At 73.3% G+C, this 56,383-nt stretch carries 48 protein-coding genes, 1 tRNA gene and 1 riboswitch; of the genes, 22 read left to right on the plus strand and 27 right to left on the minus strand.

Going from position 1 to position 56,383, the window contains the following annotated elements:
- Positions 1–158 (minus strand): acyl-CoA dehydrogenase family protein (locus tag ACIPAE_RS35300; RefSeq protein WP_402451078.1); only part of this gene is annotated, 158 nt, incomplete at its 3' end.
- Positions 159–294: 136 nt separating this feature from the next.
- Positions 295–1,563, minus strand: coding sequence for an LCP family protein (locus ACIPAE_RS35305; protein WP_402450962.1), 1,269 nt, complete (start codon positions 1,561–1,563; stop codon positions 295–297).
- A gap of 109 nt (positions 1,564–1,672) precedes the next feature.
- On the opposite strand from ACIPAE_RS35305, the gene ACIPAE_RS35310 reads away from it, so the two are divergent.
- Positions 1,673–3,013, plus strand: coding sequence for a UDP-glucose dehydrogenase family protein (locus tag ACIPAE_RS35310; protein WP_402450965.1), 1,341 nt, complete (start codon positions 1,673–1,675; stop codon positions 3,011–3,013).
- 111 nt (positions 3,014–3,124) lie between these two features.
- On the opposite strand, the gene ACIPAE_RS35315 is transcribed toward ACIPAE_RS35310, so the two are convergent.
- Positions 3,125–3,682 (minus strand): CGNR zinc finger domain-containing protein, encoded by a 558-nt coding sequence (locus ACIPAE_RS35315; RefSeq protein WP_402450968.1) that lies wholly within the window; start codon positions 3,680–3,682, stop codon positions 3,125–3,127.
- A 156-nt stretch (positions 3,683–3,838) separates the two neighbouring features.
- Here ACIPAE_RS35315 and ACIPAE_RS35320 point away from each other — a divergent pair, with 156 nt between their 5' ends.
- From ACIPAE_RS35320 to ACIPAE_RS35335, 4 genes are all read left to right on the plus strand, one after another.
- Positions 3,839–4,207 (plus strand): VOC family protein, encoded by a 369-nt coding sequence (locus ACIPAE_RS35320; protein WP_329368958.1) that lies wholly within the window; start codon positions 3,839–3,841, stop codon positions 4,205–4,207.
- Between the two features lie 207 nt (positions 4,208–4,414).
- Positions 4,415–5,518, plus strand: a complete 1,104-nt coding sequence (locus ACIPAE_RS35325) for a YbhN family protein (RefSeq protein WP_402450970.1) — start codon at positions 4,415–4,417, stop codon at positions 5,516–5,518.
- 67 nt (positions 5,519–5,585) lie between these two features.
- Positions 5,586–6,260: a response regulator transcription factor gene (locus ACIPAE_RS35330; RefSeq protein WP_093784848.1), complete on the plus strand. Its 675-nt coding sequence runs from the start codon at positions 5,586–5,588 to the stop codon at positions 6,258–6,260.
- Positions 6,261–6,272: 12 nt separating this feature from the next.
- On the plus strand, positions 6,273–7,541 hold the full coding sequence (locus ACIPAE_RS35335; RefSeq protein WP_402450974.1) for an ATP-binding protein: 1,269 nt from the start codon (positions 6,273–6,275) through the stop codon (positions 7,539–7,541).
- 61 nt (positions 7,542–7,602) lie between these two features.
- Here ACIPAE_RS35335 and ACIPAE_RS35340 read toward each other — a convergent pair whose 3' ends face one another.
- Positions 7,603–8,142, minus strand: coding sequence for a GtrA family protein (locus tag ACIPAE_RS35340; RefSeq protein ID WP_329368950.1), 540 nt, complete (start codon positions 8,140–8,142; stop codon positions 7,603–7,605).
- 216 nt (positions 8,143–8,358) lie between these two features.
- Here ACIPAE_RS35340 and ACIPAE_RS35345 point away from each other — a divergent pair, with 216 nt between their 5' ends.
- The 3 genes from ACIPAE_RS35345 (at position 8,359) to ACIPAE_RS35355 (ending at position 11,276) form a co-directional block, all read left to right on the plus strand.
- Complete coding sequence (locus ACIPAE_RS35345; protein WP_402451080.1) at positions 8,359–9,489, plus strand: 5-(carboxyamino)imidazole ribonucleotide synthase; 1,131 nt, start codon at positions 8,359–8,361, stop codon at positions 9,487–9,489.
- The gene (purE, locus tag ACIPAE_RS35350) at positions 9,482–10,015 is read left to right on the plus strand and encodes a 5-(carboxyamino)imidazole ribonucleotide mutase (protein ID WP_329368948.1); all 534 of its coding nucleotides are present in this window, start codon (positions 9,482–9,484) and stop codon (positions 10,013–10,015) included. Before ACIPAE_RS35345 ends, purE begins: the two co-directional genes overlap by 8 nt.
- Positions 10,016–10,088: 73 nt before the next feature.
- Positions 10,089–11,276, plus strand: coding sequence for a dipeptidase (locus ACIPAE_RS35355; protein WP_366414366.1), 1,188 nt, complete (start codon positions 10,089–10,091; stop codon positions 11,274–11,276).
- A 172-nt stretch (positions 11,277–11,448) separates the two neighbouring features.
- Here the strand turns inward: ACIPAE_RS35355 and ACIPAE_RS35360 are convergent, their stop codons facing one another.
- A complete protein-coding gene (locus tag ACIPAE_RS35360) occupies positions 11,449–11,997 on the minus strand; it encodes a carboxymuconolactone decarboxylase family protein (RefSeq protein ID WP_366414367.1) in 549 nt (182 codons plus the stop codon).
- A gap of 46 nt (positions 11,998–12,043) precedes the next feature.
- On the opposite strand from ACIPAE_RS35360, the gene ACIPAE_RS35365 reads away from it, so the two are divergent.
- Positions 12,044–13,546, plus strand: coding sequence for a PLP-dependent aminotransferase family protein (locus ACIPAE_RS35365; RefSeq protein WP_402450978.1), 1,503 nt, complete (start codon positions 12,044–12,046; stop codon positions 13,544–13,546).
- A 78-nt stretch (positions 13,547–13,624) separates the two neighbouring features.
- Here ACIPAE_RS35365 and ACIPAE_RS35370 read toward each other — a convergent pair whose 3' ends face one another.
- Positions 13,625–14,128 (minus strand): ATP-binding protein, encoded by a 504-nt coding sequence (locus ACIPAE_RS35370; RefSeq protein WP_328464739.1) that lies wholly within the window; start codon positions 14,126–14,128, stop codon positions 13,625–13,627.
- A gap of 142 nt (positions 14,129–14,270) precedes the next feature.
- A complete protein-coding gene (locus ACIPAE_RS35375; protein WP_329368940.1) occupies positions 14,271–14,639 on the minus strand; it encodes an STAS domain-containing protein in 369 nt (122 codons plus the stop codon).
- A 261-nt stretch (positions 14,640–14,900) separates the two neighbouring features.
- Here ACIPAE_RS35375 and ACIPAE_RS35380 point away from each other — a divergent pair, with 261 nt between their 5' ends.
- Positions 14,901–15,836 (plus strand): RNA polymerase sigma factor SigF, encoded by a 936-nt coding sequence (locus tag ACIPAE_RS35380; protein WP_402451082.1) that lies wholly within the window; start codon positions 14,901–14,903, stop codon positions 15,834–15,836.
- Positions 15,837–16,265: 429 nt separating this feature from the next.
- Here the strand turns inward: ACIPAE_RS35380 and ACIPAE_RS35385 are convergent, their stop codons facing one another.
- On the minus strand, positions 16,266–18,572 hold the full coding sequence (locus ACIPAE_RS35385) for an MMPL family transporter (protein ID WP_329368937.1): 2,307 nt from the start codon (positions 18,570–18,572) through the stop codon (positions 16,266–16,268).
- A gap of 218 nt (positions 18,573–18,790) precedes the next feature.
- Between ACIPAE_RS35385 and ACIPAE_RS35390 the strand changes: the two genes are divergently transcribed.
- Positions 18,791–19,372: a TetR family transcriptional regulator gene (locus ACIPAE_RS35390; RefSeq protein ID WP_328464749.1), complete on the plus strand. Its 582-nt coding sequence runs from the start codon at positions 18,791–18,793 to the stop codon at positions 19,370–19,372.
- 97 nt (positions 19,373–19,469) lie between these two features.
- On the opposite strand, the gene hutI is transcribed toward ACIPAE_RS35390, so the two are convergent.
- The 4 genes from hutI to hutU form a co-directional block, all read right to left on the minus strand.
- Positions 19,470–20,666 carry an imidazolonepropionase gene (gene hutI, locus ACIPAE_RS35395; protein WP_402450983.1) on the minus strand — a complete coding sequence of 399 codons (1,197 nt, stop codon included), beginning with the start codon at positions 20,664–20,666 and terminating at the stop codon, positions 19,470–19,472.
- A 200-nt stretch (positions 20,667–20,866) separates the two neighbouring features.
- Positions 20,867–22,270, minus strand: coding sequence for a formimidoylglutamate deiminase (locus ACIPAE_RS35400; protein WP_402450986.1), 1,404 nt, complete (start codon positions 22,268–22,270; stop codon positions 20,867–20,869).
- Positions 22,261–23,460, minus strand: coding sequence for an allantoate amidohydrolase (locus tag ACIPAE_RS35405; protein WP_366413103.1), 1,200 nt, complete (start codon positions 23,458–23,460; stop codon positions 22,261–22,263). The genes ACIPAE_RS35400 and ACIPAE_RS35405 overlap by 10 nt, the downstream gene beginning before the upstream one ends.
- A 167-nt stretch (positions 23,461–23,627) precedes the next feature.
- Positions 23,628–25,292 carry a urocanate hydratase gene (hutU, locus tag ACIPAE_RS35410; RefSeq protein WP_329368930.1) on the minus strand — a complete coding sequence of 555 codons (1,665 nt, stop codon included), beginning with the start codon at positions 25,290–25,292 and terminating at the stop codon, positions 23,628–23,630.
- A gap of 153 nt (positions 25,293–25,445) precedes the next feature.
- On the opposite strand from hutU, the gene ACIPAE_RS35415 reads away from it, so the two are divergent.
- Positions 25,446–26,792: a diaminopimelate decarboxylase gene (locus tag ACIPAE_RS35415; RefSeq protein WP_402450989.1), complete on the plus strand. Its 1,347-nt coding sequence runs from the start codon at positions 25,446–25,448 to the stop codon at positions 26,790–26,792.
- Positions 26,793–26,823: 31 nt separating this feature from the next.
- On the opposite strand, the gene ACIPAE_RS35420 is transcribed toward ACIPAE_RS35415, so the two are convergent.
- Positions 26,824–27,366, minus strand: coding sequence for a hypothetical protein (locus ACIPAE_RS35420; RefSeq protein WP_329368926.1), 543 nt, complete (start codon positions 27,364–27,366; stop codon positions 26,824–26,826).
- A 205-nt stretch (positions 27,367–27,571) separates the two neighbouring features.
- Here ACIPAE_RS35420 and ACIPAE_RS35425 point away from each other — a divergent pair, with 205 nt between their 5' ends.
- Positions 27,572–29,194, plus strand: a complete 1,623-nt coding sequence (locus ACIPAE_RS35425; protein ID WP_402450992.1) for an LPXTG cell wall anchor domain-containing protein — start codon at positions 27,572–27,574, stop codon at positions 29,192–29,194.
- 91 nt (positions 29,195–29,285) lie between these two features.
- Here the strand turns inward: ACIPAE_RS35425 and ACIPAE_RS35430 are convergent, their stop codons facing one another.
- The 4 genes from ACIPAE_RS35430 to ACIPAE_RS35445 all read right to left on the minus strand — a co-directional run bounded on the left by ACIPAE_RS35430 (position 29,286) and on the right by ACIPAE_RS35445 (position 34,866).
- Complete coding sequence (locus ACIPAE_RS35430; protein WP_402450994.1) at positions 29,286–30,314, minus strand: MurR/RpiR family transcriptional regulator; 1,029 nt, start codon at positions 30,312–30,314, stop codon at positions 29,286–29,288.
- 65 nt (positions 30,315–30,379) lie between these two features.
- On the minus strand, positions 30,380–30,871 hold the full coding sequence (locus tag ACIPAE_RS35435; RefSeq protein WP_402450996.1) for a hypothetical protein: 492 nt from the start codon (positions 30,869–30,871) through the stop codon (positions 30,380–30,382).
- Between the two features lie 233 nt (positions 30,872–31,104).
- Complete coding sequence (locus ACIPAE_RS35440) at positions 31,105–33,288, minus strand: MMPL family transporter (RefSeq protein WP_329368918.1); 2,184 nt, start codon at positions 33,286–33,288, stop codon at positions 31,105–31,107.
- A 219-nt stretch (positions 33,289–33,507) separates the two neighbouring features.
- A complete protein-coding gene (locus ACIPAE_RS35445) occupies positions 33,508–34,866 on the minus strand; it encodes an acyl-CoA synthetase (RefSeq protein ID WP_329368916.1) in 1,359 nt (452 codons plus the stop codon).
- A gap of 89 nt (positions 34,867–34,955) precedes the next feature.
- Between ACIPAE_RS35445 and ACIPAE_RS35450 the strand changes: the two genes are divergently transcribed.
- Positions 34,956–35,375, plus strand: coding sequence for a hypothetical protein (locus tag ACIPAE_RS35450; protein WP_329368914.1), 420 nt, complete (start codon positions 34,956–34,958; stop codon positions 35,373–35,375).
- Between the two features lie 412 nt (positions 35,376–35,787).
- Here the strand turns inward: ACIPAE_RS35450 and ACIPAE_RS35455 are convergent, their stop codons facing one another.
- On the minus strand, positions 35,788–37,176 hold the full coding sequence (locus ACIPAE_RS35455) for a cystathionine beta-synthase (RefSeq protein ID WP_329368913.1): 1,389 nt from the start codon (positions 37,174–37,176) through the stop codon (positions 35,788–35,790).
- A gap of 236 nt (positions 37,177–37,412) precedes the next feature.
- On the opposite strand from ACIPAE_RS35455, the gene ACIPAE_RS35460 reads away from it, so the two are divergent.
- The 5 genes from ACIPAE_RS35460 (at position 37,413) to ACIPAE_RS35480 (ending at position 43,676) form a co-directional block, all read left to right on the plus strand.
- Positions 37,413–38,474: an SGNH/GDSL hydrolase family protein gene (locus tag ACIPAE_RS35460; RefSeq protein ID WP_402451085.1), complete on the plus strand. Its 1,062-nt coding sequence runs from the start codon at positions 37,413–37,415 to the stop codon at positions 38,472–38,474.
- Positions 38,475–38,994: 520 nt separating this feature from the next.
- Positions 38,995–40,404, plus strand: coding sequence for an NAD(P)/FAD-dependent oxidoreductase (locus tag ACIPAE_RS35465; protein ID WP_366413084.1), 1,410 nt, complete (start codon positions 38,995–38,997; stop codon positions 40,402–40,404).
- 384 nt (positions 40,405–40,788) lie between these two features.
- Positions 40,789–42,264, plus strand: a complete 1,476-nt coding sequence (locus tag ACIPAE_RS35470) for a class I SAM-dependent methyltransferase (protein WP_402450999.1) — start codon at positions 40,789–40,791, stop codon at positions 42,262–42,264.
- Positions 42,265–42,488: 224 nt separating this feature from the next.
- A tRNA-Leu gene (locus ACIPAE_RS35475) sits at positions 42,489–42,574 on the plus strand.
- Between the two features lie 367 nt (positions 42,575–42,941).
- Entirely contained in the window at positions 42,942–43,676 is a 735-nt protein-coding gene (locus tag ACIPAE_RS35480) for a hypothetical protein (protein ID WP_402451002.1), read from the plus strand.
- Between the two features lie 38 nt (positions 43,677–43,714).
- On the opposite strand, the gene ACIPAE_RS35485 is transcribed toward ACIPAE_RS35480, so the two are convergent.
- Positions 43,715–44,587, minus strand: a complete 873-nt coding sequence (locus ACIPAE_RS35485; protein WP_329368636.1) for a bifunctional DNA primase/polymerase — start codon at positions 44,585–44,587, stop codon at positions 43,715–43,717.
- A 341-nt stretch (positions 44,588–44,928) separates the two neighbouring features.
- Here ACIPAE_RS35485 and ACIPAE_RS35490 point away from each other — a divergent pair, with 341 nt between their 5' ends.
- The gene (locus tag ACIPAE_RS35490) at positions 44,929–46,926 is read left to right on the plus strand and encodes a tetratricopeptide repeat protein (RefSeq protein ID WP_402451005.1); all 1,998 of its coding nucleotides are present in this window, start codon (positions 44,929–44,931) and stop codon (positions 46,924–46,926) included.
- 119 nt (positions 46,927–47,045) lie between these two features.
- The gene (locus ACIPAE_RS35495; RefSeq protein WP_402451006.1) at positions 47,046–47,834 is read left to right on the plus strand and encodes a Bax inhibitor-1/YccA family protein; all 789 of its coding nucleotides are present in this window, start codon (positions 47,046–47,048) and stop codon (positions 47,832–47,834) included.
- 75 nt (positions 47,835–47,909) lie between these two features.
- Here ACIPAE_RS35495 and ACIPAE_RS35500 read toward each other — a convergent pair whose 3' ends face one another.
- Complete coding sequence (locus tag ACIPAE_RS35500) at positions 47,910–48,143, minus strand: DUF4287 domain-containing protein (RefSeq protein ID WP_328464787.1); 234 nt, start codon at positions 48,141–48,143, stop codon at positions 47,910–47,912.
- Between the two features lie 134 nt (positions 48,144–48,277).
- On the opposite strand from ACIPAE_RS35500, the gene ACIPAE_RS35505 reads away from it, so the two are divergent.
- Positions 48,278–48,604, plus strand: a complete 327-nt coding sequence (locus ACIPAE_RS35505) for a hypothetical protein (protein WP_328464789.1) — start codon at positions 48,278–48,280, stop codon at positions 48,602–48,604.
- Positions 48,605–48,667: 63 nt separating this feature from the next.
- Here the strand turns inward: ACIPAE_RS35505 and ACIPAE_RS35510 are convergent, their stop codons facing one another.
- From ACIPAE_RS35510 to ACIPAE_RS35540, 7 genes are all read right to left on the minus strand, one after another.
- A complete protein-coding gene (locus tag ACIPAE_RS35510) occupies positions 48,668–49,546 on the minus strand; it encodes a hypothetical protein (RefSeq protein WP_402451009.1) in 879 nt (292 codons plus the stop codon).
- 332 nt (positions 49,547–49,878) lie between these two features.
- Positions 49,879–51,099: an acetyl-CoA C-acetyltransferase gene (locus ACIPAE_RS35515; protein ID WP_329368628.1), complete on the minus strand. Its 1,221-nt coding sequence runs from the start codon at positions 51,097–51,099 to the stop codon at positions 49,879–49,881.
- Between the two features lie 341 nt (positions 51,100–51,440).
- On the minus strand, positions 51,441–52,394 hold the full coding sequence (locus ACIPAE_RS35520) for a Ppx/GppA phosphatase family protein (protein ID WP_329368626.1): 954 nt from the start codon (positions 52,392–52,394) through the stop codon (positions 51,441–51,443).
- A complete protein-coding gene (locus ACIPAE_RS35525) occupies positions 52,391–52,906 on the minus strand; it encodes a DUF501 domain-containing protein (protein ID WP_328464797.1) in 516 nt (171 codons plus the stop codon). Before ACIPAE_RS35525 ends, ACIPAE_RS35520 begins: the two co-directional genes overlap by 4 nt.
- Positions 52,907–53,022: 116 nt before the next feature.
- The gene (locus ACIPAE_RS35530) at positions 53,023–53,532 is read right to left on the minus strand and encodes a septum formation initiator family protein (RefSeq protein ID WP_329368624.1); all 510 of its coding nucleotides are present in this window, start codon (positions 53,530–53,532) and stop codon (positions 53,023–53,025) included.
- 165 nt (positions 53,533–53,697) lie between these two features.
- Entirely contained in the window at positions 53,698–54,978 is a 1,281-nt protein-coding gene (eno, locus tag ACIPAE_RS35535) for a phosphopyruvate hydratase (RefSeq protein ID WP_329368621.1), read from the minus strand.
- 198 nt (positions 54,979–55,176) lie between these two features.
- Positions 55,177–55,887, minus strand: a complete 711-nt coding sequence (locus tag ACIPAE_RS35540; protein WP_402451015.1) for a transglycosylase family protein — start codon at positions 55,885–55,887, stop codon at positions 55,177–55,179.
- 5 nt (positions 55,888–55,892) lie between these two features.
- Positions 55,893–56,100, minus strand: a riboswitch (cyclic di-AMP (ydaO/yuaA leader).
- Between the last annotated feature and the right edge of the window lie 283 nt (positions 56,101–56,383).

Raw genomic sequence — 56,383 nt, forward strand, 5'->3', positions numbered from 1 at the left:
TCCAGCGCGTCCCGCGCCTCCTGCGGGAAACGGCCCTGCTCATCGACCTCCGCGGCGAACGGCGCGATCTTCGCCTCGGCCAGCGACCGGACGGCGTCGCGGAGCATCTCATGCTCCTCGGAGGTCCGGAACAGGTCGAAGTCGGCTGCTGCGGCCATGAAGTCTCACTCCCGAGTATGTTCGCTACCGTTCAGTAACCCCGTCACCCTACGGTCGCGGGAGGGCGGGTGCCAACGGGCCCGCGCGGGTGATCCTTGCCCTCGCGTGACGTCGGCGACACCCGGGCCGGGCGGATCAGGACACGTTCTTGCCGAGCGTGTCGACGCCGTCGGCGGTCGCCATGTAGTGCGCCATGGTGTCGTTGCGCATCGCCTCCCACAGCTCGGCCGAGGCGTTGGCGTCGAGCAGCACCACCGACTGCTTGTCGATGGTGTCGAAGCCCGCGACCGGCGCGTTCATGAACGACATGTCCTTCGAGCGCACCCCGTGCATGTTCCACACCAGGTCGCGCAGGTCGCCGTCGGAGAGCTTGTCGTCGAAGCTGACCACCGAGGTGACCTGGTCGAGGGCGCGCTTGAGCTTGAGCGGGTTGGTGAAGGTGCCGGTGGAGAGCATCTTGGCGAGCACCGCGCGCAGGAAGTTCTGCTGGCGGTGGGTGCGGTCGAGGTCACCGCGCGGCAGGCCGTAGCGCTCGCGGACGTAGTCCAGCGCCTCGGCGCCGTCCATGTGGTGGGTGCCGGCGGTCCACACCCCGCCGGGGCCGTTGCGGCGCGAGACGGTCTTGTCGACGGTGATGTCCACCCCGCCGATCGCGTCGGTGAGCTTCTTGAACCCGCTCCAGTCGATCACCATCAGGTGGTCGATCCTCACCTTGGTCATGCGCTGCACGGTGTCGATCAGCAGCGGCGGCCCGCCCCAGGAGAAGGCGGCGTTCAGCTTGGCCTTGCCGTGACCGGGGATGCTCACCCAGGAATCGCGGGGCAGCGAGACGACGTACGCGTTCTTGTGGTTCGCGGGTATGTGCACCAGCATCATCGTGTCGCTGCGCTGGGCGCCGGGCTTCCACTCCGGGGCCTTGGCGCCCTTGCCGGTGGTGGGCAGGTCGGACCGCGCGTCCAGGCCGACCAGCAGGAAGGTCTGGCTGCCGCCCTTGGACGGCTGCGGCAGCGCGGACTCCGGCACATCAGTGGGGAAGGCGTTGGGGATGCGCTGCACCCGGCCGGTGTAGTGGTGGTACGCCCAGTAGCCGGTGCCGACGATCAGCAGGACGCCGGCGCACAGCAGGCTCAGGGCGGCGTAGAGCACCCGGCGGGTACGGCGCCGGCGCCGGGAGCGACGGTCGGGTAAGGGGCCGGGGGCGAGGGCGGCGGGTCCGGGTCCGGGTTCGAGTTCGGCTTCAGCGGGTGCCTCTTCGGCGCGCGCGGCTTCGGCGGGTACGGCCTCTGCGGGTACGGCCTCTGCGGGTACGGCCTCATCGCATGCGGGGCCCGCGGGCTCGTCCGGAGGGCCGGCCGGACCCTCGTCACCCTCGTTCGTGCCGTCCGCTCCACCCTCGTCCGCCATGGACGCACCCCCACCCCGGTAGACCTGTGGCCCTATGCACGCATTGTGTCCCTCTGGCCCTGTCCCCACGCTGGATTCGGCCCAGCCGGTGCCGACTATGCTTCGGCGCATGCCTCTGAAGCTCACCGTCATCGGCACCGGTTACCTCGGCGCCACCCATGCCGCCGCCATGGCCGAGCTGGGATTCGAGGTGCTCGGCCTCGACATCGACGAGGGCAAGGTCGCCATGCTGGCGCAGGGCCGGGTGCCGATGTACGAGCCGGGCCTGGAGGACCTGCTGGCCAAGCACGTGGCCGGGATCGACGGCTCCAGCGGACGGCTGCGCTTCACCACCTCGTGGCAGGAGGTGGCCGACTTCGGCGACGTGCACTTCGTCTGCGTCAACACCCCGCAGAAGCACGGCGAGTACGGCTGCGACATGAGCCACGTGGACAGCGCTCTCTCCCTGCTCGCCCCGCATCTGCGGCGGCCCGCGCTGGTGGTGGGCAAGTCCACGGTGCCGGTGGGCAGCGCGGCCCGGCTGGCCGGGATGCTGAGCGACCTGGCGCCGGCCGGTGAGGACGTCGAGCTGGCCTGGAACCCCGAGTTCCTGCGGGAGGGCTTCGCGGTGCAGGACACCCTGCACCCGGACCGGATCGTGGTCGGCGTGGCGAGCGAGCACGCGGAGTCACTCCTGCGGGAGGTTTACGCCGGGCCGCTCGCAGAAGAGACGCCGTTCATCGTCGCGGACTACCCGACGGCCGAGCTGGTGAAGACCGCGGCGAACGCCTTCCTCGCCACCAAGATCTCCTTCATCAACGCCATGGCCGAGGTGTGCGAGGCCGCCGGCGGCGACGTCGCGGTGCTCGCCCAGGCCATAGGGCACGACGACCGGATCGGCCACAAGTTCCTGCGGGCCGGGATCGGCTTCGGCGGCGGCTGCCTGCCCAAGGACATCCGCGCGTTCATGGCCCGGGCCGGCGAGTTGGGCGCCGACCAGGCGCTGACCTTCCTGCGCGAGGTCGACTCGGTGAACATGCGGCGCCGCACCCACATGGTGGACTGGGCCCGCGAGGCGCTGGGCGGAAGCTTCCTCGGCCGCCGGATCGCGGTGCTCGGCGCCGCGTTCAAGCCCGACTCCGACGACGTGCGCGACTCCCCCGCCCTCAACGTGGCGGGCCAGATCCACCTCCAGGGCGGCCAGGTCACCGTCTACGACCCCAAGGGCATGGAGAACGCCCGGCGGCTCTTCCCGACCCTCGGCTACGCCCCCAGCGCCGTGGACGCGGTCCGGGGCGCCGACATCGTCCTGCACCTCACCGAGTGGCGGGAGTTCCGCGAGCTGGACCCGGCGCGGCTGGCCGAGGTGGCCGGGCAGCGGCACATCCTCGACGGGCGCAACGCGCTCGACGCCGAGCTGTGGCGGAAGGCCGGCTGGACCTACCGCGCGATGGGCCGCCCGAACGCGTAGCGCGACCTGGTCCGGTAAGGCCCGATCTCCAGGAGCGCGGGCCTTACCGGACTCCAGGGCGCGCGGGTCCGTACGCACGAACACGCGCCGCCGACCCGCGGCGCCCGCCGGTCACTTCCTGCTGCGGTACGCCCGCATCTTCGCCCGGCTGCCGCAGATCGCCATCGAGCACCAGCGGCTGCGGCCCGCCGGGCTGCGGTCGTAGTAGACCCAGCGGCAGGTGTCCGCGGCGCACGCCTTCATCCGCTGCCAGGTGCCGTCCGCGGCGGCCGCGGCGATCACCGCTGCCACCCGCGCGGTGAGGGCGGCGACACCGCCGGGCGCGGGCGCCGGGAGCACCGTGGCGGCGCCCAGCGGATCGATCGCGAGCCGCAGCGGGGCGGCGGCCAGCAACCCGTCGAGCGCGGCCAGCGAGTCCGGGGGCATGTCGGTGCCCGCGTGCGCGGAGCAGACGTCCCGCAGCGCCTCCCGGAGCACCAGGACCGCGTCGAGCCCGGCCCGGTCGAAACCCTCGGGGCCCGGGTCGATACCGCGCCCGCGCACCCAGGCGGTCAGCGCCTCGGGGCTGTCCAGCTCGTCCGCCTCGTCCTCCAGGTCAACGGTGTTGACCAGGTCCTGCACCAGCCGCAGCGGCTCGGGTGCGGCATGACGGTCTCCGGGCTGTTCCACCCTCGCAACGTTACTGCCGGATCACCCTTGCGTCGTTACCACTGCTCCCCCATCATGGAGTAACTGTTACCGGCATAGGCCGTTCACAGGTAACGCAGCCCGCGCAGGTGCGCACGCGACGCCTTCCGGGTACCCGCCCACCTCCAAGGAGCCCGCATGATCGGCACCCTCGGCGCTGTCGTCCTCGACTGCCCCGACCCCGTCTCGCTCGCCGCCTTCTACGCGGAACTGGTCGGCGGCACCGTCGACGCCGAGGACAAGACCTGGGTCGACCTCAACCGCGAGGGCGGCCAGCGGCTGTCCTTCCAATTCGCCCCCGACCACCGGCCGCCGGCCTGGCCCGACCCCGAGCGGCCCCAGCAGTTCCACCTCGACATCGCCGTGCCGCGCGCGGAGTTCGACGCGGCCGAGCGGCATGTGCTCGGCCTGGGCGCGGCCTTGCTGGAGGGCGACCAGGACGGGGCGCGCAACTGGCGGGTGTACGCGGACCCGGCGGGGCATCCCTTCTGCCTGTGCGCCTGCTGACCCGGTAGCCCTCCGGGCGGGCCCGCCCGGAGGAGGGGAGTCCGCCACCTCCGGGCGGGCGGCGCGCGGGTCCGGCCGACGCCAGGACGTGTCCCATCCGTGGCCTGCGCGTATCCCCGCCGTATCCCGGCCCCGCGATGCTGCCCCAGGGGGGGGCCGCCCGGTCGCGCCCGACAGGCGGCGACAAGCGGGGCGGGGGCGAGGGCGATGCTGCGGACGCCGGCCAGGACCCGGCTCCGGCCGCGCACCCGCGCGCGCACCCGGACCACGACCGACGCCGAGCCCGGCCCCGGCACAGAGCCCGGCGCGGCCCCGGACACCTCCCCGGCCCCGGACGCCGCCGGCGGCCCCCGCAGGCCCGCCCAGGCGCCCCTGTGGCGGCGCCTGCCGCTGCGCACCCTCGCCGGACTCGTGCCCGCGGTCCTGGTGGCCGTGTGGGTGGCCCTGCACCGCTCCTTGATGGCGTCGGGCCTGCACGACATGGTCGACGCCGACCCCGGCTGGCTGCTGGCCGCGCTCGCGGGCACCGGGCTCGGCTACGTCGCCAACGCCGTCGCCCGCCAGGGCACCGTCCTGGAGCCCCTGCCGCGCGGCCGGCTGCTGGCCACCCAGTTCGCCGCGACCGCCGCCGGCCAGCTCGCCCCCGCCGGGCTCGGCGCCAGCGCGGTCAACCTCCGTTTCCTGCGCGTCAACGGCGTGCCGCTGGCCCGCTCCACGGCCGCCCTGGCGCTGTACTCGCTGGCCGAGTCCGCCTGCCGCGTGGGCCTGTTGCTGGTGCTGCTCGCCGCCTACCCGCACGCCCTGCACGCCGGGGGCCTGCTGCCGGACGGAACCGGCGTCCTGCTGCTGGCCGCGGCGGCGGCCGCCACCGTGGCCGCCGCCGTCCTCACCCTGGTGCTGGTCCGGCCGCTGCGGCGCGCGGTGGCCGGCTTCGTCAGCGCCGCGCTCGCCGACGCCCGCGCCCTGCACGCCCGGCCCGGCCGCGTGCTGGCCCTGTGGGGCGGCTCGCTGGTCTTCCCGCTGCTCCAGGCGTGCTCGATGGCCGCGGTCGCGCGGGCGCTCGGCCTGCCGGTGGCGCCGGTGCACGTGGCGCTCGCCTACCTCGCCGCCACCTGCGCGGCCGCCCTGGTGCCCACCCCCGGCGGAATCGGCTCGGTCGACGCCGCCCTCGCGCTCGCCCTGGTCGCCGCCGGCTCCCCCACCGAGACCGCCGCGTCGGCGGTGCTCGCGTTCCGGATCACCAGCGTCTGGCTGCCGCTGCTGCCCGCGACCTTGACGCTCAGCGCACTGATCCGCCGCAAGGTGCTGTGACCGGCGGTCGAACGGGGTCTGCGTACCACCGGGCCGGTACGGTCCGGCGCGGACTACCATCAAGCCCATGACCCGCGTACTTCTCGCCGAGGACGACGCATCCATCTCGGAACCGCTCGCACGCGCCCTGCGCCGCGAGGGGTACGAGGTCGAGGTGCGCGAGGACGGACCCACCGCATTGGAGACCGCGCTGCTCGGCGCTGTCGACCTGGTGGTGCTCGACCTGGGCCTGCCCGGCATGGACGGTCTCGACGTATGCCGCCGTATCCGCACGGAGGGCCACACCTTCCCGGTGCTGGTGCTCACCGCCCGGGCCGACGAGGTGGACACCGTGGTCGGCCTGGACGCCGGCGCCGACGACTACGTCACCAAGCCGTTCCGCCTCGCCGAACTGCTCGCCCGGGTCCGCGCCCTGCTGCGGCGCGGCACCACCGAGCCCGCCCAGCCCTCCACCCACGGGGTGCGGATCGACGTCGAGTCGCACCGCGCCTGGATGGGCGACGACGAACTCCAGCTCACCGCCAAGGAGTTCGACCTGCTGCGGGTGCTGGTCAGGGACGCCGGCCGGGTGGTCACCCGCGAGCAGCTGATGCGCGAGGTGTGGGACACCACCTGGTGGTCGTCGACCAAGACCCTGGACATGCACATCTCGTGGCTGCGCAAGAAGCTCGGCGACGACGCGGCCAACCCGCGCTACATCGCCACCGTCCGCGGGGTCGGCTTCCGCTTCGAGAAGAACTGACCCGCCCGCTCGATGCGCCGCCGCCTGATCTCCTCCACGCTGGCCGTGGTGCTCGTGGTGATCGCCGTCTTCGGCATCTCCCTGGTCATCGTGGAGGCCAGGACCATCCAGAGCAGCGCCCAGGACGGCGTGCAGTCCGAGGCGGTCCGGCTCACCGGGATCGTGGAGAACCGCATCCTGGCCGGTGAGTCGGTCGACGCCAAGGGCCTGGACCGGCAGATCGCCGACAACCGGTACGCGACCGTCCGGGTGCCCGGCCACCCCGAGGTCCGGCTCGGCGACCGCCCCTCGGGCGCTGTCCTGAAGTCGACCCAGCGCGGCGACCACGGCGAGTCCGTCACCGTCGAGGAGGCGCGCTCCACGGTCAGCCGGCAGATCGGCCGCACCCTGCTGGTGATCCTCGCGGTGGCGCTGCTCGCGGTGCTGGCCGCGGTCGCCCTCGCGGTGCGCCAGGCCCGGCGGCTGGCCAGCCCGCTCACCGACCTCGCCGAGACCGCGGAACGCCTCGGCTCCGGCGACCCTCGGCCCCGGCACCGCCGCTACGGAGTGCCGGAACTCGACCGGATCGCGGACGTCCTGGACGCCAGCGCCGAGCGGATCGGCCGGATGCTCACCGCCGAGCGGCGGCTCGCCGCCGACGCCTCGCACCAGTTGCGCACCCCGCTGACCGCGCTGTCGATGCGGCTGGAGGAGATCGTGGCCACCGCCGACGACCACGAGGCGGTGAAGGAGGAGGCGGCCATCGCGCTCGGCCAGGTCGAGCGCCTCACCGACGTCGTCCAGCGGCTGCTCACCAACTCGCGCGACCCGCGCAGCGGTTCCGCGGTCGACTTCGACCTCGACGAGGTGATCCGGCAGCAGATCGAGGAGTGGCGGCCCGCCTACCAGAATGAGGGGCGCGCCGTGCAGCTGTCCGGCACCCGCGGGCTGCGCGCGGTCGGTACGCCGGGCGCGGTGGCGCAGGTGCTCGCCACCCTGATCGAGAACTCGCTGATGCACGGCGCGGGCACCCTCGCCCTGCACACCCGGGTGACCGGCAACCAGGCGGTGGTCGAGGTCTCGGACGACGGCTCGGGGGTGCCGCCGGACCTGGGCGCCCGGGTCTTCGAACGTACGGTCAGCGGCCGCAACTCCACCGGCCTCGGCCTCGCGGTGGCCCGCGACCTCGCCGAGGCGGACGGCGGACGGCTGGAACTGCTCCAGCAGCGGCCGCCGGTCTTCGCGCTGTTCCTGGCCCAGGAGATCACCCCGCCGCCCCCGCGCGAGCAGGTCATCGGCTAACCGAGCAGACCCCCGCCGATCCGGTCACCGCCCAGCGGGTCATCGCCCAGCGGGTCATCGGCTAGCCGATCCGGTCGGCGGCCTGCCGCTTCCGCTTGCCGGCCTTCTCCGCCTCCGCGCGCTCGGCCGCGGTGAGAAAGGACTCCGCCTGCTCCACCGCCTCGCGGGCCGGCAGCGTGCGGAACACCCAGGTGCGGTACGACCAGAACCGGAAGAGCGTGGCCACCCCGATACCGGCGAACTTGAACACGTTGCTCTGCAGCTGGGTGTCCCAGCCGAAGCCGTAGGTCGCGGTGTAGAGCACGCCGTTCTCGATCACCAGGCCGATGGCGCTGAAGAACAGGAAGAGGCTGAGCTCCTTGGTGCGGCCCGCCCGGTCCCGGTCGCGGTAGGTGAAGTACCGGAAGCCGACGTAGTTGAAGACGATCGACACCATGGTGGCGACGATGCTGGCCCGTACCGTCTGCAACCCGCTGTTGTGCCTGACCAGGTTGAACACGCCGATGTTGACCAGCACACCCGCCGCGCCGACCACACCGAACTTGGCGATCTCGCGGTACAGCAGGGCCAGCTTCGAACGCAGTGCGCGCAGTCCGCTCATGGTGTCCGTGGGGCCTGTCTGTCGGGGTCTGGTTGCTCGGCTTCCTGCTGGGGTCGGAGTGCCGGGGGCGGCGTACCGACCACAGCCTAGTCGCCTCGCAGGGGAAGACGGCCGTCGAAGGCGGTGAGTTCCGTCCGGCGCCCGGCGGATATCCTGGACAGTGCCCAGCCCCGTACCACCGGCAGGACACACATCGTGACATTCCCCGTAGTCGGCATGGTCGGCGGCGGCCAGCTCGCCCGCATGACCCACGAAGCGGGTATCCCGCTCGGCATCCGGTTCCGGCTGCTCAGCGACACCCCCCAGGACTCCGCCGCCCAGGTGGTGGCCGACGTGACCGTCGGTGACTACCGGGACCTCGACACCCTGCGTGCCTTCGCCGCGGGCTGCGACGTGATCACCTTCGACCACGAACAGGTGCCCACCGAGCACCTGCGCGCCCTGGAGGCCGACGGCATCGCGGTGCGGCCCGGCCCCGACGCCCTGGTGCACGCCCAGGACAAGGCGGTCATGCGCCGCCGGCTCGCCGAGATCGGCGTGCCCTGCCCGCGCAACCGGGTCGTGGCCGACCCCGACGACGTGGTGCGGTTCGCCGAGGAGGGCGCCGGGTTCCCGGTCGTGCTGAAGACCGCCCGCGGCGGATACGACGGCAAGGGCGTGTGGATCGTCCGGTCCGGGGCCGAGGCCGCCGAGCCGTTCAAGGCCGGGGTGCCGGTGCTCGCCGAGGAGAAGGTGGACTTCGTCCGGGAGCTGGCCGCCAACGTGGTGCGCTCGCCGCACGGCCAGGCGGTGGCGTACCCGGTGGTCGAGTCGATCCAGGTGGACGGCGTCTGCGACACCGTGATCGCCCCCGCGCCCGGGCTGCCGGACGAGCTGTCCACGAGCGCCCAGCGGCTGGCGCTGACCATCGCCCACGAGCTGGGCGTGGTCGGGCACCTGGCGGTCGAGCTGTTCGAGGTGCGCGGGCCCGACGGCACCCCGGCGGTGCTCGTCAACGAACTCGCGATGCGCCCGCACAACAGCGGCCACTGGACCATGGACGGCGCGGCCACCTCGCAGTTCGCCAACCACCTGCGCGCCGTGCTCGACCTGCCGCTCGGCGACCCGCGCCCCCGCGCGCCCTGGACGGTGATGGCCAACGTCCTGGGCGGCGACTACCCCGACATGTACCCGGCGTACCTGCACTGCATGGCCCGCGACCCGGGCCTGAAGATCCACATGTACGGCAAGGACGTGAAGCCCGGCCGCAAGGTCGGCCATGTCAACACCTACGGCGACGACCTGGCCGACGTGCGCGAGCGCGCGAGCCACGCGGCCGGCTACCTGCGAGGAACCATCGATGAGTGAAGCGCCGTCCCCCCTCGTCGGCATCGTGATGGGCTCCGACTCCGACTGGCCGGTGATGGAGGCCGCCGCCGAGGCGCTGGACGAGTTCTCGGTGCCCTACGAGGTCGACGTCGTCTCCGCGCACCGGATGGTGCACGAGATGGTCGCCTACGGCGAGCAGGCCGCCGACCGCGGCCTCAAGGCGCTGATCGCGGGCGCGGGCGGCGCCGCCCACCTGCCGGGCATGCTCGCCGCCGTCACCCCGCTGCCGGTCATCGGCGTGCCGGTGCCGCTGAAGTACCTGGACGGCATGGACTCGCTGCTGTCGATCGTGCAGATGCCCGCCGGCGTCCCGGTCGCCACGGTGTCGGTGGCCGGCGCGCGCAACGCCGGGCTGCTGGCCGTCCGCATCCTGGCCGCCCATGACACGCAGTTGCGCACCCGGATGAGCGAGTTCCAGACATCGCTGACCGAGCAGGCGACGGAGAAGGGCAACCGGCTGCGTGCGAAGGTGAAGGGGACCGCGGGCTTCGGCTTCGCCCGGTAGCCGCGCGGACCGACGACCCGTCGCGGTGCGCGCCCCCAGGGTGCGCACCGCCGCACGCACCTGGAGTACTGCCGTGGACCGCCTCCTCGACCGCGCCCGTGACCTGCTGGCCGCCCACCCCGTGGTGGACGGCCACAACGACCTTCCGTGGGCGCTGCGCGAGCAGGTCGCGTACGACCTGGACCGGTTCGACCTGGCCGCCGACCAGACCGCCCGCACCCACACCGACCTGCCGCGGCTGCGGGCCGGCGGGGTGGGCGCGCAGTTCTGGTCGGTGTACGTGTCGGTGTCGCTCAAGGGCGGCGCGGCGCTCACCGCGACCCTCGAACAGATCGACGTGGTGCACCGGCTGGCCGAGCGCTACCCCGACGACCTGTACCTGGCGACCAGCGCCGACGACATGGAGGCCGCGCGCGCCTCGGGCCGGATCGCCTCCCTGATGGGCGCCGAGGGCGGGCACTCCATCGACTGCTCGCTGGCCGCGCTGCGCGCCCTGTACGCGCTGGGCGTGCGGTACATGACGCTCACCCACAACGACAACACCCCCTGGGCGGACTCCGCGACCGACGAGCCCGCCGCGCACGGGCTGACCGCCTTCGGCGAGGAGGTGGTCCGCGAGATGAACCGGCTGGGCATGCTGGTGGACCTCTCGCACGTCTCCGCCGACACCATGCGCGCCGCGCTGCGGGTGGCGCAGGCGCCGGTGCTGTTCTCGCACTCCTCGTCCCGCGCCGTCTGCGACCACCCGCGGAACATCCCCGACGACGTGCTCGCGCTGCTGCCCGGCAACGGCGGCGTGGCGATGGCCACGTTCGTGCCGAAGTTCATCCTGCCGGCCGCGATCGAGTGGACCCTGGAGGCGGACGCGAACATGCGCGCCCACGGCCTGCACCCGCTGGACACCACCCCGGCCGGCATGGACGTGCAGCACGCCTTCGAGGCCGCGCACCCCCGTCCGACCGCCACCGCGGCCACGGTCGCCGACCACCTCGACCACATGCGCGAGGTGGCCGGCGTCGACCACCTCGGCATCGGCGGCGACTACGACGGCACCGCCTTCACCCCCACCGACCTCTCCGACGTGGCCGGCTACCCGCACCTGATCGCCGAACTGCTCGACCGCAACTGGTCCGACGCCGACATCGCCAAGCTCACCTGGCACAACGCCGTACGGGTGCTGCGCGACGCGGAGTCGGCGGCGGCCGGGCTGCGCGCCGAGCGGGGGCCGTCGGCGGCGACGATCGGGCAGCTCGACGGCTGACCCGCGACCCACGACCCACGACCCACGGGACGGCGCGGAGAGCGGCGAAGGCCGGCAGGCGCGGCCGGCGGGCCGGCAGGCCGGCGGGGGCGTCGGAGCGCTCCCCTGCGCCGCTCCGACGCCCCCGTCCGCACCTGTCCGCACCCGCGCGTTCCGCCCGTTCAGGCGCCGCTCACGCCAGCGGCCAGGGGCGGGCCACCGCGCCGAGCCGGTTCCAGGCGTTGATCACGGTGATCGTCCACAGCAGCTCGGCCAGTTCGGTGGGGCCGAAGTGCTCCGCCGCCTCGTCCACGACGGCGTCGGACACCGGGCCGTCGGTCAGGCGGGTGGCCGCCTCGGTCAGCGCGAGGGCGGCCCTTTCGCGGGCGGTGAAGAACGGCGTCTCCCGCCAGACCGCGAGCGCGTGGAGCCGCTGCTCGCTCTCGCCGCCCGAGCGGGCGTCCTTGGTGTGGGTGTCGACGCAGTAGGCGCAGCCGTTGAGTTGCGAGGCGCGGGTCCGGACGAGTTCGAGCAGCGGGGCCTCCAGGCCGACCTTGCGGGAGGCGGCGTCCAGGGCGTTCATGGCGCGGTTGATGTGCGGGGCGAGGGTGTCGACGGCGAACCGGACCGGCGGCACGACGCGGGCGTCGGCCGCGCTGCCGCTCCCGGCAGCGGAGTCGGTGGCGGGAGCGGAGTCGGTGGCGGGCTCGGTGGTCTTCGCGGTGCTGGTGTCGTTGCTCATAGGGCGAACCTAGGGCCGGAATGGACCGCGGATAAGATCCATTTCCATGCACGAATCCTGGCCCACTTCGACGGGTGCCGCAGGTGTGGACCTGCACCTCGACCTGCCGACCGGCCCGGGGCAGGGCGGCCGCCGCGCCGCGCTGGAGCGGGCGCTGCGGGACGCGGTCCGCGACGGCCGGCTCGCCCCGGGCGCGCGCCTGCCGTCCACCCGCCGGCTCGCCGCCGACACCGGGGTGGCGCGCGGCACCGTCAAGGCCGCGTACGACCAGCTCGTGGCCGAGGGCTACCTCGACGCGCGGCAGGGCTCGGGCACCGTGGTCGCCGACCGGCCCGGGCCGCCGGCCGCGCACCCGGGCGACGGCGGCGGCCCCGCCCCCGTACCCCGCCACGACCTGCGGCCCGGCAGCCCCGACGTGACCTCCTTCCCCACCGCCGCCTGGATGCGGGCGACCCGGCGGGCCCTGGGCGCGGCTCCCTCGGCCGCGTACGACTACGGCGACCCGCGCGGCCGGATCGAGCTGCGGACGGCGCTGGCGGAGTACCTGGGGCGGACCCGCGGGGTGGTCGCGGAGCCCGGGCGGATCATCGTCACCTCGGGATACGTCCAGGCCCTCGCGCTGCTGGTACGGGTCACGGCGCGCACGGTCGCCATGGAGGACCCGGGGCTGCCCTTCCACCGCGAGGTGGTCCGGCGGGCCGGCGGCCGGGTGGTCCCGCTGCCCACCGACGAGCGCGGCGCGCGCACCCACCGGCTCGCCACGGGCGCGGCCGCGGTGGACGCGGTCGTGGTCACCCCCGCGCACCAGTACCCGACGGGCGTGACCTTGCACCCCTCGCGCCGCCACGCGCTGACCGCCTGGGCCCTGGAGACCGGCGGCCTGGTGGTCGAGGACGACTACGACGGGGAGTTCCGGTACGACCGCCAGCCGGTGGGCGCCCTCCAGGGCACCGCGCCCGACCACGTGGTGTACGTCGGCACCGCCTCCAAGACGCTCGGCCCGGCGCTGCGGCTGGGCTGGATGGTCCTTCCGCCGCGGTTGGTGGCGCCGGTCGCCGAGGAGAAGCTGCACAGCGACTTCCACACCGGCGCGCTGGGCCAGCTCACCCTCGCCGAGCTGATCCGCGACCACGGCTACGACCGCCAGGTGCGGGCCGGCCGGCTGCGCTACCGCCGGCGCCGCGACCTGCTGGTGGCACGGCTGCGGGGGGCGTACGGCACGGGGCCAGAAGGCGGCGAGGGCGGGCCGTACGGCCTGGACGGGATCGCTGCGGGCCTGCACGCCCTGCTGACCCTGCCGCCGGGCGAACCGGCGGAGGCCCAGATCCGGCGGCGCGCGGCGCGGCTGGGGCTGGCGGTGGGCACGCTGGGCGACCACTGGCACGAGAACGACCGACCGCACAAGGGCGGGCCGCCCGAACAGGGGCCCGCGCACACGTCAGCGGCGGCGGACCGCCCGCAAGGTCTGATCATCGGATACGGCACGCCGGGCGAGGGGGCGTACCCGGCGGCGCTGGACGCGCTCATGGCCGCGCTGACCAGGCCGTAGCGCGGCCGCACTCCGGGCGCGGCCGCGGTCAGGCCCAGCGTTCCGTCCTTGCCCCCGCCCGCGGCGGCGCGCGGACGGCTACTGCGGAGCCGCCAGCTCCGCCCACACGGTCTTGCCCGGGCGCTCACCGTCGCGGACCACGCCCCAGTCCAGGCAGAGCCGCTGCACGATGAACATGCCGTGGCCGCCGGGACGGCCCGCGCGGTGCGGGGAGCGCGGCGCGGGCTCGCCGCTGCCGCCGTCGACGACCTCCAGGCGCAGCGCCTTGCCGTTGCGCAGCAGTCGCAGCTCCTCGGGCCCCCCGGCATGCAGGCACGCGTTGGTGACCAGTTCGGAGACGACCAGCAGGACGTCCTCGGCGGCGGCCTTGCGGTCGGCGGTGGACCCGGGCAGCCAGCCCCAGTCGCGCAGCGCCTGGCGGGTGAAGTCCCTGGCGCGCGGCACGATCCCGCTCTCCCCGGAAAGCGCCAGCCGCCGTACCGGCTCCGGCGCCCGCAGATCCACGTCCGACTCGCTCTCGCCGTCGCCGTCGCCCGCGTCGGGCGCGTGGTCACCCGCGGCGTACGGCCGGGTGGTGCTCATCTTGGCCTCACCTCACGGATGTCCGGCTGGGTCCGAACTGTCTTCTGCCCGGTCGATCTCCGGGAACACGCGCCACAGGCGACCAATGCGCGTGCGATCCGGCTGGTTCCTCTCATGCAGCTTGCCCCCGTCCCCGACCCCGCTACTCCTGGAGTGCCTGGTCGAGCGTTTCGTGCACGGTGAACACCGCGTCTGCGCCGGTGATCTCGAATACCCGTGCGACCGTCGGCCGCATGGCTGCCAGGTGCACCGTGCCCCCACGCGCCTCGACCTGGAGCCGCGCCCCGAGCAGGACGTTGAGCCCGGTGGAGTCGCAGAACTCCAGGCCCGAGCAGTCCACCACCAGACGGATCGCGCCCCCGTCGACGGCCGCGGTCATCGGCTCGGCGAGGAGGTCGGCGGTGTGGTGGTCGAGCTCTCCCGACGGGGTGAAAACGGTACTGCTGCCCTGCTGCCCCACCTCGACGTGCAGCCGGCCGAGACCGGCGGTGCCCACCGCCTCCTGGTCCATCTGCTCTCCCTCGCTGCGTCCCTGGTCACACACCCTGCGCCCCCGGGTGACGCGAGCCCGACCCTACGCGTTCCCGGGTGCGTGCGGTAGTCGATCCGGCAAGCCCCCGGACTTGCGGGACACCGCCGGATGGCGGTAGGGCTGAAGTACGGCAGAGGAAAGACACCCGCGCCGCAAGAGAGGGATGAGCGCATGACACCCCGGCTCGGCCCGGATCAGGACCAGGAGCGACAGGGGGGCTTCCCCGCCCGCTGGGAGGGGATGCTCGGCGAGGAGACGCACGAGGCGGCACACATCGGCCACGAACACGCCGGTCCTGACCACGGCGAGGACGACGGCGAGCACGTCCACGCCGACGTCGAACACCACGGCCTCGAACACCACGGCCTCGAACTCGACGATCTGCCCGAGATCCCGCCCTACGACGAGATCGGCCCGGTGGACGCGCGGGCGCTGTCCAAGACGCTCTTCGGCCGCCTCCAGTCCCTGGAGGAGGGCACCGGCGAGTACAGCTACGTCCGCAACACGCTCGTCGAGCTGAACCTCGCGCTGGTGAAGTTCGCCGCCTCCCGGTTCCGCAGCCGCAGCGAGCCGATGGAGGACATCGTCCAGGTCGGCACGATCGGCCTGATCAAGGCGATCGACCGGTTCGAGCTGGCCCGCGGGGTGGAGTTCCCGACCTTCGCGATGCCCACCATCGTCGGCGAGATCAAGCGGTTCTTCCGCGACACCTCGTGGTCGGTGCGGGTGCCGAGGCGGCTCCAGGAGCTGCGGCTGGACCTCGCCAAGGCCGGCGACGAGCTGGCCCAGCAGCTCGACCGCAGCCCGACGGTGCGCGAACTGGCCGACCGGCTCGACCTGCCCGACCACGAGGTGATCGAGGGCATGGCGGCGAGCAACGCGTACACCGCCAGCTCGCTGGACGCCCAGCCCACCGAGGACGACCCCGAGGGCGCGCTCGCCGACCGGATCGGCTACGAGGACCACGACCTCGAAGGCGTCGAGTACATCGAGTCGCTGAGGCCGCTGATCGCCAAGCTGCCGGCCCGGGACCGGACCATCCTCTCGCTGCGCTTCGTCGGCAACCTCACCCAGTCCGAGATCGGCGAGGAGCTGGGCATCTCCCAGATGCACGTCTCCCGCCTGCTCAGCCGCACCCTCGCCCGGCTGCGCCGCGGCCTGCTGGTCGAGGACTAGGCCGTGTTTTGGAAGTCCCGCCTGGCCCGTGGCGCCTGGCACGCACGCTCGCTTCGTTGTCGGGCTTGTCCGAGTAGGCCCACTACGAGGACAACCCTCCGCCTTGCGATCGCACGCACCAGACGCCACGGGCCCCGCCCTTTGGGCGGACGGCGCTACTTCCAAAACACGGCCTAGGGCCCGCCCGCCCCGGCGGCCCACCGGCCCCGCAGAACGCCCCCGGCGGGGTGGTCAGCGGGGCCGTTGCCGTACTCGGACCTGCTCGTCTCGATCTCCTCGTGGTGCTCGACGGCCCAGCTCGCGAGCGCCGCGCGGGCGGGGTGCGGCTCTTGCCCAGGGCGGTGGGACGTCCCCGCTCCGACCGCCGGCCGTCCCGGTGCCCGCCGGGCACCGGGACGGCCAACCACCCGCTCGTCCGCGCGCCTGCCGCTACCGGCCCGCCACGTTCGACTTCTCCGCCGCCTTCGCCGCCTCGGCGCCGAAGTCCCCGTCGGCCAGCCGCTTTTCGAGGCGCTGCCCCTCGATGTCCGAGTCGGGCACCCAGCGGCCGAACCACTTCGGGTGGTACCAGATCCGCCCGCCGATGAGGGCCATCACCGCGGGGACCAGGGTCAGCCGCACCACGAAGGCGTCGAGGAACACGCCGACCGCGAAGCTGAAGCCGATCGCCTGGATGGTCGGATTGCTGGTGAACATGAAGGCCACGAAGATCGAGAACATGATCAGCGCGGCCGCGGTGACCACCCGGGCCGACAGCGCGGTGCCGCGCTGCACGGCCGCGCGGGCGTCACCGTGCCGGGTGAACTCCTCCTTGATCCGCGAGACGACGAACACCTCGTAGTCGCTGGACAGTCCGAAGATGATCGCGAGCATGATGATCGGCAGGAAGCTGATCGTCTCGCTCGGGGTGATGCCCAGCAGGTGCCGGCCCCAGCCCCACTGGAAGACCGCCACCTGGGCGCCGAGCGCGGCGGCCATCGACAGCAGGAAGCCGACGATCGACTTCAGGGGCACCAGGATGGTCCGGAAGGCGAAGGTCAGCAGGACGAACGCCAGGCCGACGACGGCGATCAGGAAGACCGGCAGCGCGCTGGAGAGCTTCGCGGACACGTCGATGTTGGAGGCCGTGGTGCCGCCGACGAGGATGTGCGCGCCGGTGCCGGACTCGATCGTCGTCCGGTTGTCGCGCAGGGTGTGCACCAGGTCCTGCGTGGCGGAGTCGTTCGGCCCGGACTTCGGGATCACCCGGATCAGCGCCACACCGTTCTGCGCGGCGATCGGGGTGGCCTGGACGACGTCTGCCTGCCGGCCGAGCGCGGCGGAGATCTTCAGCGTGTCCGACGGCGAGGAGACGTCCTGGGCGACGATCAGCAGCGCGCCGTTGAAGCCGGCGCCGAAGCCCTCGGTGGTCAGGTCGTACGCCTTGCGCTGGGTGTTGTCGGTCGGCTGCGAGGCGCCGGACGGCAGACCGAGCCGGATGCTCGTGGCGGGGATCGCCAGCACGCCGAGCAGCACCACGCCGACGACGGTGACCAGCACCCGGTGGCGTACGACGAACCGCGACCAGCCGGCGCCCGCGGTGCTGTTCGGGTCGGCGGCGGTACGGCGGGCCACCCGCTCGGCGTGCGCGCCGAACTTCGGCAGCCGGCTGAAGCGGGCCACCCGGCGCCCGGCGAAGCCGAGCAGCGCGGGCAGCAGGGTGAGCGCGATGAGCAGCGCCACCAGGACCGAGGCCGCCGCGGCCAGGCCCATGACGGTCAGGAACGGGATGCCGACCACGGTCAGCCCGCACAGCGCGATGATCACCGTGAGCGCGGCGAAGACCACCGAGCTGCCCGCGGTGCCCATCGCCAGTGGCACGGACTCCTCCGGCGGCACGCCGCGCAGCAGGTTGGCGCGGTGCCGGGACAGGATGAACAGGCCGTAGTCGATGCCGCAGGACAGGCCGAGCATCAGGGCGACGGTGGTGGAGGCGGAGGCGATGGTGATGACCGAGGCCGCCGCCGTGACGCCCATCAGGGTGGTGATCACCCCGATGATCGCGCTGATGATCGGCATGCCGGCGGCGGCGAACGCGCCGAAGGTGACCATCAGAATCCCGAACGCGATCACCAGGCCGATCAGTTCGGGCGTCTCGGAGACCTCGAAACGCCAGCCCGGGAAGACGCTGCCGTTGTACTCGACCTCCAGGCCGGCGGCGCGCACCGGCTTCATCACGTCCTGCATGGCGTCGAGGTTGGCGTCCTTGACGTCCGGTGGCTTAGCGGTCCACTGGACCTGGCCGAGGGCGATCCGGCCGTCCTTGGAGACCAGGCGCCCGGTGAACGGGTCCACGGACTTCGACACCTGCGGCACGGACGACAGCTTGGTCATCGCCGTACGGATCTCGTCCCGGGCGGCGGGCGTGGTCAGCGTGGCGCCCTTCTTGGCCGCGAAGACGATGGTGCTCTGCCCGCCGCTGAACGCGGGGAGCTTGGCGCTCAGCACGTCGGACGCCTTCTGCGCCTCGGTGCCCGGGATCGTGAAGTCGTCGTTGGTCTTGCCGCCGCTCACCTGGGCGATCGTGACGGCGGCGATCGCGGCCACCAGCCACAGCACGAGAACGAGGACGCGTCGCCGGTAGGAGAAGCGGGCGAGGCGGTACAGATAGCTGGACATAAGTGACTTCCCCACGTCTCCCGTACATCCGAACGGCAGGTCGGCGCGGTTGCCGACCTGCTCGACGACGCTAAGCATTCACTAGCCGCTCGTCAAGTGAATGACTGGCCAGCGGCAGGTGATTCACCAGCCGGAGGCCGGTGAAATCGTCATGCCGCGATCAGCCGGACGACGCGGGCGCGCAGGTGGGGCGGCAGGTCCGGCGGCAGGGCGGCAGCTCGGTGTGCGATCTGGTGACGGCGGGTCCGGTGGCTTGTATGCTGCGGACTCAAGGGGGACGAAGGAGGAACGCAGCCATGGCGACGTCGGCCAAGGGCCTGACCAGTCGCGCGGCGCAGGCCGAGCAGACACGGCAGCAGATCCTCGACACGGCCCAGCGGCTCTTCTCGGAACTCGGCTACAGCGCCACCTCGCTCCAGATGATCGCCGACGAGCTGGGTCTGACGAAGGCGGCCGTCTACTACCACTTCCGGGCGAAGAACGACATCCTGCACGCGGCCCTGATGCCCGGCATCGAGCGGATGGGCACGCTGCTGGACGAAGCGGCGGCGCTGCGCGGCCGGCGGGCCAGGATCGAGCACGTGGTGCACGGCTTCGTGGACTTCCTCGTCGCCAACCGGCAGAACATGGTGATGGCCTCCACCGACCCCGAGCGGCCCGTGCACCCGGAGAAGACCCAGGTGCTCACGATGCGCGAGCGCGGCCTCCACCTGCTCTTCGGCGAGCAGCCCAGCGGCGCCGAACGGCTCGCCTACAACGCGGTGTTCACCGTGCCGGACTGCCTGGCCGAGCTGATGGACCTCACCGACCGCGAACTGCGCGAGGCCCTCACCTCGACCCTGCTGCGCATCCTGCGGGTGCCGCCCGCCAGGGCCTGAGCCCCCGGCCGCGCGCAGCGGCGTACGGCCGCGGCGCCAGCACCAGCACCGGCACGCACGGAGCCCGCCGCCGTACGGTCACGGCACCCGCACGCGGTCACAGCGGCGGCTGGTCCGGGCGGACCCGCTCGCCCCCCTGCCACACCGCCGCGGTGAGCGGGACGCCGGGCCGGTAGGCGAGGTGCACATGGGTGGGGGCGTCCAGCAGGTGGAGGTCGGCCCGGGCGCCGGGGGCGACCGTCCCGACGTCGGTACGGCGCAGGGCGCGCGCGCCGCCGTGGGTGGCCGCGCGGACCGCCTCGTCGGGGGTCATGCCCATGTCGCGGACGGCGACGGCGACACAGAAGGCCATCGAGGACGTGAACGACGATCCGGGGTTGCAGTCGGTGGACAGCGCGACGGTCGCGCCCGCGTCGAGGAGGCGCCGGGCGTCGGGGTAGGCGGCGCGGGTGGAGAACTCGGCGCCGGGCAGCAGCGTGGCGACGGTCCCGCCGCTCGCGAGAGCGTCCACGTCGGTGTCCGTGAGATGGGTGCAGTGGTCGGCCGACGCGGCGCCGAGTTCGACGGCGAGCAGGACCCCCGGGCCGTGGCCGAGCTGGTTGGCGTGCACGCGCGGGGTCAGGCCGCGGGCGAGCCCCGCTTCGAGCACCGCGCGCGCCTGGTCGCCGTCGAAGGCGCCCCGCTCGCAGAACACGTCCACCCAGCGGGCGTGGGGCGCGCACGCGTCGAGCATCGGGCCGGTGACGAGGGCGACGTACCCGGCCGGGTCGTCGGCGTACTCGGGGGCGACGACGTGGGCGCCGAGGTAGGTGGTCTCCGGGGTCTGCTCGGCGGCGATCCGCAGCGCGCGGGCCTCGTCGTGGACGGTGAGGCCGTAGCCGGACTTGACCTCGACCGTGGTGGTGCCCTGCCGCCGGGCCTCGGCGAGGTAGCGGGCGAGGTTGCGGGCGAGCTCGGCGTCGGAGGCGGCCCGGGTGGCCGCCACGGTGGTGCGGATGCCGCCCGCGCTGTACGGGCGCCCGGCCATCCGCGCGGCGAACTCCGCGCCGCGCTCGCCCGCGAAGACCAGGTGCGCGTGGGAGTCCACGAACCCGGGCAGCAGTGCGCGGCCGCCGGCGTCGACCCGATTGTCAGTGGTGGGTGCTTTGCTGGAAGCACCGGTCCAGACGACGCGGTCGCCCTCGATGACGACGGCGGCGTCCTGGATCAGGCCGAGAGGGTTGTCCGCGCTGGTGAGGGAGGGGTCGTTGGTGATCAGGCTGCCGATGTCGGTGATGGCCGTGCTGACCGTCATGGCCTGCTCCTTCGTGGTGCTCGCGTGGGCCTGGGCGCCCGCGGTGGCGCGGGTGCCCGCCGGGGTTCGGGGCCGTTTCGCGGGGGCACGGGGGTCCTCCGCGGCGCGGCCGCGACCGGCGGGTTCCGGTGTCCCCGCGGGTCGAGGTGGCGGCTCGGCGGGCGACGGCCGGACGGGCTTCGCACGCGCGCGCCCCGCCTTCAGCCGCGCACGGCGGCGATCGCGGTGGCCAGCGCGCCCGCCACGTCCGGCACGAGCAGGTGCCGTCCGTCCGCCACGACCTGACGGCCCGCCACCACCGTGTGCCGGACGTCCGCCGCGGTCGCCGCGAATACCGCGGTCTCGGCGGCGAGCCGGGGCGGTGGCCCCGCGGTACGGACCGAGTCCAGCGCGATCGTGGTGAAGTCGGCGAGCGCGCCCCGCTCAAGGCGGCCCGCCTCGGGCCAGCCGAGGCAGGCGTGGCCGTCGGCGGTGGCCGCGCGCAGCAGATCGGCGGCGGACCAGTGGCCGCGGGTCCGGGTGCGCAGCCGCTCGTCCAGCTCCATCGCGCGGGCCTCCTCCAGCAGGTCCACCACGGCGTGGCTGTCGCTGCCCAGGGTCAGCGGACTGCCGGCCCGCTGAAGCGCGGGCGCGGGACCGATCCCGTCGGCGAGGTCGCGTTCGGTGGTGGGGCACATGCACACCGTGGCGCGGGTCCCGCCGAGCACCGCGATGTCGTCGTCGGTGAGGTGGGTGGCGTGCACCGCGGTGGTGTTCCGCCCCCACAGGCCCGCGTCGGCGAGCAGCCGGGCCGGGGTGCGGCCGTGCACGGCCAGGCACGCCTCGTTCTCGGCGGGCTGCTCGGACAGGTGGACGTGGACCGGCACGTCCCTGGTGCGCTCCGCGAAGGCGGCGTAGCCGTCGCGGTCGGAGAAGGCCCGCACGGAGTGCAGGGCCGCGCCGATCCTGGCGTGCTCGCCACCCCGGAGCCGCGACCAGCGGTCGTACCACCGGTCGGCCGTGCCGTCGCCGAAGCGCCGCTGCACGCCTTCCAGCGGGAGGTAGCCGTCCGCTGTCAGGCCGCCGCGCAGGTAGGCGGTGTCCAGCAGGGTGATCCGGATACCCGCGTCGGCGGCGGCCGCGATCAGTGCCTCGCCCATCGCGTTGGGGTCGGCGTACGCGGTGCCGTCCGGCTGGTGGTGGAGGTAGTGGAACTCGCCGACGCAGGTGATGCCCGCGAGCGCCATCTCGGCGTAGACCGCGCGGGCCAGGTCGAAGTAGGAGTCGGGGGTGAGGTGCAGGGCGGTGGCGTACATGGTCTCGCGCCAGGTCCAGAACGAGGTCGGCGGACGCGCAGCGCCGACCGCCGGGTCACTCCGCCCCGGCGGAGGCGTGCCGGGTTCGCCGCCGGCCTGGGCGGTGCCGCGCAGCGCGCGGTGGAAGGCGTGGCTGTGCGCGTTGGCCAGGCCCGGCACGGTCAGGCCGCGCAGCACGGTGGCGCCCGGCGGCGGGGTGACGGCGCCGGAGCGCACCTCGGTGATCCGGCCGCCGTCGGCGGTCAGCAGCACGCCCGGCTCGACCAGCGGGTCGAGCCAGGCGTGCTCCAGCCAGTACGTCACCGGCACGCGAGCCCCTCCAGTACGTCGGCGAGCGCGGTGACGCCCGCGGCGCAGTCGTCCTCGGCCGCGAACTCCGCCGGCGAGTGCGAGACGCCGGTGGGGTTGCGTACGAACAGCATGGCGGTCGGCACCGCCGTGGCGAGGATTCCGGCGTCGTGTCCCGCGCCGGTCGGCAGCACCGGGGCCGGCGTCGCGTCCGCGCCGAGCAGCGCGGCGAGCCGGTCGCGCAGGGCGTGCGCGAACTCGACCTCCGGGGTGAAGGACTCGCGGACCACGTCGACGGCGACGCCGTCGCGGGCGCCGCTGTCCCTGGCGGCCCGCTCGATCCCGGCCACGACCGCGGCGAGGGTCTCCTCGTCGGCGGCGCGGGAGTCGAGCCAGCCGCGGACCAGGGAGGCGATGGCGTTGACGCCGCCCGGTTCCACGGCGATCTTGCCGAAGGTGGCGAGCGCGCCGGCCAGCCGGGCCTGCTCGCGGGCGGCGAGCACCGTGCCGGCGTAGGTCAGCATCGGGTCGTGCCGGTCCTCCAGCCGGGTGGTGCCCGCGTGGTTGGCCTCGCCGCGGAAGTCGAAGCGCCAGCGGCCGTGCGGCCAGATCGCGGAGGCCACGCCGACCGGGTGGCCGCCGAGGTCGAGGGCGCGGCCCTGCTCCACGTGCAGTTCGACGAACGCGCCGACGCGGGCGAGGCGTTCGGGGTCGGCGCCGATGGCGTCGGGGTCGTGTCCGGCCCGCTCCATGGCGCGGGCGAGCGTGACACCGTCGGCGTCGCGCAGGTCGCGCGCGTCCTCGGCGGTGAGCCGGCCCGCGGTCAGCCGGGAGCCGACGCAGGCCAGGCCGAAGCGGGCGCCCTCCTCGTCGCCGAAGTTCACCACCGCGAGCGGCCGGCGCGGCGCGGCGCCCCGCGCGCGCAGCTCGTCGATCGCGGCGAACGCGGAGACGACGCCGAGCGGGCCGTCGAAGGCGCCGCCGTCGGGCACGGAGTCCAGGTGCGAGCCGGTGACCACGGCGTCGCCGGCCGCGGGGTCGCCGAGCCAGGCCCACTGGTTGCCGTTGCGGTCGAGTTCGTAGTCCAGGCCGCGGACGCCGGCCTGCTCGCGGAACCAGGCGCGGCAGTCGGTGTCGGCGGGTGTCCAGGCGTAGCGGCGGTAGCCGCCGCTGCCGGCGTCGCGGCCGACCGCGGCCAGCTCCCGCCACATCGCCTGGAAACCGGGGGCCCGCACCGGCGGCTCCGCGGCCGGGTCATGTCGCCGCCCGGGTGCCGCGGCGGGCCGGCGCCGGTCCTCCGGGCGCTGCGGGCCCCGGCCTTCCGCGCCCCTGCCTTCCGCGCCCGGGCGTTCCGCGCCCGGGCTCCCCGCGGCGTCGCTCATGTGGCGTCGCCTTCCCGCATGGGCACCCGCACGCCCCGCTCCTGGGCCACTTCCTCGGCGCGGTCGTATCCGGCGTCCACGTGGCGGATGACGCCCATGCCGGGGTCGTTGGTGAGCACCCGGCGGATCTTCTCCGCGGCGAGCGGCGTGCCGTCGGCGACGGTGACCTGCCCGGCGTGGATGCTGCGGCCGATGCCGACGCCGCCGCCGTGGTGGATGGAGACCCAGGACGCGCCCGAGGCGACGTTGACCATGGCGTTGAGCAGCGGCCAGTCGGCGATGGCGTCGGAGCCGTCGAGCATGCCCTCGGTCTCCCGGTAGGGGGAGGCGACGGAGCCGGCGTCCAGGTGGTCGCGGCCGATGACGACGGGCGCCTTGAGGGTGCCGTCGGCGACCATCTCGTTGAACCGCTCGCCGGCGCGGTCCCGTTCGCCGTAGCCGAGCCAGCAGATGCGGGCGGGCAGGCCCTGGAAGTGGACGCGTTCGCCGGCCAGCTTGATCCAGCGGGCCAGCGACTCGTTCTCGGGGAACAGGTCGAGGATCGCCCGGTCGGTGTGGTGGATGTCGGCGGGGTCGCCGGACAGGGCGGCCCAGCGGAAGGGGCCCTTGCCCTCGCAGAACAGCGGGCGGATGTAGGCGGGCACGAAGCCGGGGAAGGCGAACGCCCGCTCGTATCCGGCGAGTTTGGCCTCGCCGCGGATGGAGTTGCCGTAGTCGAAGACCTCGGCGCCGGCGTCCTGGAAGCCGACCATCGCCTCCACGTGCCGGGCCATGGACTCGCGGGCCCGCTGGGTGAAGTCGGCGGGCTTCTCGGCCGCGTAGTCGGCCATGTCGGCGAAGTCCATGCCGAGCGGGAGGTAGGCGAGCGGGTCGTGCGCGGAGGTCTGGTCGGTGACCACGTCGACAGGGGCGCCCATGGCGAGCAGTTGCGGCACGACCTCGGCGGCGTTGCCCAGGACGCCGATGGACAGCGGGCGGCGGGCGTCGCGGGCCTCGGTGGCCAGGCGCAGCGCGTGGTCGAGGGAGTCGGCGCGCACGTCGAGGTAGCGGTGCTCGATCCGGCGGTCGATGGCGCGCGGGTCGCAGTCGACGCAGATCACCACGCCGCCGTTCATGGTGACCGCGAGCGGCTGGGCGCCGCCCATGCCGCCGAGGCCGGCGGTGAGGGTGATGGTGCCGGCCAGGCTGCCGCCGAACCGCTTGGCGGCGACGGCGGCGAAGGTCTCGTAGGTGCCCTGGAGGATGCCCTGGGTGCCGATGTAGATCCACGAACCCGCGGTCATCTGCCCGTACATGGTCAGGCCGAGGGCTTCGAGGCGGCGGAACTCCTCCCAGTTGGCCCAGTCGCCGACCAGGTTGGAGTTGGCGATCAGCACCCGGGGCGCCCACTCGTGGGTCTGCATGACGCCGACCGGGCGGCCGGACTGGACGAGCATGGTCTCGTCCTGCTTCAGGCCGCGCAGGGTGCGCACCATGGCGTCGAAGGAGTTCCAGTCGCGGGCGGCCTTGCCGGTGCCGCCGTAGACGACGAGCTTGTCGGGGTGCTCGGCGACCTCGGGGTCCAGGTTGTTCTGGAGCATCCGCAGCGCGGCTTCCTGCTGCCAACCCTTGGCGCTCAGTTCCGTGCCGCGCGGTGCGCGTACCGGCCTCGGTCCGGTCATCGGGCAAGCCTCCTCGTGGTGGCGGCGTGGTGGCGGAAGACGGTGCGCGCGCCGCCGGGCGGCGCAGCCGTAGCAAGATATTCACATCCTCGTCTGATGAATACCTCTAGTCAACAGGACCCGGGTGGAAGTCCCGCGCGGGAAGGTGGTGGGATGGCGGGCATGACGGATGAGCTGGGGATACGGCGGGGGCACGCGCTGCGGGCCGCGGTGGAGCAGGGGCTGGCCGGGGAGGCCGAACCGGTGGTCGGGTTGCTGGACATCACGGGCATCGCCGCCTCGGCGACGGCCCTGCATGCCGCGTTCGCCACCCCTGGTGTGACCGTGACCCATACCTTCGCGGTGAAGGCCGCCTCGCTCGTGCCGGTGCTCGGGCTGCTCGCCGAGTGCGGGCTGGGCGCGGAGGTGGCCAGCCCGGGCGAGCTCGCGCTGGCCCGCGCGGCCGGCATCCCGGCGGAGCGGACCGTGCTGGACTCCCCCGCCAAGACCCTCGCCGAACTGCGCGAGGCGCTCGAACTCGGTATCGCGGTCAACGCCGACAACCCCGAGGAGCTGGCCCGGATCGACCGGCTGCGCGAGTCGGCGCCCGCCGGTTCGCCCTTCGCCTCGCCCGTCGGCCTCCGGGTCAACCCGCAGGTCGGCGGCGGCAGCATCGGGGCGATGAGCACGGCCACCGCCACCTCCAAGTTCGGCGTGGCGCTGCGCGACCCGGGCGCGCTGGAGTGGGTCCTGGACGCGTACGCGCGGCGGCCGTGGCTCAACCGGCTGCACACCCACACCGGTTCACAGGGCGTGCCGCTGGAACTGATGGTCGCCGGGGTGCGGGCTGCCTACGAGCTGGCCGAGCGGATCAACGCCGCCGCCGGACGGCAGCAGGTCACCGCCCTCGACATCGGCGGCGGCCTGCCGGTGAACTTCGGCTCCGACGCGACGGTGCCGTCCTTCGCCGACTACGCCGACCTGCTGCGCGCCGAGATCCCCGGGCTCTTCGACGGGCGCTACGGCATCGTCACGGAGTTCGGCCGCTCCCTGCTCGCCAAGAACGGCACGGTGCTGGCGCGGGTCGAGTACGCGAAGTCCGCCGGCGGGCGGCCGATCGCCGTCACCCACGCCGGCGCCCAGGTGGCCACCCGTACGGTGTTCGTGCCCGACTCCTGGCCGATCCGCGTGCTCGCGCTGGACGCCGAGGGCGCGGAGAAGACGGGCGAGCCGGTGGTCCAGGACGTGGCCGGGCCTTGCTGCTTCGCCGGCGACCTCGTCGCCAAGGGGCGCGCCCTGCCGCTGCTGGAAGCCGGCGACCATGTGGCGCTGCTCGACACCGGTGCGTACTACTTCTCCAACCACTTCGCCTACAACTCCCTGCCGCGCCCCGCGGTGTACGGGTACTGCGTCCTGCCCGACGGCGCGGTCGCGTTCTCGCCGGTGCGGGCGGCGCAGACCCAGGAGGAGCTTCTCGCGGAGAGCGGCGCCGGATTCCCGTCCCTGCGGCTGCGGTCGTAAGGACGCGGGGGCGGCGCGGCGCCTTCGGGGGTCAGGGGCGGCGCCTGCCGCCCCCGGGAGCCGCGTCGCCGGCGGCGATCCCCGTGAGCTGGTAGAGCGCGGGGTTGCCGTCGGGACGGAACCACAGCAGGGCGTCGTGGGAGCGCTCGATGCGGGCGACCCGGCGGGACCGCAGCCACAGCCCGGCGCCGACGCCCCCGAGGAGCATGCCCGCCGCGCAGGGCAGGACGACGTTCGCGGCGGCGGCGACCACGAACACCAGCAGCAGCCACCAGCGGCGGCGGCGCAGCCACGCCCGGGCGGTGACCCTGCGGTCCTGGAGGAAGACGGACTTCGCCGCACGCGAGGCGGCCTTGGCGCGTTCGGCGTGCCGGCGGCCGCGGACGAGGAAGGCCGTCACCGCGGCGATGACGAACAGCGCGGCACCGGCCAGCACACCGATCCGGCGGCCGGTCGGGCTGAACGTCACGGCGGTGCCCGGCACGGCCGCGATCACGCCCAGCCACCACAGCCAGACCGCCGCCACCCGCACCGCCACCGCCACCCGCGCCAATGTGTAGGCCCCGCGCACCACGTCGCGCTCCCTCCGTCGTCGTCCCGGCCCGCCGTCCCGGTGGTACGGCGGCGCCGGCCAAGTGCTGGGGAGGGAGACTACTTCGCGATTCTCAGATTTTCGTTAAACCAGATGTCATTCCGCTGAGCACAACCTTTTGCCGGGGCCGAGGGTCGCAAGGGGTGTTCCGTACCACCATGCTCCAAGGGACTTGGGGGAAGATCCCGTGATTCCGCTCCTCAAATGGCGCCGTTCGGCCGCCGCGCTGACCGCCCTCGCGGTCGCGCTGCTCGGCGCCGCCGCGGCGCAGGCGCCCGCGCATGCGGCCGAAGGGCCCACCCTGGCATTTCAGATACAGAAGACCAGCGTGGGGGTGCCGCAGCCGGACAACTCGGGGGACCCGCCGCAGATCAGTTGGGCGCTCGCCCCGCCGAAGAGCGGCCCGACCGTCACGAACGTGGTCGTCTCACTGGACCTCTCCGGGATCAGCTCCTTCATCACCGCCGACAACGGGTACCCGGATGACACCGTCACCTGGAAGAGCGCCGAGCTGGGCGTCGGCGGTACGGGCGGGCTGGTCGACCTCCACGCCAAGCCGGGCGCCGCACTGGGCACCACGGGCACCGCGGTCCTGTCCGGCACCGCGGACAACGCGACGATCACCCCCCTCACCGTGCGGGTCACCGTCGGCGCGGTCGGGCTGGTGGTCAACAAGCCGACCCAGGTCGACCACGCCAAGCCGGGCGACAGCCTTGAAGCGCCCCTCACCATCGCGAACACCGGGCAGCTCCCGGCCGACGGGGCCGACCTGCGGGTGACCACCACCGAGGGGCTCGGCTACGCGCAGCACTTCTCCAACTGCGTCTACAGCAAGCAGACCATCGACAACGGCTATGCGACGCTGAACAACAACGCGGTCTGCCACTTCGCCACCACCATCGAGCCCGGCAAGAAGTACCGGCTCTCCGCCCCGGTGGGCATCGACGTGACCAGCAGCGCGCTGTGGGACCTGGTCCGCTTCACGGTCAGCCCGAAGCCCGGCACGCCGACCGGCAACAACGTCCGCGCGGACGGCCCGGTGCTCTCGCTCGTGCCGGACGGCGCGGCCCCCAGCGGCGGGACGAACACCTCCGACTGGACGATCGACACCGACAACACCGCGGACATCGCGGCCGGCGGCGACACCGTCAGCGGCAAGCCCGGCGACACGGTGCAGGTCATCGCGTCGATGCGGAACAAGGGCCCGGCCACCGTGGACATCGAGACCAGCGACGACCAGCTCGGCGTCATGTTCGACGTCCCCAAGGGCACCACCGTGGTGAAGATCCCCAAGGCCTGCTACACGTGGGGAGAGGGCGGTCCCCACGACCAGAAGCTCGGGGCGCCCAAGTACATCTGCTGGGTCAACCCGCCGCTGCGGGTCGGCGCGACCGTGAAGATGCCGTTCACCCTGCGGATCGACGCCGACGCGCCCGCGCTCGCCACGGGCACGGTCCGGGCCACCACCGTCTACGACAGCAAGCTGCCCTTCGACCCCGACGTGACGAACAACACGGCCGCGGTGACCGTCCACGTCAAGGGCGGCGCGACGGCCACCCCGACCTCCTCGGCCGGCACCACCAGCACGGGCGGCACTTCGGGCGGCAACCACCTCTCCACCCAGACCGGCGCCGGGAGCACGGCCGGCGCAAGCTCCGGCACCTCCGGCTCCACCGGCACGCTCGCCTCGACCGGCGGCAACGGCACCCAGCTGCTCACCTGGCTGGGAGCGGCCGCCCTCGCCTTCGGCGCCGCGGCCTTCACCCTCGCCCACAGCCGCAGGACCCGCCGCACGACCACCGGCTCCTGACCGGGGCGGCCACGCTCCACGCACCAGCAGAATCCGGCAGACCAGCGACACCGGCACCGGCACCGGCACCACCCGCGGCCCGCGGGGGCGTTCACTCCATGAACACCCCGCGGGCCGCGGCATGCGCGTCGAACTCCTCCAACCGCGCCTGCGCGTCCGGCAGGTCGTCGCACATCGACTCCAGCAGCACCCGGCCCAGCAGCATCGGCGCGCACGCCGTGTCGAAGGCCAGCCCGGTGCCGACGGCCGCGGGCAGCAGCAGGTCGCTGTGCGCGGCCACCGGTGCGAACGCGCTGTCCGCGACGGTCACCACGGTCAGCCCGGCCGCCCGCGCGTAGCCGAGCGCGTCGGCCACCTCCCGCGGGTGCCGGGGCAGCGCGAAGCACAGCAGGGCGCTCGCGCCCGCCCGGACCGCGGCGTCGATCCGGTCGGCGAGCATGGTGCCGCCCTCGTCCAGCAGCCGCACATCGGGGTGCACCTTCGCCGCGAAGTACGCGAACCCGCGCGCCTGGGCGCCCGCCGCCCGCAGCCCCAGCACCGGCAGCGGCCTGGACCCGGCCAGCACCGCCCCCGCCCTGGCCACCGGCTCCGGGTCGGCCAGCAGCTCGACCAGGTGCCGCAGGTTCTCGATCTCCGCGTGCACCGCCTGCTGGTACTCGTTGTACGAGGTCGTGCCGGCCGGATCGGGCGCCGGCGCCACCTCGCGCAGGTGCTTGCGCAGCGCCGGGTACCCGTCGAAACCGAGGGCGACCGCGAACCGGGTGACCGACGGCTGGCTGACCCCGGCGAGTTCGGCGACCTCCACGCTGGACAGGAAGGCCGCCTCGTCCGCCTGCCGCACCAGGCAGTGCGCGATGCGCCGCTGGGTCGGGGTCAGCCGGTGCGCCTCGAAGAGCTTCAGCAGCCGCGCGGACGCACCGCTCCCCGCGCTTCTGCCCGCGGCGCCACCACCCGTGGCGCTCCCGCTCCCGCTCGCGCCGTTCACGTCACCGGCGTCGCCGCCGTCGCCGACGTCATTGCCCTCGCCCGCGTCGCCCACGCCGTTCACGCCGCCCGCACGGTCCGCCCCGGCACCGCCGCCGGCACCGTCAGCCTTGTCCGCCCCGTCAGCACTGCCCATGCCCGTCCGTCCCTGGTCCGAACCGCCCGACCGGGGCAGCCCACGGGCCCCGCCGACCGGTCTATTCACAGGACATGACTCTGCATGAACGTATGCAGTCCGGCAAGCGCGGGCGCTCCCGAGCACCGCCAGTACGGATCGGCGGCCTCGGCGTGCACTCCGTAGACCGCGACCACCTCGATGAGCAGCGCCACCGCGTTGGCGACGCATATGCACAGCGCGAGCGTGCCCTGCCAGGACTCGGCACCCCGCGCGCCGGCCCGCGCCGCCGTGCGGAAGAACAGCACGCACAGCGCCGACGCCGCCACCCCGCACAGCAGCGCCGCGTAGCCCACCACGAACTGCGTCCAGGGCACGCCCAGTTGGTGACAGAGCGCCTCCTCCCGCCGGCCCTTCCGGTCGTCCAGCCACACGCCGGCCACCAGCAGCGCCACTCCGAGCAGCGCGAGCCCCGGCGCCGCCAGCACCCGCCGCCGCCACCGCGCCGACGGCAACTCCACCTCCGGCGGCCGCCACTCCGGCGCCGCGACCCGCTCCGTTCCCCGCTCCCCCGCCATTTCAGCCTCCCCCGGCAACTCCGCACATCGATCCACCCGTTGGCCCGCCGGACCGCCCGAACACCCGCCCGCCCCGGGGCCGGCCCCGTACGACAAACCGTCACCCCACGCAGCGAAGAGCCCGAATCCGCTCACGCTCCGCAATCAATCCGTGACGGTGTCAGCGTAGCCGAAGGGCCGGACAGGTGTTCCCACCCGTCCGGCCCCTGTGGATAACTCCCGCTCGGTGCTGCCTACCGCCGCCCGGTCTCGTCCAGCTCCGGTGCGTCGTACGAGCCCCCGCCGGCGCCCGCGGCGACCACACCGGCGTCGTCCGAGTCGACGGCGCGGTCCGCGTGACCCGGCCACCAAGCGGCGTGCCCGATAAGCGCGGTGAGGCTCGGCGTGAAGAACATCGCCATCACGAAGGCCGCGACCACGATGCCGAAGGCGATCGCGAAGCCCATCTCGGTGAGGAACGAGTTCCCGGACAGCATCAGGGTGGCGAAGGTCGCCGCCAGGATGAACCCGGCCGAGGCGATCGTCGGACCCGCGTGCCGCAGCGCCTCCGCGGCGGCCTCACGTGGCTCGCGGCCCTCGCGGGCCTCCTCCCTGAGCCGGGCGATCATCAGGATGTTGTAGTCCGTTCCGATCGCCACCACGAACAGATACATGATGATCGGCAGCATGAAGATCAGCCCGCTGCCGCGGCCGAAGATCAGCACGGTGGCACCGAGCGTCGCTCCGAACCCGAGGGCCACCGAGGCGATCAGGTACCAGGGCGCGACGATGCTGCGCAGCAGCAACCCCAGGATCACCATGATCAGGATCGCGGCCACCGGGAAGACCGTGCGGTAATCGTGGTTCACGGCCGCGTTGATGTCCCGGTAGATCGAGGACGTGCCGCCGACCACCGCCTCGGTTCCCGGCGGAGCGTTGTCCTTGGCGGCCGTGCGGACGTCACCGACCGCCGCGATGGCCTTGTCGCTCGCGCCGGAGTACTTCAGCGTCAGGTTGAACAGGGCCGTGGTGTGGTCCTTGTTCAGCCCGGTGCTCTGGTCGAAGGTCGCGCTGGCGACGCCGTCGGCCTGGCTGAGCTTCTCCTTGTACGCGGTGAAGTCGACACCGTTCAGCGGCTTGCCGTCGGTGCTGGTGAGGAAGACCGAGGTCGGATCGGCAGCACCGGCGGAGTACGCCTTCTGCATGCTGTCCTGGACGACCATCGACTCCTTGGTCTTGGGGATGGACCCGGAGGCGAGGTCGTAGTCGGCCTTGTAGCCGAGGGTGCCGAGCGCCAGCAGCAGCATCACCAGGCCGGAGACGATGGCGACCAGGCCGGACCGGCGGCCGAGCATCCGGCCGATCGAGGTGAAGCGGGTGCCGGACGGCTCCAGGTGCCACTTCTTGCCCGGCCAGAACAGCGCCTTCGGCGGGATGAGCGAGCAGATCGCCGGGAAGAGCGTGAGACCGGCGATCAGTGTGACCGCGACCAGGATGGCGAGCGCCGGGCCCAACTGGGTGAGGAAGCCCAGGGTGGACAGGGCCAGCGCCAGGAAGGAGATGATCACCGCGCCGGCCGCCGAGGCGATCGCCTCACCGACCCTGGTGACGCTGTTGATCATCGCTTCCTTGGGTTCGTCACCCGCCCGCAGCCGTTCTCGGTAGCGGAACATGAGGAACAGGAAGTAGTCCGTGCCGACGCCGAGCACCACCACGATCAGCAGCGCGGAGATCGAGCTGTTGGCCTGCAGGCCGAAGAGCTTGGTGGCGTAGGCGATCAGGCCGTTGGACGTGGTGAACACCAGGCCCATCAGGATCACCAGCGGCATGATCGCGATCAGCGGGGACCGGAAGATGATCAGCAGCGTGATGATGATGATGAGCAGCGAGCCGATCAGCGCGACGGCGTCGGAGGTGTTGCCCGCGTCCTGCTGGTCGAGGTTCTGCGCGGCCTGACCGCCGACCTGGACCTTCAGATGGGTGCCCTTGGCAAGGTCCTTGGAGTCCGTGCGCAGCGCCTTCGCCGCGTCGGCCTGCTTCGGCTGCCCCTGGGTCTTCTTGTCCATCTGGACATAGGCCGTGTCGTACTTGCCGTCCTTGGACTCCGTGCCCGCGACGACCTTCTGCACCTGGTCGATGTGCTTGCCGTCCAGGGCAGTGGTGATCTTGGTGATGTCGGCCTTGTCGGCCGCGGTCAGCGGCGCGTTGTCGCTCCGCTGGTAGAGGACGATCGCCGACGGGGTGAAGGCCGCGGGGAACGCCTTCTCCTGGAGGTCCATCGCCTTGATCGACTGGTAACTACTGGGCAGGAAGCTGCTCTCGTCGCTGTTGGACGGCAGGCTCGGCGCAGTAGCGACGATCGCGACGGCGGCGACGAGCCACGCGACGATCGTCCATACGGGATGGCGGACGACTGCGCGTCCGATGCGGTGGAACATGCGGTGCTGCCTCCATGGCAGGACGTATCACCGCCACCCTTTGGAGCGGTTCCCGGGCATCGGCGACCCGAACGGCGCGCGCGCCGGCCGGAGATTTTCATATGGGTGGGTTGTGACCCAGATCTTACTTGCCGCCCGGCAAGGGGCAAACCACCACCCCCGGGCAACTCCTGCGCGTCGCAGCCGCGCGAGCAGAAGGACCCGGTATGACTACCCCGATCACAGCGGCGGGAGCAACCGCTTTTGCGGCTTTCCCATCGCGTTACGCGGCAGTTCACCGAGGAAACGGACCTGCCGCGGCCGCTTGTGCACCGAAAGGCGGGTGGCGACGAAGTCGGTGAGCTCGCTCGCGCTCACCCCGTCGGCGACCACGTAGGCGACGATCTCCTGCCCCAGGTCGGCGTGGGGCGCGCCGACCACCGCCGCCTCGCGCACCGCGGGGTGGGCGAGCAGCGCGTTCTCCACCTCGCCCGCGCCGATCCGGTAACCGCCGGACTTGATCAGGTCGGTGGACGCGCGGCCGACGATCCGGTGCGTGCCGTCCGGGTCGATCGCCGCGATGTCGCCGGTCCGGAACCAGCCGTCGTCGGTGTACGCCGCCGCGGTCGCCTCCGGGCGGCCGAGGTAGCCGTCGAAGAGGGTGGGGCCGGTGAGCTGGAGTTCGCCGATGCCGTCGGCGGACTCGGCGATCCTGGTGGCGATCCCGGGAAGCGGGACGCCGACGGCACCCGGGGCGCGCGGCCCGTCCGCCCGGGCGGAGACGGTGATCAGCGTCTCCGTCATGCCGTAGCGCTCGACCGGCTCGTGCCCGGTCAACTCGGCCAGCGAGGCGAAGACCGGAGAGGGCAGCGGCGCGCTCCCCGACACCAGCAGCCGCGCCCCGGACAGCGCGCGGGCCGCGGCCTCCTCGCGCGCCACCCGGTGCCAGACGGTGGGCACGCCGAAGTAGAGGCTGCCGCCGGCCGCCGCGTACGCCGCCGGGGTGGGGCGGCCGGTGTGCACCAGACGGCTGCCGACCCGCAGCGCGCCGAGCACGCCGAGCACCAGGCCGTGCACGTGGAACAGCGGCAGCCCGTGCACCAGGGTGTCGTCCGCCGTCCACTCCCACGCCCGCGCCAACGCGTCCAGGTCCTCGGCGATCGCGGCCCGGGAGAGCATGACGCCCTTGGGCGGGCCGGTCGTCCCCGAGGTGTAGAGCACCAGCGCCGGCCGCCCGCCGCCCGTATCCGGCTCCCCCGCGTCATCGACCGCCGCGCTGAAGTCGGCGCGCTCCGCGAAGTCCACGGGGAGCAGTTCCGCGCCGGAGTCCCGCAGGACGTGCGCCCGTTCGTCCGGTCCCGCGTCCGGGGCGACCGGCACCACCGGCACCCCGGCGAGCAGCCCGCCCACCACGGCCGCCACCGTCTCCAGCGACGCGCCGGCCTCCACCGCGAACGCCTCCCGCCCCGACACCCGCCGGGCGACCGCCCCCGCGGCGCCCAGCAGCTCCTCGTAACTGCACGCCCTGCCGTCGACCCGCAGTGCGTCCGGACGGTCCGACCCTCCGTGCAAGGCGGTGAGCAGCGGCACCGATGCCATGGGAATCCTCCTACTGGGCAGCCCGCCCCCGGGAAAACCGGGGGTTAGCCCCAGTGTCGCCCAAGCGCCGCGCCTCCTACGGTTGCCCTATGGACGCCCGCGACCCGGAACTGAAGAAGGAACTCGCCGCCACCTTGCAGGCGCGCAAGACACTCGGCGAGGAATACGAGTCGGAACTGGTCGACTCGTTCATGGAGAAGGTGGCCGAGCGCGTGGACAGCCGCGTCGAGCAGCGGGTGCGCCGCGAGCTGGCCCAGCAGCAGACGTCGTCGGCGCGCGCCGACCGCCGCCCGATCGGGCCGCCCCAGAGCAACCCCCGCTTCGCCCGTTACGGCTTCGCGGGGTTCACGATGATCGCCGCGATCCCGCTCTCCGCGATCGGCGTGGCCAACGCGGGCACCACCGGGCTCCTGATCAGCTGGGCCGGCATCGTCGCGGTCAACCTCGCCCAGGGCGTGGGCAACTTCTTCTCCAAGGACCGCCACCCCGACCGCGACGACTGGTCCTGAGCACATACGGCTCCGCGGCGGACGACCTCGCTGAGAGGGCACCCCTTCGCCCGGGTCGCGAGCGAGCGAGCGGGAAAAGCGGCGAGCGAGCCCAAAAAAAGGGGGCGAGGACCGCCGCACCCCCGGGGCATTGCTGCCCGGGGGGCGGGACGACGGCGGTCCTCGCCGGGACGCGTGCCGGGTCAGGGCCGGGCCTGCGCGTCCAGGGTCACCATGGAGTCCGGGAGCCGCTCCGGAAGCCTTGGCGCCACTTGGGTGCCGATGCGGCCGGGCGAACCGGCCGCGCTTTCGACATCACCCAATCTGCCGGACCCGTGTTAAGCGCGTGCTGCGTGGACGTGTCGCGGGCGTACCAGTTCGCGGAATGCGCGGCCGGAGCGGCGCGCACCGGCCATCCGGTGCGCGGTACCCCTCAGGAACCGCCGTGACCGGCGAGGAAGGCCAGCAGGTCCTGCCGGCTCACGACGTTCGTCGGCTTCCCCTCCACCAGCACGATCGCCGCGTCCGCGTTCTCCAGCACCGTCATCAGGTCGCCGACCCGCTCCCCGGAGCCGACCTGCGGCAGCGGCGGGCACAGGTGCTTGTCGAGCGGGTCGTCCAGGGCGGCGCGCTTGGTGAACAGCGCGTGCAGCAGTTCGCGCTCGACCACCGAGCCGATCACCTCGGCCGCCATGACGTCGGGGTGCCCGGCACCGGGCTTGACCACGGGCATCTGCGAGACGCCGTACTCGCGCAGCACCTCGATCGCCTGCCCGACCGTCTCGTCCGGGTGCATGTGCACGAGGTTGGGCAGCCCGCCGTCCTTGTGCGCGAGCACGTCGACGACCCGCGGCTCGCCCTCGTTCTCGTCGAGGAAGCCGTGCGAGCTCATCCACTCGTCGCTGAAGATCTTCGAGAGGTAGCCGCGGCCGCTGTCGGGCAGCAGCACCACGACCACGTCGTCCGGGCCGAGCCGGGCCGCGACCTCCAGCGCCGCGACGACCGCCATGCCGCAGGAGCCGCCGACCAGCAGGCCCTCCTCGCGGGCGAGCCGGCGGGTCATCTGGAAGGAGTCCTTGTCGGAGACGGCCACGATGTCGTCGGCCACCTCGCGGTCGTAGGCGGTCGGCCAGAAGTCCTCGCCGACGCCCTCGACCAGGTACGGGCGCCCGGAGCCGCCGCTGTAGACGGACCCTTCCGGATCGGCGCCGATCACCTTCACCCGGCCGTCGCTGGCGTCCTTGAGGTAGCGGCCGGTGCCGGAGATGGTGCCGCCGGTGCCGACGCCGGCCACGAAGTGGGTGATCTTGCCCTCGGTCTGCTTCCACAGCTCGGGACCGGTGGAGTGGTAGTGCGACAGCGGGTTGTTCGGGTTGCTGTACTGGTCCGGCTTCCAGGCGTTCGGCGTCTCGCGCACCAGCCGGTCGGACACGTTGTAGTACGAGTCGGGGTGGCTGGGGTCGACGGCGGTCGGGCAGACCACGACCTCGGCACCGTAGGCCCGCATGACGTTGATCTTGTCCGCCGAGACCTTGTCCGGGCAGACGAAGACGCAGTGGTAGCCCTTGCGCTGCGCGACCATCGCCAGGCCGACTCCGGTGTTGCCGGAGGTCGGCTCCACGATGGTGCCGCCCGGACGCAGTTCACCGCTCTCCTCCGCGGCTTCGATCATCCGCAGGGCGATGCGGTCCTTGACCGAGCCTCCGGGGTTGAAGTACTCGACCTTCGCGAGGACGGTCGCCTTGATCCCCGCGGTCACGCTGTTGAGCCTCACCAGCGGGGTGTTGCCGACGAGGCTGATCATCGAGTCGTGAAACTGCACCGTGTGTCTCCGGGTTCTCCGAGATGGTGGCACCAGGTTAGAGCCTGGTGGAAACGCGGACGCTGCGGTCGGCGTTGAGGTGGGTAGGGGTGTCACGTCGACGTGGGAAAGGGATGTCACGCGTGGCGTGCGTCGCGGCGGGTCGGTGCCCGGTCTTCGGCGTGTGGCGGGGGAACGTGTGTGCGCGGTGGCGCATGGTGGTGTCCGGACAGTCCAGGGAGGTGGCCGACTCGATGATGTCCAGGGCGAGGGTGGCACGGCGGATCGCGACCGCGGCGGCGTTCGGCGGTGGCGGGATCAGCCTGCTGAGCGGGGCCGCGGTGGGGCTGCTGCTGACGGAGGCACGGCTGGCCAAGCGGATGGTCGGCGGGTCGGACGACATCCCGCCGCGGGCCGACGGCCGGTACGGGTCGGCGTTCGCCCACCGTACGGACGAGGCTCCGCTCCGGTTGGGCTTTCTGGGTGATTCCACCGCGGCGGGTCAGGGGGTGCGGCGGGCCCGGGAGACCCCGGGGGCGCTGCTCGCCTCGGGGCTCGCGGCGGTGGCGGAGCGGCCGGTGAAGCTGATGAACGTGGCGCTGCCCGGCGCCCAGTCCGACGACCTGGACCGGCAGGTCTCGCTGCTGCTGGACTCCACGCTGCCCCCGCCCGACGTCGCCGTGATCATGATCGGCGCCAATGACGTGACCCGCCGGATGCCGCTGTCCACCTCGGTGCGGCTGCTGTCCGACGCGGTACGGCGGCTGCGCGACACCGGCAGCCAGGTGGTGGTCGGCACCTGTCCCGACCTGGGTTCGGTGGAGCCGGTCTACCAGCCGCTGCGCTGGCTGGCCCGGCGCGCCAGCCGGCAACTCGCGGCGGCGCAGACCATCGCGGTGGTGGACCTGGGCGGGCGTACGGTCTCGCTCGGCGACCTGCTGGGCCCGGAGTTCGAGGCGCGGCCGCGCGAACTGTTCGGGCCGGACAACTTCCATCCCTCGGCTGAGGGTTACGCGACGGCGGCGATGGCGATCCTGCCGACGCTGTGTGCCTCGCTCGGACTGTGGCCGGAGGCCGACGAGCGGCCGGACGCGCGGCGCGGCGAGGGCTTCCTGCCGGTCGCCGAGGCGGCGGCCGAGGCGGCGTCGGAGGCCGGCACCGAGGTGGCGGCCGCGCATGCCGTCTCGGCGGGCCCGCGCGGGCGGTGGGCGCTGATGAAGCGGCGCCGGCGGCGCCTGGTGGAGCAGGAGCATCCGCAGGACGACAGCGGGGACGCGGCCGAGACCTCGGCCGAGGGCGCGGCCCGACGCGGCGCGTGACCGTAGCCGGGACGCGCGGGCGCCTTGCCTGCGCCCTACGGCCGAGCCGGCCCGTGTCCGGTAGCCCCGGTAAGCCCTGGCCCCCTGGAGGCCGGGGCTTACCCGCGCCGCCCAGGCACCCAGGAGGCGGCCCCGCGCGCTCAGTTGAGACCGCGAACTTCCCTGGTGAGCGCGTCGGACGGGGCGCCGGCCCGTCCGGATCATGGGCACGCGGAATCCTTTGTGAAACTCTTCACATGAAGTTCCCGCCCAGTGGGTCAACTTTCCGGCGCCCGGGGCCCCAAATCCCCCTGAATCCCTGGGCCATCCGTGTTTCCGGGGCATTGCGGAGGGGAGAACCACAGCGGACGGGCCGGCGATCGACGCTGCTCAGCGACGTGTATAACGGCTGGTGGCCGCCCTGGGCGCTCGGTTTCCGCGCCACCCTGGGCCGTGAAGGTGCGCAGTGTAGCAGAGGGTGTCCATACCCTTGTGAAGGGGCTCACGAGGTACACCCCCGGACGTGCTGGATACTCGAACCATGAGCACCACGGAGCGTCCACGGATTCTCGTAGTAGGCGGCGGTTACGTCGGCCTGTACGCGGCGCGCCGCATCATGAAGAAGATGCGGTACGGCGAGGCAACCGTCACGGTTGTCGACCCGCGCTCGTACATGACGTACCAGCCCTTCCTTCCCGAAACCGCAGCAGGCAGCATCTCCCCGCGGCATGTCGTCGTCCCGCTGCGACGCGTGCTGCCCGGGGTCGAGGTGCTCACCGGGCGGGTCACGACCATCGACCAGGACCGCAAGGTCGCCGCGGTCGAGCCGCTGGTCGGTGAGCCGTACGAGCTGCCCTTCGACTACCTGGTGATCGCGCTCGGCGCGGTCTCCCGCACCTTCCCGATCCCGGGTCTGGCCGAGAACGGCATCGGGATGAAGGGCGTGGAGGAGGCGATCGGCCTGCGCAACCACGTCCTGGAGCAGCTCGACAAGGCCGACTCCACCACCGACGAGGAGATCCGCCGCAAGGCGCTCACCTTCGTCTTCGTCGGCGGCGGCTTCGCCGGCGCGGAGACCATCGGCGAGGTCGAGGACATGGCCCGCGACGCGGCCAAGTACTACCCGAACGTCAAGCGCGAGGACATGCGCTTCATCCTCGTGGACGCCGCCGACAAGATCCTCCCCGAGGTGGGCCCGCAGCTCGGCAAGTGGGGCCTGGAACACCTCCAGGAGCGCGGCATCGAGGTCTACCTCAGCACTTCCATGAAGAGCTGCGTCGACAAGCACGTGGTGCTCGCCAACGGGCTCGAGGTCGACGCGTCCACCATCGTGTGGACCGCCGGCGTGAAGCCGAACCCGGCGCTGGCCAAGTTCGGCCTGCCGCTGGGCCCGCGCGGTCACGTGGACACCGCGCCCACCCTCCAGGTGCAGGGCACCGACTACATCTGGGCCGCGGGCGACAACGCCCAGGTGCCGGACCTCGCCGCGGGCGAGGGTGCCTGGTGCCCGCCGAACGCGCAGCACGCGCTGCGCCAGGCGAAGGTGCTCGGCGACAACGTGGTCTCCGGGATGCGCGGCTTCCCGCAGCAGGACTACAAGCACGCCAACAAGGGCGCGGTCGCGGGCCTGGGCCTGCACAAGGGCGTCGCGATGATCGTGGTCGGCAAGACCAAGATCAAGCTCAAGGGCCGGCTCGCCTGGTACATGCACCGCGGCTACCACGGCCTCGCCGTGCCGACCTGGAACCGCAAGATCCGGGTCTTCGCCGACTGGACGCTCGGCATGTTCCTCAAGCGCGAGGTCGTCTCGCTCGGCGCGATCGAGAACCCCCGCGAGGAGTTCTACGAGGCAGCGCGGCCGATCCCGGCGCCCGCCGCCGAGAAGAGCACCGGCAGCACCGAGGCCGGCGCGGCCAAGGGTGCCACCGACGCGGAGAAGGTCGCCTCCTAGCGGGGCTCGGCAGGAGCAGAAGCGCGGTTCGAAGGGCGCCCGCCATCCGTGGTGCGGGCGCCCTTCGGCATGCCCGCGCGAACTCCCTTGGCACGCCCGGCCGTACGCGGTTCCGCGCGCCCGCCCGGCTCCGTGCCGTACGCCCTGCCGCGCACCCCTCGCCGCGCGCCTCTCGCCGCGCGCCCGACGTCGCGCAGCCCCGCCCGGCCCCTCCCGGCCCCGTTCCGCATGCCCGGCCGGCCGGCGCACAGCACCCCTCCCGACGGGCGGCGACGCGCCCGGCAGAGGGGCATTCCACCTCTTCCGGCCCAACTGCGTGTATCCGCAACGTAGATTTCCGCGTCAGGCGCCTCAAGTGCGATTTTCAGTCGTACGCTCAGATCCATGGTTGACGCGGCTCATCGCATCCTCGACATCGCCGAGCACGTTCTCCCCGGCCCGTTCCCGTTGCGCGTGCGCGCTTGGGACGGCAGCGAGGCGGGACCGGTCGGCGCACCCGCACTCGTCTTCAGGAAGCGCCGGGCACTGCGCCGGCTGCTGTGGCGGCCGGGCGAACTCGGCCTGGCCAGAGCGTGGGTGGCCGGCGACCTCGACGTCGACGGCGACCTCTACACCGCGCTCGACACGCTCTCCGGGCTGATCTGGGAGCGCGGTGAGCCCGACCCGGCGGCCGGCCGCGGCGAGGGCGTACGCCAGGCCGCGGTCGCCCTGCGCGACCCGGCGACCTACCGGCTGATCCGCAGCGTGCTGTCCCTGGCCGGCCCCGGGCTGCCGCCCTCCGCGCCGCCCGAGGAGGTGCGCCGCCGCAGCGGCCTCGCGCACACCAAGCGCCGCGACAAGGAGGCGATCGCCCACCACTACGACGTGGGGAACGCCTTCTACGAGATCGTGCTCGGCCCGTCCATGGTCTACTCGTGCGCGCTGTGGGCCGATTCCGGCCTCGCCGCCGCCGAGGCGGGGAACGAGGCGGGGAACGAGGTGAGCGACCAGGTCAGCGCCGACACCGCGCGCAGGCGGGCCGCGGCCGCCGCGACCGCGGCGTCGGTGGCCGGCGTGTCCGCGGAGGGCACCGATCCGGTCGGCGCCGCCGGAATCTCCCTGGAACAGGCGCAGTACGCCAAACTCGACCTGGTCTGCCGCAAGTTGGGGTTGCAGGAGGGACAGCGGCTGCTGGACGTCGGCTGCGGCTGGGGCTCCATGGTGCTGCACGCGGCCCGGCACTACGGAGTGCGGGCCACCGGGATCACGCTCTCCGTGGAGCAGGCCGCCTTCGCCCGCAAGCGGATCGCGGAGGCCGGGCTCGCCGACCGTATCGAGATCCGGGTGCAGGACTACCGCGACGTCAAGGACGGCCCGTACGACGCGATCTCGTCGATCGGGATGGCCGAGCACGTCGGCAGCGAGCGCTACCTGGAGTACGCGCGGACGCTGTACGCCCTCCTCAAGCCGGGCGGCCGGCTGCTGAACCACCAGATCGCCCGCCGCCCGCTGCGCAGCGAGGAGGAGTACCGGATCGACGAGTTCATCGACCGCTACGTCTTCCCCGACGGCGAACTCTCCCCGGTCGGCACCACGGTGGGCCGGCTGGAGGAGGCGGGCTTCGAGGTGCGCGACGTGGAGGCGCTGCGCGAGCACTACGGGCGCACCCTGCGCACCTGGGTGGCGAACCTGGAGGCGCACTGGAAGGAGGCCGTCGCCGCGACCAGCGCCGGCCGGGCCCGGGTGTGGCGGCTCTACATGGCCGCGTCCGCGCTGTCCTTCGAACGCAACCGCATCGGCGTCAACCAGGTGATGGCGGTGCGCACCGACCCGGTCGGCCGGGCCGGGCTGCCCGCCACCCGCTCGGCGTGGCTGTCGTGACGCGTTCGACGGCCGTTCGACAAGCCCGAACTCCGGTTGCGGAGAGCGATTTCACGTCACTTGTGCGTGAGGGCTGATGCTGCTGGGATGCCGCCTGTGGTGCGACGAGACCGCGGGCGGCGCCCTGACCACACGTCAGTAACCCCTAAAATAAGACAACATGGCCACTTAGGCGCCCTGTTCACGACTCTCAACCCGGATACGCTTTTCTCTGCGCCCCGCCGGCCCGGATGGTGGAACGCAGACACGGCGAGCTTAAACCTCGCTGCCCTTTGAGGGCGTGCCGGTTCAAGTCCGGCTCCGGGCACCATCTCTCGCTGGTCCCTCCACCAGTGAGAACGGCCGGCATCGGGCGAGACCCTCTGGCGCTGCGGGGCCCCACGGGGCCCCGGCGGCACGGACGGGCCCGGACGCTTCCTCGTCGACACCGCCCCCGAGGCACGCCGGGGCCCTGGCGCATGTCCGCACGGGAACCCTGGACACGTCAGACGGTCGCGTCCGTCGTTACGCCTCCAGACCTGATCAGGGCGCGCTCATCCCGGACGCCCGGGGGTGACTACCTGGTGTCGAAGCCGGGCGGTGACGGCTTCCGGCCTGCTCGCGTCGTGAGGCCCCCGCCCGGGGAGGTCGCGCCGCCCCTTTCACGGTGGTCGTGGGCAGCGCCAGCGTCCTGGCGTATGAACACCGAGCTGGTGGTGGCCTCGCTCTCCGGTGCGGTCGCCCTGTCCAGCATCCTGGTCAGCGCCCGGTTCAGCCGGAAACAGACCGTGCTCGCGGCGCAGTTGGAGCAGCAGGGCGCGGCGCAGTCGAAGCTCGCCGAGCACCAGGACCTCATGAGCCAGCGCCGAGATCCGCTGCTGTGGGCGGCGTTCGACTTCCAGTCGCGCCTGTTCAACATCGTGGACAGGGATTTCCTGAACGTCTACTACACGCACGGCCACGACCGCGATCGCGACTACGCGCTCCGGAGCACTCTGCACGTCGCGGGCGAGTACCTCGGTCAGGTGGAGTTGCTGCGGCGCCGTATCCAGTTCCTGGACCTGGGCAACCGGGAGAGCTCCCGGACCGTCGTCCGGCATCTGACGGCGATCAGCAACGTGCTCAACAGCGACGGCTACGACGACCCCCACTTCCGGATATTCCGGAGCAACCAGCGGGCCCTTGGGGAACTGCTGACCAGCGGCGGCGACGACCAGTGCCTGGGGTACGCGGAGTTCTGCCGGCGCCTGGACACCGACCCTGACTTCGCGTCGTGGTTCGAGCCGCTGGCGGACAGCGTCCGCCGACTGGCCTCCCGCACCGGGCCGCACCCCCGGCTCGTGGCGTTGCAGATCGCGCTCATGAACCTGATCGACTTCCTCGACCCGGACGCCGACCGCTTCCCGGACCACCGCAGGTCCCGGCTGGCCTAGCCCCGCGGGCCTGTCCTACGGCTCCACAGACGCCTGCCTCACGGCTCCACCGACGCGCGCAGCCGGCCCGCGGAGGCGACGGTGGCCGCCGCCTCGCGTTCGCTGAGGCCCGTGTGGACCGCGGCCGTCACCAGCGCCGGGGCCAGCGCGTCGCCGAGGCCGGCGTCGTAGGCACGGCAAGCCGCCCAGAACAGGCGGCCGTTGCGCTCGCCCTCCTGGGAGTCGAGGACGAATCGGATCAGGGCCGCGGCGCGCTTCTCGGCCGGATGGCGCGGGGCCGGCGGGGCGGGCTCGCGGCCGGGCGGCGGCTCGGGCGGGGCGGCCAGCAGGAGCAGTGCGGGCGGCGCGGGTGCCAGCGGGTGCTGCGCGGTGCCGGGTTCCAGGAGGTAGTGGCCGGCGACGGTGCGGGAGCCGGGGCCGACGACGTAGCCGCCGGCGCCGCGTATGTCGATGCCGGGGGCGAGCCGGCCGGCCGAGTTGGGCACCGGGCCGGGCGCGGTCAGCCACAGGTGGCGGCCGCCGCTGGGGGTGAGGACGGTGACGGTCCGCGGCACGGCGAAGTCGTGCCGCTCGGCGAGGGCGTGCAGCGCGGCCATGCCGTCCGTGCCGTGCTTGACGTCGAGGTCGAGGCCCACGAGGTGGTGCGGGGCGCGGCCGCACGCGATGCCGTACCCCGTCGCCCAGGGCGCGAGGGCGAACAGGGCGCGGATGCGGTCGGGGTCGGTGGTCGCGTCGTGCACGCCGTGGCCGGGGCGGCCGCAGGCACCGCGGCAGTCGGTGGCCCGGGGCTCGTCGCGGTGCGGGGAGCGGACGGCGGGGAGTTTCGTGCGGGACAGCGGGAAGACCGGCAGTCCGCGCAGGGCGGTCAGCAGCGCCGTGTGCAGGGCGCGGATGTGGTCGGGGCGTGGCATGGCCTGCTCCCTGATTTTCGAACGCGTGTTCGTCTCCACCCCTCAGTGATACCGCGCCCGGCCGCCGGCGTCCACCTCATACCAGCCGTGTCGGCGACCCGGGCCCGGTCCGCGTCGCCGACCCGGGCCCCAGGTCGCCGTACCGCGGGTCACGGTGCCGTCACCCCGGTGCCGCGGCACGGCGGTCGGGTAATACCGTCGGCACTGGCGGCATCGTCGGCGCGCACCGGCCGGAGGACCGCCCGGGACACCGTACGGGGCGACGCCGGGGGGCGACGCCGATGGCGCGGCCCGGGACGCCGGCCGGGTGCGGCCCACGCGGGACCGAGGGGTGGGGGCAGATGGACGAACGGCACACGCACGGCACGGACCCGAACCGGGACGACGGAGCGGAACGTCTGGCCGCGGAGGGCGAGGTGGCACTGGCCCGGCTGATCATGGACGGCGGCGACCTGACGCACGCCGCCGACCACCTGGGCAGCGCGTTCGCCGCCGATCCGCGGCTGCCCGACGCGCACGAGGCGCTCACCGAACTGGCCGGGCGGGCCGGCGGACCGGCCGCTGCCCTGGTGTTCTTCCCGCCGGACCGGTCGTTCGTCGGCGCGGTGGTCTGCCGTGCGCACCTGCTCGCCGCCTGCGAGGAGTGGGGCGAGGCGGTGCTGCTGATCGCGGGCGCGATCCGGGCCCGGTACGACCACCCTTGGGCGCATGTCGCCTGGCTCGGCCAGGAGGCGCTGCCCGGGCTGCTGTCGGCCGACGTGGTGACCCAGGCGCTGGCCCACATGGTCACCGCGCTGCCCGACCCGCTGCCCGAACCGGGCCGCGAGGCGATAGCGCCCTTCCACGAACTCGTCGCCGCCGTGGTCGAACACCACCCGGACGACGCGCGGCTGGCCGCGATCGGCTCGGCGCTCGCCCGCCGGATCGGCGCCACCGACCAGGCCGTGGCCTGGGCCGAGCGGGCGCACCGGCTCCAGCCGGACCACATCCCCAGCATCATGCTCGGCTACGCGCTGCGGGCGGCCGGGCGGCCCGACGACGCGCTGCGGGTGTGGCGCGAGGAGATCGCCAGGGACGCCACCGACCTGTCCTTGATGGTCGACATCGCCGAGCTGTACGCCTCCACCGGGCGGGCCGCGCAGGGCCTGCCGTGGGCCGAACGGGCCGCCGCGGCGCGCCCGGACGACCCGCAGGCCGGCCCGGCCGTCTTCGGGGTCCGGTACGCCGCCGACGGCGACGCCGCCCACCTGCTGGCCCTCGCCGACCACCTGCGCGCGCACCCCGACCACTCCTACGCGGCGACCGTGCTGGCCCGGCACAGCGAGTGGCGGCCGTGGCTCGGCGTGGTGGCGGGCGCCACCGAGGCCACCGTCAACGTGCTGCACCAGCTCCTGCGCAGCCCGGACGCGGACGCCGCCCGCGGCCGGCAGGTGCAGCTCACCGCGTCGATGATCGAGCCGCCCAGCGCGGTGCTCACCTTCCTGATGTCCTTCCCGAACGGCGAGGTGGCCGGCCGCTCCGTCGGCGACCCCGACCCGCGCGAGCCGGTCGGCGCGGTCGGCCGCACCCTGTGGGCGTACGACGGCCTGATCGCCCACCCGGCCGTGCCCCCGCCCTCCCCCGAGGCCGCGCGGCTGGTACGGGACACCGCGGCCGCGTCCTGGCCGCACATCCCGGCCGCCTACGACCACGGGGTGCGGCTGTCCGGGCTGCCGCTGGCGGACCTGCTCGGCGTCATGGTCCACCCGCCCGCGCCGCCCGACGACGAGCAGGGCCGCTACCTGCGGGCGTACCGCCCGGAGCTGTGGGTCCGCGCGGTGCAGACCTTCGCCTGCCTCGGGGTCGCCCACCACCGCACCGACGAGCCGTGGCCGCGGTCGTTGCGCCGCTCGGTGCTGCTCGACCTGCTCGACGGCCCCGAGGACTGGCTCGCCGAGACGGCCTCCTTCGCGATGGTGGCCACCGCCTGGGTCGACCCTTCCGTGCGCGAGGACGTCGGGCTGCGGGTCACCGAGCGGATGCTCGCCGCGGCCAAGGCGTACCGCACCCGCGAGGTCACCGTGCTGGGCTCGCTGTGCCGCCTGGTGCTGCTGTGCCCGTGGCTGGACGCGACCTATACGGACCTGGCCCGCGACCTGCTCGCCGCGATCGGGCGCGCCGAGCAGGAGCCCGACAGCACGGGCACGGATACGGAACCGCCTGCGACCGCGGCCACGGACGAGGGGTCAGGCACGCACGCGGGCACCGCATCCGACCCGCGGCCGGCCGCGCCCGCGCAGCCCGCCGGCCCGCCGGCCCGGCCCGCCCGCAGGGGTCTCTTCCGCCGCCGGCGGCGCTGAACCGCACCGGCCCCGCCCCTTCTCGGCCCCGTCGCCACCCCTTCTCCTGCCGCCATGCGGCCCTTTTGACCTGCACCTACCCTGGGGGCAGCCGCAGCGCGCGGCATCGGAGGACCGTGATGAAGAGCAGCAACCCCGTGCTGACCGGCCGCGGCTTCACCGAGGGCGGCGGAACCTCCCAGCAGCCGCGGGACCTGACGGCCGCACAGCTGGAGACGATGTACGCCCGCCCCTCCGCCGGGCCCGCGCGGACCGGCCGGATGACGATGGGCGACGTCGTCGCCCGCACCGCGACGACCCTCGGCACGGTCGTACTCGGCGTGCTGCTCGGCTGGTTCGCGCTGCCCGAGCGGTACGGCCTCGCGATCGGCGCCGCGGTCATCGCGTTCGTGCTCGCGATGGTGCAGTCGTTCAAGCGGACGCCGTCGCCCGCCCTGATCATCGGCTACGCCCTCTTCGAAGGCGTCTTCCTCGGCGTCCTCAGCCGCACCTACAACGAGGCGTGGCAGGGCGCTCCGGTCCAGGCGGTGCTCGGCACCGTGGCGGTCTTCTGCGGCATGCTGCTCGCGTACCGGACCCGCCTCATCCGGGTCACCGCGCGCTACCGCAGGATCGGGCTGGCGGTCTCGGTCGCCTTCCTGATCGCGATCGTGGTCAACCTGCTCTTCTCCGCCTTCGGCGGCGGCGACACGCTGGGGATTCACACCGGCGGGCTCGGCATCGCCTTCTGCGCGCTCGGCATCCTCCTCGGCGCCTTCTTCCTCTCGCTGGACTTCCAGCAGGTCGAGGACGGAATCCGGCACGGAGTACCGCAACAGCGCGCCTGGCTCGCCGCGTTCGGCCTGACGCTGTCCCTGGTGTGGATCTACCTCGAACTCCTACGCCTGATCTCCATCCTGCGCGACTGAGCCGGACGGAACCGGACCGAGCCGGACGGAGCCAGGCGGGGTCCGGACGGACCCGGGCGGAGTCCTGACCAGCCGCTACAGGAGGTTGCGCCTGGCCCGGCGCAGGTCGTACTCGTGGACGAGGGCCTTGGCGTGGCCGTAGGACAGGGCGTGCTCGCTGCGCAGCCAGCTCACGCGTTCGTCGAAGCGGAGGAGGGAGGGTCCGTCGGCGAGGTCGCGCAGCCACTCGCTGACCTCGCGGCCGGTGCAGTGCGGGATGCGGTCGATCAGGTTCCGGTGGGTTTCGTCGGAGATGTGCGTGGGGTACATGGCGCCTCCGGTGTGCGATCCGGTCACCCCACCGTGCCCGAGAGGTCGTTCGTTGGCAACCATCCCGGGCGTGCGGATATCGGTGCGAAGCCGCACCGCGCGGGTGCGCCGGGCGCGCGGGTAGGGTCGCGGTCATGTCCGATCGCACCGCGCTGCACACCGCCGTCGACCGTCTCGCCGGGCGGCTGCGGTCGCTCCCGCAACGCAGGCTCCAGGGCGGAGCCGCCGCCGAGGCACTGGAGTTGGCGCGCTGGCTGGCCGTCCAGGCGGAGACCCTGGAGTTCCCGGACCGCGCGCCGCACCGCATGCCGAACGACGGGATGTTCATCGTGGGCGACCAACTCGCGGTCGCCGGCCATGACTTGGCGATGGCCCTCGGCTCGGTCGAGCCCGACAGGGCCGCCGCGGTCGTGACGGAGGCGCTGGAGCGGGTGGCACGGGCCGCGAAGAGCATCGGCTGACCCCTTGGGCGTTCGCGGCGCCCGCGGGGGCGTCGCGGCCCCGGCGCCGGCCGGGCCCGGGCGTTACAGCGACGCCACCACGCGGTCGGCGAGCACGTAGACGGCCTCGTCGCCGCACGCGAAGGTCAGGGCGTAGGCGCCGGCTATCGCGGAGCCGCCGCGCAGCACGGGGACCTCGCCGCGGTCGAGGGCCTCGCTGAGCTTGAGGGCGGTCTCGCGGTGTCCCGGGGTCATGCAGAGCGTGGTGCCGTCGGCGAAGACGTAGACGTCGAGGGTGCCGAGCGGGCCGGGCCGGACGTCGGACAGCGGGATACGTCCGTCGGCGAGGTCGGAGAGGCGGTCCGCGGTCTGGTCCGGGGAGGCGACCACCGGCGAGGGCGCGAAGTCCGGGCCCGAGGGGTGCGGGATCGCGCCGGGCGCGGGGCGGGTGGCGTCGGGGCGGGCGATCTCGGGGGTGTCCGGGGCCTCGGGGTCGGCGGCGGCGTCGAGGGCCGCCTCGAAGGCGACGGCGTCCGGGCCGCCGGGCTCGATCCCGGCGAAGTCGACCTGCCGGGGCAGGTAGGGCAGCACCGGCGGGACTTCGTAGTCGCGGTGGCCGGCGAGGTCGGCGGGATCGTCCGCCAGGGCGCCAGGACCGCCGCTGGACGCGCCGAAGGGGCCGCGCGGCAGTCCGGTGTCGCCGGCGCTCTCCCGGGCCTCCTGCTCGGCCCAGAAGGCGCGCGCCTCGGCCAGTTCGCGCTCGCGCTCCTCGGCGAGCGCCTCGGCGACGGCGGTGCGGATGTCGCTCGCGCCGTCCCGGGGCCCGGGAACGCTCAGCCCGGCCAGATCGCGGCGCAGGGCGGACAGTTCGCGGCGGGTGCCGCGGGCGGTGAGCAGGGCGGCGGCGCCCGCGGCCGCGGCGAGTCCCGCGGCGACCAGCAGGACGGTGAAGTTCACACTCACTGAGCTACTCCCGACTGATGCGACCCGAGCAATGCCCACCAGGACGGTGGGCGAAACTTCCCCCTCACTCACTCTGCCGGTAAACCCCTGGCCTTTGCAGTGCGGAACGTCATGAATTGAACAGGTCTGCCCCCTTGCCCAGTTCCACAACACCCGACCTGACCTGGGAAAACGCGAACGCCCCCGGGAAAATCACGTCCCGGGGGCAATTTGATTGCGACTTACGTCACACTGCGTACACAAAGAAGTCGCGTCATCGCGCGCCGTGACAAGGTCCAGCTCAGCCCGGTTCGGCGCGATTCGATGCTCAGCTCGGCCCGCTTCGGCTCGGCTCAGCTGAGCCGCTCGATCACCATCGCCATGCCCTGGCCGCCGCCGACACACATCGTCTCCAGGCCGAACTGCTTGTCGTGGAACTGAAGGCTGTTGAGGAGCGTGCCGGTGATCCGGGCGCCGGTCATGCCGAAGGGGTGGCCGACCGCGATGGCGCCGCCGTTGACGTTCAGCCGGTCGAGGTCGATGCCCAGGTCCCGGTAGGAGGGGATGACCTGCGCGGCGAACGCCTCGTTGATCTCCACCAGGTCGATGTCGCCGATGGCCATGCCCGCCCGCTTGAGCGCCTGCTTGGACGCCTCCACCGGGCCGTAGCCCATGATCTCCGGGGACAGCCCGGAGACGCCGGTGGAGACCACCCGGGCCAGCGGGGTGACGCCGAGCTCGCGCGCCTTGGTGTCGGACATGATCACCAGGGCGGCGGCGCCGTCGTTGAGCGGGCAGCAGTTGCCGGCCGTCACGGTGCCGTCGGGGCGGAAGACGGGCTTCAGGCCCGCCACGCCCTCCATGGTGACGCCCGCGCGCGGCCCGTCGTCCTTGGCGACCACGGTGCCGTCCGGCAGCGTCACCGGGGTGATCTCGCGCTCCCAGAAGCCGTTCTTGAGCGCCTCCTCCGCGAGGTTCTGCGAGCGGACGCCGAACTCGTCCTGCTCCTGGCGGCTGATGCCCTTCAGCGCCGCCAGGTTCTCGGCCGTCTGGCCCATCGCGATGTACGCGTCGGGCACCGCCCCGTCCTGGCGCGGGTCGTGCCACTGCCCGCCACCCTCTTCGGCGCGCTTCTCGGTACGCGCCCGCGCCTCGTCGAAGAGCGGGTTCATCGTGTCGGGCAGGCTGTCGGAGTTGCCCTTGGTGAAGCGCGAGACCATCTCCACGCCCGCCGACACGAACACGTCGCCCTCGCCCGCCTTGATGGCGTGCAGCGCCATCCGCGTGGTCTGCAGCGACGAGGAGCAGTAGCGGGTGACGGTGCAGCCCGGCAGGTGGTCCATGCCCAGCCGCACGGCCACGATCCGGGCCATGTTGAAGCCCTGCTCGCCGCCGGGCAGGCCGCAGCCGAGCATCAGGTCCTCGATGTCGCGCGGGTCGAGCTGCGGCACCTTCTCCAGCGCGGTCCTGATGATGGTGGCGGCCAGGTCGTCCGGGCGCAGTTCCTTCAGCGAGCCCTTGAAGGCACGCCCGATGGGCGAACGGGCGGCTGAGACGATGACGGCTTCGGGCATCGCGACACTCCTCTTCGAGGCGGCGGGACCGCCGGCCGGCAGGTGCGGCGCCGGCCGGCGCGGCGTGGGGCCGTCGCCGGGCCCCCTGGGAAGTTACCCGCACGTAGCGGAGCGCGTCACCAGGCCGCCGCTGTGATGCGGGATACTTTCTGAGCGCTTGCTTACCCGCGGACGCCTACGCCATACCCGTTTTCGCCCCGCTCAATCCGCTCAATCCGCGCGAGCCGATCAAGCCGATCAAGCCGCGCGACCGCCGACCCGCTGAACCCGCCGAACCCGATCAACGCTCGACCCGCTCGACCCGCTCAACCCGATCAACGCTCAAAAACCGCGCGCCCCGCTCAACCCGCCGCCGCGAACGCGATGCCGTCGAGGATGTCGTGCTCGCTCACCACGACCTCCTTCGCGCCGGTGCGCTCCATGATGCGCAGCAGCACCAGGGCGCCCGAGGCGATCACGTCGACCCGGCCCTCGTGCATCGACGGGATCGCGGCGCGCTCGGCGTGGGTGGCGGCCAGTAGCCGGCCGGTGATCTCGCGGACCCGCTCGACCGGGACCCGGGAGTGGTGGATCGCGGCCGGGTCGTAGGCGGGCAGGTCCTGGGCGATCGCGGAGATCGTGGTGACCGAACCGGCCAGGCCCACCAGGGTGCGGGCCCGGTCGAGGGGGACGTCGGCGGCCGCCTGGTCGAGGGCCGCGTCGATGTCGGCGGTGATCGCGGCGACCCGCTCGGGGGTCGGCGGGTCCACCACCGCGCCGTCCACCAGCAGATGGCGCTCGGTCATCCGCACGCAGCCGATGTCGACCGAGCGGGCGGCGGTCACCTCGCGGTCGCCCAGCACGAACTCGGTGGAGCCGCCGCCGATGTCCACCACCAGGTAGGGCGGTGCCAGGTCGGGGGCGCCGGTCAGTTCGCGGGTGGCGCCGGTGAAGGAGTACTCCGCCTCCTGGGCGCCGGAGATCACCTCCGGGCGCACCCCGAGGAGGGCGACGACACCGTTCACGAAGTCGTCGCGGTTCTCCGCGTCGCGCGACGCGGAGGTGGCCACGAAGCGGATGTGCTCCGGCGCCACCCCGTGCGCGCCGATCACCTCGGCGTACTCCCGGCAGGCCGCGAAGGTGCGCTCCAGCGCCTCCGGGGCGAGCCGGCCGGTGCGGTCCACGCCCTGCCCGAGCCGGACGATCCGCATCCGCCGGTCCAGGTCGGTGAGGCCGCCCGTGGCCGGGTCGACGTCGGCGACCAGCAGCCGGATCGAGTTCGTGCCGCAGTCGATCGCGGCCACCCGTACCGTCACTTGGCGGTCCCCTCACCGGTGCAGGGGCCCTTGGCCCACCACTCGGGCAGCAGCGCGAGCGTCTCGTCGCCGAGCGGGTTGACGCCCGGGCCCGCGGCCAGCGAGTGGGCGGCGAGCACGTGCAGGCACTTGACGCGGTCGGGCATCCCGCCCGCGCTGGGGAAGCCGGGCAGCACCTCGATGGCGTCGCGGCGGGCGAGGTAGTCCTCGTGGGCGGCGCGGTAGGCGGCGGCCAGCTCCTCGTCCTCGGCGAGCCGGGCGGTCATCCGCTTCATCACGCCCTCCGCCTCCAGGGTGCCGATCGCGGAGGCCGCGCGCGGGCAGGTGAGGTAGTACGTCGTCGGGAAGGGACTGCCGTCCTCCAGCCGGGGCGCGGTCTCGACGACGTCCGGGTTGCCGCAGGGGCATCGGTGCGCGACGGCGCGCAGGCCGCGCGGCTCGCGGCCGAGCTGCGCGCGCACGGCGGCGATGTCGGACTCGGTGGGCGGGGTCTGTTCCGGGGTGGTGTCCATGAGCCGTTCTGCTTTGCGGTGTGCGGGAGTTCGGGCGGCGGGGGTCGGGACGGGCGGCGGGACGGGCGGCGGGGCGGAGCAGGACCGCGGGCCGGGGCCCGCGGGGGCTTCGGCGGTCAGCGCCGGGGGGCCGCTGCCGCGTCGGCCTGGTCGACGCCGTCCCACATGTTGTCGTACCACGGGCGGTGCGCGGCGGCCTCGTCGGTGGCGCGGCGCTCGGCGGCGGGATCGGGGTCGCCGGTGCCGGCGGTGCCCGCGACCGAGTAGCCGGTCTCGCCCGGCAGCACGAAGTGCAGGTGCGCGCGGGCCTGGGTGCGGACGTAGTCCGGGTCCTGCCAGCGGGCCTTCTCCTCGCGCAGCTGCTCGACCTTCCGCTTCGCCTGCTGCGCGGCGCGGCGCTGGTCGGCGATGTCGGAGCGCTGGGCGATGTACTGCCGGGTCGGGTAGGCGAGCGCGACCACGAGCGCGCACAGCACCAGCGCCAGCAGCGCCGCGCGCCCGGTGAGCTTGTTGCGCCGCACCGGCCGCCGGGCCGCGGCACGGTAGACGCGCGCCTGCGCCTCCTGGCCGATGGCCTTGAGCCGGGCCGAGGTGGTGAAGCGGTCAGAGAAGCGGTCCGACCCCACGCCGTGACTCCCCTCGCCGTCCTGCTGACGGTCAGATGCGTACGTCCCCGCCCCACGGTACGGGACCGGGTGCGGGGACGTCCGCAGGCTGACGGGACGTCAGCCGCCGAGCGGTGGACGGCCGCCGGGGGCCCGGGGGCTCTCAGCGGCCGTCCGCGGCGGCGTTCAGCCCTTGAAGCGCGGGAAGGCGCTGCGGCCGGCGTAGACCGCGGCGTCGTCCAGGATCTCCTCGATCCGCAGCAGCTGGTTGTACTTCGCGACGCGCTCGGAGCGGGCCGGGGCGCCGGTCTTGATCTGGCCGCAGTTGGTGGCGACGGCGAGGTCGGCGATGGTGACGTCCTCGGTCTCGCCGGAGCGGTGCGACATCATGCACTTGTAGCCGTTGCGCTGGGCCAGCTCGACGGCGTCCAGCGTCTCGGTCAGCGAGCCGATCTGGTTCACCTTCACCAGCAGCGCGTTGGCCGTGTCGTGGTCGATGCCCCTCTGCAGGCGCTCGGGGTTGGTGACGAACAGGTCGTCGCCGACGATCTGCACCTTCGCGCCGAGCCGGTCGGTGAGCACCTTCCAGCCGTCCCAGTCGTCCTCGAACAGCGGGTCCTCGATGGAGACCAGCGGGTAGGAGGCGACCAGGTCCTCGTAGTACTCGGTCATCTCGGCGGCCGACTTCTCGCCGCCCTCGAACTGGTACTTGCCGTCCTTGTAGAACTCGGACGCGGCCACGTCGAGCGCGAGCGCGACGTCCTGGCCGGGCGCGTAGCCGGCCTGCTTGATCGCCTCGACGATGAGGTCGAGGGCCTCGCGGTTGGAGCCGAGGTTCGGCGCGAAGCCGCCCTCGTCGCCGAGGCCGGTGGACAGGCCGCGGGACTTCAGCACGCCCTTGAGGGTGTGGTAGACCTCGGCACCCCAGCGGACGGCCTCCGAGAAGGACTCGGCGCCGATCGGGGCGATCATGAACTCCTGGATGTCGACGTTGGAGTCCGCGTGCGAGCCGCCGTTGAGGATGTTCATCATCGGGACCGGCAGCACGTGCGCGTTCGGGCCGCCGAGGTAGCGGAAGAGCGGCAGGTCGGACGCCTCGGAGGCGGCGTGCGCGACGGCCAGCGACACACCGAGGATGGCGTTGGCGCCGAGCGAGGACTTGTCCGGGGTGGCGTCCAGGTCGAGCATCGCCTGGTCGATGAGGCGCTGCTCGGTCGCGTCGTACCCGACCAGCTCGGGGCCGATCTGGTCGCTGACCGACAGGACCGCCTTGCGCACGCCCTTGCCCTGGTAGCGGTCGCTCTCGCCGTCACGCAGTTCGAGGGCCTCGAAGGCGCCGGTGGAGGCGCCGGACGGGACCGCGGCGCGGCCGGTGCTGCCGTCGTCGAGGCCGACCTCGACCTCGACGGTGGGGTTGCCTCGCGAGTCGAGGATTTCCCGGGCTACGACGACGTCGATGGACGGCACGTTGTCTCCTTCTGAGATGTCTTCTCGTCTTTATCAGGACGAGCCTAACCGGCTTCCCCACCCGCGTTGGCGGAAGGCCCGACCCCTGAGACGGCCGGCGGCCGCGGTCCCGCGGGAACGCGCCGGCCGGGCGCGCGCGGTTCGGGGCGCGCGCCCGGCCGGGGCGGTGGGGACCTTCGTTCCGGTGTTACCCGGTGTTCAGCTCAGGTGCAGGTGCTGGCCCGGGTAGATCAGGTCGGCGTCCTTGACGATGTCGTGGTTGAGCGAGAACAGCTTGTGCCAGCCGCCGGACACGTGGTGCGCGGCCGCGATCTTGGAGAGGCTGTCGCCCTTGACCACGGTGTACTCGCCGTCGCCCTTGGGGATGCTGGTCGGCGCGGCGTGCCGGGTGGTGCTGCGGCTGCTCTGCGGGGTGCCGGTGTGCGTGCTGGTCGACGTCGACTTCGAGGGAGCGGACGCGGCCGGGGTGGACGGCGTGCTCGACGACGAGGAGGAGGACGACGACGAGGACGACGAGCCGGACGGGTTGATGTCCGGGGACGGGCCACCGGAGGTCAGGCCGCCGGCCGACGCGCAGGACCAGGCACCCGGGCCCTGCATGGCGAGCAGCTTCTCGGCGATCGCGATCTGCTGGTCCTTGGTGGCCAGGTCGGCGCGCGGGGCGTACTGCAGACCGCCCGCACCCTCCCAGCTGGACTGCGAGAACTGCAGGCCGCCGTAGTAGCCGTTGCCGGTGTTGATGGACCAGTTGCCACCGGACTCGCACTGGGCGACCGCGTCCCAGGTGGCGACGGAGGCGGCGGAGGCGGACGTGCTGGCGATCAGCGGAACGGTGATCGCGGTGCCGGCGACTCCGGCGAGCGTGGCGATGCGGACAAACCTCTTCGAGGCACGACGGTGCTTACCCATGTTGTTATAGCCCTCACCGACGCCTACGAGGTGAGCTGTCGGGTTCGGACGTGAGTTGCCCGGCCGCGCCGCCTCAGGCGGCGATTCGGCTTCACCCCGAGCCGGACCGTGCTGCCGCGGTGGCCGCGACGGTCGCTGTCCGTCGCCGCGGCGTGCGGCTGGTCCGGCGGAAGACCTTGGGTCCCCCGCTCCTGCCTGCGGCGCTTTCGCGTCGACTGTTCCCGTGGGGCGGCGGCAGGACTCGGCGTTCCGCTCCGAACGGGGCCCGCTGTGGCGAGCGCTTAGACGTTAAGCACACCGCACCGGGTTCTTCAAACATTCCGGCGGCGGGCTCCAACTGCGCGCTCACGCTCGGCGGGTGGATATCGGCGCAGGTCGGGAGGGTGGCATTCGCGAGTTGACGATCGAACGGCCGAACGAGGCCGCGAGACCCTTGTCACATCGGCGGCGGCGGCCGGGAGTTGATACGTCCGGTTTGTCTTCCGGCCGCCACGCG

This window comes from Streptomyces sp. NPDC087270, assembly GCF_044744625.1.
In the GTDB taxonomy this organism is placed as follows: Bacteria; Actinomycetota; Actinomycetes; order Streptomycetales; family Streptomycetaceae; genus Actinacidiphila.

Coding starts and splice junctions, on each gene's coding strand:
- ACIPAE_RS35305 (WP_402450962.1), bottom strand. CDS start 1,563: ATGGCGGACGAGGGTGGAGCGGACGGCACGAACGAGGGTGACGAGGGT.
- ACIPAE_RS35310 (WP_402450965.1), top strand. CDS start 1,673: ATGCCTCTGAAGCTCACCGTCATCGGCACCGGTTACCTCGGCGCCACC.
- ACIPAE_RS35320 (WP_329368958.1), top strand. CDS start 3,839: ATGATCGGCACCCTCGGCGCTGTCGTCCTCGACTGCCCCGACCCCGTC.
- ACIPAE_RS35325 (WP_402450970.1), top strand. CDS start 4,415: ATGCTGCGGACGCCGGCCAGGACCCGGCTCCGGCCGCGCACCCGCGCG.
- ACIPAE_RS35330 (WP_093784848.1), top strand. CDS start 5,586: ATGACCCGCGTACTTCTCGCCGAGGACGACGCATCCATCTCGGAACCG.
- ACIPAE_RS35335 (WP_402450974.1), top strand. CDS start 6,273: ATGCGCCGCCGCCTGATCTCCTCCACGCTGGCCGTGGTGCTCGTGGTG.
- ACIPAE_RS35340 (WP_329368950.1), bottom strand. CDS start 8,142: ATGAGCGGACTGCGCGCACTGCGTTCGAAGCTGGCCCTGCTGTACCGC.
- ACIPAE_RS35345 (WP_402451080.1), top strand. CDS start 8,359: ATGGTCGGCGGCGGCCAGCTCGCCCGCATGACCCACGAAGCGGGTATC.
- purE (WP_329368948.1), top strand. CDS start 9,482: ATGAGTGAAGCGCCGTCCCCCCTCGTCGGCATCGTGATGGGCTCCGAC.
- ACIPAE_RS35360 (WP_366414367.1), bottom strand. CDS start 11,997: ATGAGCAACGACACCAGCACCGCGAAGACCACCGAGCCCGCCACCGAC.
- ACIPAE_RS35365 (WP_402450978.1), top strand. CDS start 12,044: ATGCACGAATCCTGGCCCACTTCGACGGGTGCCGCAGGTGTGGACCTG.
- ACIPAE_RS35370 (WP_328464739.1), bottom strand. CDS start 14,128: ATGAGCACCACCCGGCCGTACGCCGCGGGTGACCACGCGCCCGACGCG.
- ACIPAE_RS35375 (WP_329368940.1), bottom strand. CDS start 14,639: ATGGACCAGGAGGCGGTGGGCACCGCCGGTCTCGGCCGGCTGCACGTC.
- ACIPAE_RS35380 (WP_402451082.1), top strand. CDS start 14,901: ATGCTCGGCGAGGAGACGCACGAGGCGGCACACATCGGCCACGAACAC.
- ACIPAE_RS35385 (WP_329368937.1), bottom strand. CDS start 18,572: ATGCTTAGCGTCGTCGAGCAGGTCGGCAACCGCGCCGACCTGCCGTTC.
- ACIPAE_RS35390 (WP_328464749.1), top strand. CDS start 18,791: ATGGCGACGTCGGCCAAGGGCCTGACCAGTCGCGCGGCGCAGGCCGAG.
- hutI (WP_402450983.1), bottom strand. CDS start 20,666: ATGACGGTCAGCACGGCCATCACCGACATCGGCAGCCTGATCACCAAC.
- ACIPAE_RS35405 (WP_366413103.1), bottom strand. CDS start 23,460: ATGTGGCGGGAGCTGGCCGCGGTCGGCCGCGACGCCGGCAGCGGCGGC.
- hutU (WP_329368930.1), bottom strand. CDS start 25,292: ATGACCGGACCGAGGCCGGTACGCGCACCGCGCGGCACGGAACTGAGC.
- ACIPAE_RS35415 (WP_402450989.1), top strand. CDS start 25,446: ATGGCGGGCATGACGGATGAGCTGGGGATACGGCGGGGGCACGCGCTG.
- ACIPAE_RS35430 (WP_402450994.1), bottom strand. CDS start 30,314: ATGGGCAGTGCTGACGGGGCGGACAAGGCTGACGGTGCCGGCGGCGGT.
- ACIPAE_RS35435 (WP_402450996.1), bottom strand. CDS start 30,871: ATGGCGGGGGAGCGGGGAACGGAGCGGGTCGCGGCGCCGGAGTGGCGG.
- ACIPAE_RS35440 (WP_329368918.1), bottom strand. CDS start 33,288: ATGTTCCACCGCATCGGACGCGCAGTCGTCCGCCATCCCGTATGGACG.
- ACIPAE_RS35445 (WP_329368916.1), bottom strand. CDS start 34,866: ATGGCATCGGTGCCGCTGCTCACCGCCTTGCACGGAGGGTCGGACCGT.
- ACIPAE_RS35450 (WP_329368914.1), top strand. CDS start 34,956: ATGGACGCCCGCGACCCGGAACTGAAGAAGGAACTCGCCGCCACCTTG.
- ACIPAE_RS35460 (WP_402451085.1), top strand. CDS start 37,413: ATGTCCAGGGCGAGGGTGGCACGGCGGATCGCGACCGCGGCGGCGTTC.
- ACIPAE_RS35465 (WP_366413084.1), top strand. CDS start 38,995: ATGAGCACCACGGAGCGTCCACGGATTCTCGTAGTAGGCGGCGGTTAC.
- ACIPAE_RS35470 (WP_402450999.1), top strand. CDS start 40,789: ATGGTTGACGCGGCTCATCGCATCCTCGACATCGCCGAGCACGTTCTC.
- ACIPAE_RS35480 (WP_402451002.1), top strand. CDS start 42,942: ATGAACACCGAGCTGGTGGTGGCCTCGCTCTCCGGTGCGGTCGCCCTG.
- ACIPAE_RS35485 (WP_329368636.1), bottom strand. CDS start 44,587: ATGCCACGCCCCGACCACATCCGCGCCCTGCACACGGCGCTGCTGACC.
- ACIPAE_RS35490 (WP_402451005.1), top strand. CDS start 44,929: ATGGACGAACGGCACACGCACGGCACGGACCCGAACCGGGACGACGGA.
- ACIPAE_RS35495 (WP_402451006.1), top strand. CDS start 47,046: ATGAAGAGCAGCAACCCCGTGCTGACCGGCCGCGGCTTCACCGAGGGC.
- ACIPAE_RS35500 (WP_328464787.1), bottom strand. CDS start 48,143: ATGTACCCCACGCACATCTCCGACGAAACCCACCGGAACCTGATCGAC.
- ACIPAE_RS35505 (WP_328464789.1), top strand. CDS start 48,278: ATGTCCGATCGCACCGCGCTGCACACCGCCGTCGACCGTCTCGCCGGG.
- ACIPAE_RS35515 (WP_329368628.1), bottom strand. CDS start 51,099: ATGCCCGAAGCCGTCATCGTCTCAGCCGCCCGTTCGCCCATCGGGCGT.
- ACIPAE_RS35525 (WP_328464797.1), bottom strand. CDS start 52,906: ATGGACACCACCCCGGAACAGACCCCGCCCACCGAGTCCGACATCGCC.
- ACIPAE_RS35540 (WP_402451015.1), bottom strand. CDS start 55,887: ATGGGTAAGCACCGTCGTGCCTCGAAGAGGTTTGTCCGCATCGCCACG.